Below are 48,314 nucleotides of genomic sequence, written 5' to 3' on the forward strand. Positions count from 1 at the left end.
ATTTTAGTTTAGTGTTGGGTTTCGTTTCACTCAACCCAACCTACGGTGCTATCAGCTATCAGCTATCAGCTATCAGCTATCAGCTATCAGCTATCAGCTACAAAATTGATTAACTTACAAAAGTTCGTCAAGTAAAGCCTAAAATCATCTGCAAGTGTAGGAGTGCTAGCAAGGCGGTAAAACTATTTATGCCAAGGAGCATACGGTTTGTATGTGACTTAGGCTAAATAGTTTTACCAACGCAGCTAAAGCGAACTACACGAAGCAGAAGGTGATTACATTTGCTCCATGACTTCAATGCCTAACAGATCCAATCCTGTTTTTAGCGTATCTGCCACTAAATTACACAACACTAAACGGCTGTCACGTACGCTTGGCTCTACGCCTTCTTTTAGTACTGGGCAGGCTTCGTAGAATGTCATGTATAAGCTAGCTAGCTCGTATAAGTAGCTACATAATACGTGCGGAGTAGCCTCAGAGATCATTAAATCAAGGACTTCTTCAAGCTGTAGCAGTTTAAGCGCTAGCGCTTTTTCTTGCGGCTCAGCTATAGCTACATCAGCATTTAACGAGGCAGCATCTACACCTGATTTACGGAAAATACTGCGCACTCGCGTATAAGCATATTGTAAGTAAGGTGCTGTGGCGCCTTCAAAGCTTAACATGGTGTCCCAGTTGAATATGTAATCGCTAGTACGGTGCTTAGAAAGGTCAGCGTACTTAACCGCGCCAATACCGACTTTACGCGCAATTTCGCTGCGCTCATGTTCTGATAAATCAGACTCACGCTCAGCAAGTTTTGTTGCTGCACGGCTAATTGACTCTTCAAGTAAGTCGGCAAGTTTAACAGTGCCACCGGTACGAGTTTTAAATGGTTTACCATCGGCGCCCATCATGGTGCCAAACGGGCAAAACTCATAGCTTGTCTCATCACGTAAAAGGCCTGCTTTTCGTGCTGTAAGCTCTACTTGATTAAAGTGAAGGCTTTGACGCGCATCAACAAATATTAAAATACGTTCAGCGCCTAAAGTGTTTGAGCGGTAATTACATGCGGCTAAATCGGTGGTTGCATATAAAAAGCCACCGCCAGATTTCTGCACGATAAACGCTGATGGCTCACCATCTTTGTTGGCAAGCTCATCTAAAAACACCACTTGTGCGCCTTGCGACTCTACAGCAATATTTTTATCTTTTAAAAGGCTAATAATATCGTTAAGTTCGCTGTTGTATGCACTTTCAGCCATAATATCGTCTTGAGTAAGCGTTACATTTAGACGTTTATATACTTCTTCAGAGTGCTTAACTGAGGTTGCTATAAATAACTTCCATAGCTTTTCACAGTGCGCATCGCCGCCTTGTAGTTTAACCACGTAATCACGGGCTTTATCGGCAAAGCCTTCTTCATCGTCAAAACGTTTTTTAGCGTCGCGGTAAAACGTTTCTAAATCAGCAAGCGCTACCGACTCTAAGTCTACGCCTTGGCTAATTTGATCTTCTAAATGCGCAATTAGCATACCAAACTGAGTGCCCCAATCGCCCATGTGGTTTTGGCGAATAACTTTATCGCCTCTAAACTCAAGGGCACGTACAATCGCATCACCAATAATGGTTGAACGTAAATGGCCTACGTGCATTTCTTTTGCAAGGTTTGGTGATGAGTAATCTACTACCACAGTTTGTGGGTTAGAGTGCTCATTCACAGCAAGTTTTGCATCGCTGTTTGCTGCTTTTACACTGTTTGCTAAAAACTCAGGCTTTAAGTGGATGTTAATAAAACCTGGGCCGGCAATTTCTGTTTTTTCAGCAATATCGCTTACATCTAAATTATCAATAATTTTTTGCGCAAGCTCACGTGGGTTGCTTTTCATTTTTTTAGCGGCACCCATTGCACCATTAATTTGGTAATCACCAAATTGCGGGCGTGTGCTTTGTGTAACTGCTGGATTAGTGTCTTCTGGTAGGCCTGCAGCGGTCATGGCGGCAATGGCTTTTTCTACTAAAATAGTACGAATGTTCATTATATTATTTACCTATGTAAGCCCACCATAGCAGGCTTTCAGTTAACTTTAGTCAGTCAGTTCTAATTTTCGCGCGTGTGGCTAAAGGTTACGTCTGGGTAACGCTCTACCGATAAATTTAGGTTTACGCGACTTGGTGCTATGTAAGTTAAGTTATCGCCACCATCAAGCGCTAAGTTGCTTTCGCACTTACGCTTAAACTCTTCAAACTTTTTAACGTCGTCACAATGTACCCAGCGCGCAGTATTTACGTTAACACCTTCGTAAATAGCATCTACGTTGTATTCTGCTTTTAAACGCGCAACAACAACATCAAACTGCAGCACACCTACTGCGCCTACAATCAAATCGTTATTAATAAGCGGTCTAAATACTTGTACTGCACCTTCTTCAGATAGCTGTACTAAGCCCTTTAGTAGCTGCTTTTGCTTAAGCGGATCTTTTAATCGAATACGGCGGAACAATTCAGGGGCAAAGTTAGGAATGCCACTAAATTTAAGCTTTTCGCCTTGCGTAAAGGTATCACCAATCTGAATAGTGCCGTGGTTATGCAAACCAATAATGTCGCCTGCGAATGCATCTGCTGCGCGCTCACGATCGCCCGCCATAAAGGTTACCGCATCAGAAATACTTATTTGTTTACCAATACGCACATGGTTCATTTTCATGCCTTGGCTGTATTTACCCGATACAATACGCATAAAGGCTATACGGTCACGGTGTTTAGGGTCCATGTTAGCCTGAATTTTAAACACAAAGCCGGTAAAGTTTTCTTCAGTTGCAACAACTTGGCGGTCTTCTGTTTCACGCGGCAATGGTGTTGGTGCCCACTGTGTTAAACCATCAAGTACATGGTCTACACCAAAGTTACCAAGGGCTGTACCAAAGTAAACAGGCGAAAGCTCACCCGCTAAAAACAGCTCAAGGTCAAACTCGTTAGAGGCGCCAATCACCAGTTCTAGTTCTTCACGTAATTGCTCGGCAAGCTCTTCACCAATGGCGGTATCAAGCTCTGGGTTATCAAGGCCTTTTACAGTGCGTACTTCTTGAATCGTATGACCTTGGCCTGTTTTGTATAAAACTGCCTCGTCGTTATGAATGTGATAGACACCTTTAAACTCTTTACCACAACCAATTGGCCACGTAATAGGCGCACAGGCAATGTTTAGCTCTGTTTCTACTTCATCAAGTAGCTCCATTGGGTCACGAATATCACGGTCACACTTATTCATAAAGGTAACGATTGGGGTGGTACGCAAGCGCGTAACTTCCATAAGTTTACGGGTACGTTCTTCTACACCTTTTGCGGCATCAATAACCATTAAACACGAATCTACCGCAGTTAAAGTACGGTAAGTATCTTCTGAGAAGTCTTCGTGTCCAGGAGTATCAAGTAAATTAACTAGCGCATTGTTATATGGAAACTGCATGACAGAGGTAGTAACTGATATACCACGCTCCTTTTCCATTTCCATCCAGTCAGACTTTGCATGCTGATTAGAGCCACGGCCTTTTACAGTACCGGCTTTTTGAATCGCTTGTCCGAACAAAAGTACTTTTTCGGTGATGGTGGTTTTACCAGCATCCGGGTGCGATATAATTGCAAAAGTCCTTCGCTTGCTAATTTCGTTGATAATATTCTGGTCTGCCATTAATAAGTTCTTTTAGTTTGATGCCAAGTTACATGCATAACATTAAGTGTATGCAAGGCAACCCGTTAAGTTGATCGTTATTAACTGGGCTTTGAGCAATTTAGTGTGAATAAATTGACAACAATTAACGCCATATAGCTAATTTTTTAATAGTGGCAATTGTAACAGGAGTCGGTATAAAAGTGTGCTATCTAACTTAAAAATATCTTGGCTTTGTCTAATCACTATTTTAGGGGGCCATCTAACTGTAATTTAATCGGTAGATACAATAAATTTTAACAATGATGTTTTCACTTAAAGCACAATAAATAGGGTAATTTTTTTAAAACTTAACAGATAAACTTAAAGTGCCAAGAATATAAAAGTCTCCTTAGCAATAACTTATTAACGACCCATGTATTAAAACATTATATTTTTACTCTAAATTAACGCTAATCGACCTTAGCTTCTTGAGAATTAAACTTGTAACGCATATCATTGATAGATTGCACGGAGGATAAGTAGTTTGGTCATGAAAACCAGTAAGTTAAGCATTCGATTATTATGGTATATAACCCCTTTGGTGATATTACCTTTGCTATTTTTAGGTGGCTTTACCCTAACTAATGTAACCAATTCGACCCAAAAACAAGCCGACCTTATAATGAGCCGCTTTGTTGAGCAACAGCAACAAAAGGTTTTTAACTACATAGACTCGTTTCATTCCACAGCAAAACTACTATCGACCTCACCGGTTTTAAGTGACTTTTTATCAAACGACATTCACGCTGATGGCAGCTATACTCGCCGTTTAGGGGCACTAATGGATGTTTTTGCCAGTTATAGCGAAGCCTACCCAGATATAATTAGTATTAATTTAGTGTCGGCCAGTGGTAAAAGTGACGCGTATTACTCTAACAACCTAACAACCGCACCGCAGTCATACCCATTTTTTAAGCAAGTACTGCAGAGTAATTTGCGCCAGCAACAATTTATGGTGCAAAACAGCGACGGCACCACAAATTTATTTTTTGTACAACGCGTTCAAAGTGTAGATTACTATTTAAAGCGGCCACAACAACTTGGCTTTATAGTATTACAAGTCGAACCTTCTATATTAAACACCAGTATTTTAGAAGCGCCTTACAACAATACTTTAAATTTATTGCTTACAAACGATGGGCAAATTTTATTTAGCTCAGACTACAGTTTACGCGGGCAATACATTACCGAGCACGAGCTTGAACAAGTGCATAATTTAGCTGATGTAGGCACTCTTTCGACTATTGAGCTTTCTAGCATAGACAAAATAGAAAGAATGATTTTTGCCGTACAAATGAGTGGCGGTTATTATTTTGTATCAACTATTCCAAAGGGCGTGCTTTATCAATCGGGTAAGGCTATTAGCTTAATTACAGGCTTAATTGTGATTATTTCGGTGATCACCCTGCCTATTCTTATTTTTGTGGTTGTTCGCAACTTACTACTTAACCCCATTGAGCTTTTAGGGGCGGCTAGCCATCGTGTTGGTGATGGTGATTTATCGGTAAATTTACCGGCTCATACCAATGATGAAGTTGGGGTATTGTTTAACGATTTTAACCACATGATCAACCAAATTAGACACTACCAAGAACAGCTTGAAGAATATAAACACCACCTAGAAGATAAAGTAGAAAGCCGCACTAAAGCGCTTGAAGCGATGAACAGCCAACTTGAACTTGCGATAGCTCAAGCTGAGCAAGCCAACCAGCTTAAAAGTCGTTTTTTAGCAAATATGAGTCATGAGATACGCACTCCACTTACTGCCATTATGGGCTTTACCGAGCAGTTACTAATTAACGATAAAGTGGTTAACGATAAGCAGCATTTAAATACTATTTTAAGAAACTCTAAACACTTATTAGAGCTAATAAACAACATACTCGATTTATCTAAAATAGAAGCAGAAAAGCTTGCAGTAGAGCAAGCGCCACTCAATGTAGTCCAACTTGTTCACGATATTGAATCAATTATTGAACCGCTAGCACGAGAAAAGCAGCTCGCGTTTAGCATTCATTACGAGCTGCCATTACCACGCACTATTTATAGTGATATGACGCGTTTAAAACAAATCTTAATAAATATCGCCAGTAACGCCGTTAAATTTACCGAACAAGGTAAAGTGTCTATTTGTGTGCATTACTTACAAAGTAAGCAGCAGCTTGAGTTTGTGGTTAAGGACACAGGTATTGGTATGTCTGAGCACCAAATAGAGCGTATATTTAAGCCTTTTGAACAAGCTGATGCCACCACAACGCGACGTTTTGGAGGCACAGGCTTAGGTTTGTGTATATCTAAAAACTTAGCACAGTTATTGGGTGGCGATGTTACTTTAAAAAGCGAAATTGGTATAGGCAGTCGCTTTGCTATTACCGTTGATTGCCATATTAACGAGCCTAAACAATCATTAGAGCTTTTAACTGAGAAAGCACAGCTTATTCCAGAAAAAGACCCTTTCTTGTCGTTTGCTACTTCTAGTTTTGATGCCAATATATTGGTGGCCGAAGATAATCCAGATAACCAGCTTCTTATAAAGCTTTTATTACAAACCTGGGGGCTTGAGCCTGATATGGCTAATAACGGTGCTCAAGCGGTAGAAATGGCACTAGTAAATGACTACCAGCTTATTATTATGGATATGCAAATGCCTGTAATGGGCGGCCTTGAAGCAACTAAAATGCTACGCCATGCCGCCTACGATGGGCCTATAATTGCGCTTACCGCCAATGTAATGAACCATGATATAGACACCTATATAGAAGCGGGTTGCGATAAAGCACTCGCAAAACCAATCGATAAGGACGCGCTTGAAAACGTACTGGTAAGCTACTTAAATCTTGAAAAAGATAATCAAAATAAGTGGGATAGCTTACTAAAAAGTGAAAAGTTTCAGCAAATTAACGATAACTATGTGGCTAACCTGCCAAGTTACCTGCAAAAGGTAAACAGCTTAAAGGCGAGTAACGATGCAGAAGCACTTAGAAGCGTAGCCCATAGCCTAAAAGGCAGTGCGGGATGCTTCAATTTTGATGATATTTACCACAGTGCAGCTTTATTAGAAGAGAACTTACTAAGTAACGATCAAACACAGCGCCCTACTTTGATCATTAATTTAATCAATGCAATAGAGCAAACTATCGCTAAAAGTAAAGAAACGGCTTAAAGCTTACAAAAAGCCTAAGTTAAGCGCCATACCCATTAGTATGGCGTCTTCATAACCATTTTTAGTCACATCATCGCTCGGGTAATAATTTTTACGTACCGACATTTGCGTAAAGCCAGCATGTTCGTATAGCTTTATTGCACGCGCGTTTGATTCGCGCACTTCTAAAAACAGATTTTCAGCATTTTGCTGCTCGCCATATTCAATAAACTGGCTAAGTAACTGCCTTGCAATGCCTTTACCTTGCTTACTGGGCGCTACACATATATCCATAAGGGTAAAGTCAGGCCCTGCCTTTTCACCAATATAAAAACCTACTAGGGTGTTTTCATCAAACGCCGCTAAATTAAAGTAACGACCGCCCATGCAAGAGCTCATTGTTTTAAGAGACCAAGGATGAGAGTGACAAGCGGTTTCAATAGCCATTAATTGAGCTATGGCATTTTCGTTTACAGGCTTAAAGTTTATCAAGGTGTGTACTCATTAAAGCCCATAGAGCGCGCTTATCAGAAGCACTGAGCTGTGAAGATGGTAGTGTAAGCTTATCGTCGGTTAACTCTATACCAGCGCCTTTAAAAACATGATTAATTGTTAAAGGAGGTACGCTTAACCGTATATCACTTAATAACGGCTCACTCAGCGTTAAAGGTTCAGCGGCTGTGCTTTGCGAAACGTCTGAAGAAGAGTCATTATTTTTGGGGCGATAGTGCCGATTTAGTTCAAGGTTTTCTATACCAAAAATAGCTGCGTAACGTGGATGCATAACAACTCAGTAAATTAAACACGGGAACAATATATGAAGTAATAAAAACGATGTAAAGAAGAAATGGCAGGGGCGGAGAGATTCGAACTCCCAACCGTCGGTTTTGGAGACCGCTGTTCTACCAATTGGAACTACGCCCCTGCAATGTCGACGAATTATAGAGACCTTTTAGAAAAGGTAAAGTAAAAAATTAACTTTTTAGTTCAATTGCCTTTAAATTATACAAAACGCTGAATTAGCAAGCTAAATAGCGTTATAAAAACACTTTGCCAGCCCAGCAGAGCCTAGATGTTATGCTGTAAATACTCTCACCGGTAATAATTTGGTGCCGAGCATCACGTATTTCATCCGCCCTCATTATTTATGGCGCCTCCTCCCGCCCTAATGCAGCATTTAAGTGCATAAACAAATCAATAACATTAGCAGCATTTATGATACAGTTTAGCGCCTAGGTGATCCGCGCCTTACCACCTAATTGCATATTTCATCATGTATCTTACATACACGGATCATTAACAATGCAAATATGGAGGAGCTTTACTATTAGCCGTTGCTAGTAGTCCACGCCGTGTTATATGAAGTTTAAATCAAAAAAATACAGTATCGATTCAACAGATTACCGAGTAGGGCAAGACAACGTTAGCAAATGGGGCATGGATATTCATACTAATGTATTTTCTGTTTCTATTGGTCTATCTCTACTTTTTATAATTACCCTGCTTGCCCTATCACCTAACGAAGCCAAAGAGGCAATTAACTCAATAAAAAATGCCGCACTAACTAATTTTGACTACGTATTTATGTGGGGTGCCAATATATTACTGCTGTTTGCAGTAGGCATTGCCGCTTCACCACTGGGTAAAATTCGCCTTGGCGGCGATAAAGCAACGACAGACTATTCAACCTTATCGTGGGTATCTATGCTCTTTGCTGCGGGTATGGGTATTGGTCTTATTTTTTGGGGCGTGGCAGAACCGACTGCGTTTTACAGCGACTGGTTTGGCACCCCACTCAATGCAGAGCCCTTTAGCACACAAGGCCGCGAAATGGCTTTAGGGGCTACAGTATTCCATTGGGGCCTGCACGCCTGGGCAATTTACGGTATGACCGCTTTATGTTTAGCCTATTTTGTTTATAACAAAGGCTTACCGCTTTCTATGCGCTCTGTATTTTATCCACTTTTAGGAGACCGAGTCTGGGGCAGGTTAGGTGATGTTATCGATGTAATGGCGGTATTAGTAACCCTTTTTGGTCTTGCGACCTCGTTAGGTTTAGGCGGAGCACAAGCTGCCAGCGGTATTAGCCACGTACTGGGCTTTGAAAGCTCCTTATTATTACAACAAGGCATTATTTTATTAATTATGAGCTTGGCTATCCTCTCTATTGTGCGTGGTATGAATGGTGGCGTAAAACTCCTAAGTAATATAAATATGGGCATCGCCTTCGTGTTTTTGGGGTTAGTGTTTATTTTAAACTTTACCACCGTACTTGATTCTGCCTACACGGCCGTACTCGGCTATATTAAAAATATCATGCCACTAAGCTACAGCACAGGCCGAGAAGATACGCAGTGGCTACATGGCTGGACCGTATTTTATTGGGCGTGGTGGGTTGCATACGCACCTTGCTTTGGTATGTTTGTAGCGCGTATTTCAAAAGGGCGTACCGTACGTGAGTTTTTAGTGTACGTATTACTTATTCCTACTCTCGTAACTAGCGCGTGGATGTCGGTTTTTGGTGGTGTAGCAATTGATCAAATTATAAATAAAATTGGGGTACTAGGGGCGAATCAAGGCATTACAGATGTAACGCTTAGTTTATTTTATATGCTAGATGCTTATTCGTTTGGTACGCTGCTTTCGCTTTTAGCTGTGGCATTAATAATTATCTTTTTTGTCACCACCCTCGACTCTGGCTCTATTGTAATAGATAGCCTTACATCAGGCGGCAAACTAGAAGTGCCTATAAAGCAAAAATTAGTATGGGCCGTTATTGCCAGTATTATTGCTATGTTAATGCTGTGGATTGGCGGCACCGACTCAATTCAAGCGTTGCAATACATTACTATTATCGCCGCCTTACCTTTTACATTTATTTTACTGCTTGGCAGCGTGAGTTTAGTAACAGGCATGCTAACTGAATTACCCCCTAAAACTTAAAAGCTTAGCCTTAAAGTTAGTGCGTAAAAAAGCCCGTTTATTAAACGGGCTTTTTAATGTGCAATAATCAGCTCAGTAAATTAAGCTTACTTATTTGGTATTATTCCCACTCTATGGTGGCAGGTGGTTTACCAGAAATATCGTAAACAACGCGTGAAATACCATCAATTTCGTTAATGATACGGTTAGAAACAACACCTAAAAACTCATACGGTAAATGTGACCAACGTGCCGTCATAAAGTCAATAGTTTCAACACAACGAAGTGATACCACCCAGTCGTATTTACGCGCATCACCCATAACCCCTACCGACTTAACAGGTAAGAATACAGTAAACGCTTGGCTTACTTTATGATAAAGCTCGGCTTTGTGTAGCTCTTCAATGAAAATAGCATCAGCACGGCGTAGTAAATCACAGTACTCTTTTTTAATTTCACCTAGTACACGTACACCTAAACCTGGTCCAGGGAATGGGTGGCGATAAAGCATGTCGTACGGTAAACCAAGTTCTAAGCCTATTTTACGTACTTCATCTTTAAATAATTCACGCAATGGTTCAACTAAGCCCATTTTCATGTCATCAGGTAAGCCGCCCACATTGTGGTGAGATTTAATTACGTGTGCTTTACCTGTAGCAGATGCTGCAGATTCAATGACGTCTGGGTAAATAGTACCCTGACCTAACCATTTTGCATTTTTAAGCTTTTTAGCTTGCTCATCAAATACATTGATAAACGTATGGCCTATGGCTTTGCGTTTTTCTTCTGGGTCTGACTTACCAGCTAGGTCAGCTAAAAATTGATCTTCAGCGTCTACTTTAACAATATTTAAGCCAAACTTATTGCCAAACATATCCATTACTTGCTGACCTTCGTTTAAACGAAGTAAACCATTATCAACAAATACACATGTTAGCTTATCGCCAATGGCACGGTGAATAAGCATAGCCACAACAGATGAATCGACACCGCCTGATAAGCCTAATATCACTTCGTCATCGCCAACGGTTTCTTTGATACGCTCAATGGCATCATCAATAATTTTGGCAGGTGTCCATAGTTTTTCACAGCCACAAATATCAATTGCAAAACGCTCTAATAAACGTTGTCCTTGATGTGTGTGCGTTACTTCTGGGTGAAATTGTACACCGTAAAAACGCTTTTCTTCATTAGACATAGCAGCATGCGGACACGTTGGTGTTTTAGCTGTGGTGCTAAAACTTGCCGGCACTTCCATTACTTTGTCGCCGTGGCTCATCCACACGTCTAAAACGCCGTTGCCGCCATCAGTAATATGATCTTCAATTGCATCAAATAATGCACAGTTACCCACTTTTTCTACCTGTGCATAACCAAACTCTTTTTTATCAGAGCTATGTACACTACCGCCAAGTTGAGCTGCCATGGTTTGCATGCCGTAACAAATGCCCAGTATTGGCACGCCAGCGTTAAACACATATTCAGGTGCACGCGGGCTGTTCTCTAGTGTGGTTGACTCAGGGCCACCAGATAAAATAATACCTTGTGGATTAAACTCGCGAATTTGCTCTTCGGTCACATCCCATGCCCACAGTTCACAATAAACACCAATTTCGCGGATACGACGCGCGATTAATTGAGTGTACTGCGAACCAAAATCTAAAATTAGAATTCGTGAATCGTGAATATCTTTGCTCATGAAGGATCTCGTAAAGTAGATGCTAGATTCCACTAATTTACTTAGTGGCTATAAAAGAGGGCTGGTAATTCCAGCCCCGTAATTTAAACGTGTTGTTTAACCTAAGCGGTAGTTAGGCGCTTCTTTAGTGATTTGCACATCGTGAACGTGCGACTCACCCATACCTGCAGATGTAACACGTACAAACTGAGGTTTTGTATTTAGCTCTTCAATGGTGGCACAACCCGTTAATCCCATTGCGCTACGAAGGCCACCCACTTGCTGATGAATAATCGTTGCAATTGGGCCTTTATAAGCGACGCGACCTTCAATACCTTCAGGTACTAATTTGTCAGCTTGGTTAGATTTTTGGAAGTAACGATCCGACGAACCTTCTTTTTGATCCATCGCACCTAACGAGCCCATACCACGGTACGATTTGTAGTAACGGCCTTGGTAAAGTTCAACTTCGCCTGGCGCTTCTTCAGTACCCGCAAGCATTGAGCCCACCATTACACACGATGCACCCGCAACCAATGCTTTAACAATATCGCCAGAAAAACGAATACCGCCATCAGCAATGACAGGAATGTCACGCCCTTGTAAGCCATCTACCGCATCAGAAATAGCCGTAATTTGTGGCACACCACAGCCTGTAACAATACGCGTAGTACAAATTGAACCTGGGCCAATACCTACTTTAACCGCATCAACACCGGCATCAGCAAGAGCAATAGCGCCTTCGGCAGTGGCAACGTTACCGGCAATAATTTGTAAATCTGGGTACGTTTCGCGAGTTTGAGAAACACGGTCAATAACCCCTTGCGAGTGGCCGTGTGACGTATCGATGAGTAAAACATCAACACCCGCCTCTACTAATGCAGCAATTCGCTCATCAGTACCTGCACCAACACCAACAGCAGCGCCCACACGTAAACGCCCTAGCTCGTCTTTACACGCATTGGGTTTGTCTTGCGCCTTTTGGTAATCTTTTACGGTGATCATGCCTTTTAGTTTAAACGCATCATCAACCACTAAGATTTTTTCAATGCGGTGTTCGTGCATTAAACCCAAAATTTCTTCGCGCGACGCGCCTTCTTTAACTGTTACTAGTTTGTCTTTTTTAGTCATAACGCTAGAAACAGGCTGTTCAAGCTTAGTTTCAAAACGCATGTCACGACCGGTAACAATGCCTAGTAGGTTATTTTCGCTATCAGTCACCGGGAAACCCGAGAACCCTTTTTCTTGCGAAAGAAGCGTCGCATCTGCGATGGTTAAATCGGCAGACACAGTAACAGGAAATGACACAATACCTGCTTCGTAGGTTTTAACTTTACGTACGTTTCTCGCTTGTTCTTCAATAGTCATGTTTTTATGGATAAAACCAAGACCACCTTCCTGCGCGAGGGCAATAGCTAAACGAGCTTCTGTAACAGTATCCATAGATGCTGAAATAAGCGGCAAGTTAAGTTTGATACCACGCGTTAAGCGAGTTGAAATATTTGCCGTGTGTGGCAAAACAGTAGAATGACCAGGTACTAAAAGTACGTCATCAAAGGTAAGAGCTTCTTTAGCGATTCTAAGCATTTTGGCAACTTCTCACATGTGGATCTAAGATAAGGAATTGCGGCCAAATTTTAACAGCGTTGCGCGCATTCGTAAATAATATTTCGCAAATATTTATGATAAACTTATCTCATAACTTACCTCATAATAGTTTTAGGTTGTTTTATATGTTTTCGAAGCCTTCGCAAACGGTATACACCGTGTCGCGCCTTAACAAAGAGATTCGTGCAGTTCTTGAGCAGGGCTTTGCATCGCTTGTTCTAACCGGCGAAATTTCCAACTTTATTACCCCTGCTTCTGGGCACTGGTACTTTTCGTTAAAAGATGAAAAAGCACAAATTAAAGCAGCTATGTGGCGCGGCAACAACCGCAGTCAAAGTTATCGCCCCGAAAACGGCGCTCAAGTAACGGTTAGAGCCCGAGTTTCACTTTACGAACCACGCGGCGATTATCAGCTTATTGTTGAACATATGGAACCTGCAGGTGAGGGCCAGCTTAAGCAAGAATTTGATGCATTAAAAATGCGCTTAGCCGCAGAGGGCTTGTTTAGTTCGGCCTATAAAAAACCACTGCCGCAGAATATAAACCGTGTAGGCGTTATAACCTCAGCAACGGGCGCTGCTATAAAAGATATATTAACCGTACTTAAACGCCGCGCTCCACAATTAGACGTCATTATTTACCCAGCCATGGTGCAAGGCAAAGAAGCCCATGTGCATTTAGTTGACCAAATACAGTTAGCCAATGCACGCAATGAGGTAGACGTACTTATTTTAGGGCGAGGCGGTGGCTCACTAGAAGATTTATGGTGCTTTAACCATGAACTGCTTGCCCGCGCTATTTACCAAAGTGAATTACCTATAGTGAGCGCAGTAGGCCACGAAATAGACACAACTATAAGCGACTACGTCGCTGATGTTCGTGCAGCAACGCCTTCTGCAGCGGCTGAACTTGTTAGCCCTAACACGCAAGAGCTACATAATAAGGTGGTTGAGCTCATTAACCGGTTAAATAATGCCTTTAAACACAATATGGCCGATAAACGCGCACTAGCAACACAGTTACAGCATCGGCTTAATTTGTGTCATCCGCGCAATCAACTAAACCAAAAAGCGCAGCGATTAGATGAGCTAACTATAGCCTTACAACAAGGCATGCGTAATCGCCTATACCAACAAGAGCGCACGCTTAATAATTTGATCCCGCGTTTAATGCGTCAATCACCTGATAAAAAGTTATCGCAGGCCAGTCATCAGCTTATGCAGGTACAAACCCGACTTGAGCAAGCAATGCAGCACAAGTTGCAACACGCGCAAAATAGCTTAGCGCTGCAAGCGAGTAGGCTCGACTCGGTAAGCCCACTTAATGTTTTAGCGCGCGGTTACAGCATCACCAAATCTCAACAAGGCAAAGTGGTTAAATCGGTTGCACACATTAAAAAAGGTGACGTGCTAATCACAGAGCTGGTCGATGGCGCTATAAAATCGACCGCGTTGTAAAGCCCTCTTGATTAAAGCTCTGTGGCCATAAATAAAGTGAGTTCGGTGTCGCTTGACGTTGAGGTTGTTCTTTTAAATTGCAACCAAAACTCTTGCTTCATTAACTTATCGTTTAGCTCTCGCCATTGGGTGTGATCAAACGAATCGTTATCAGTTGGTGCGGCAAGTTCAAATTTACATACTGTGGTTTTACACGCTGCGCTGACAATCTCAGGGATAGCACTTAAATCAGAGGTAAGTAAAAAATCTTGCAGTGCTGTTTCTGTTTGATAGGCCCACTCTTCGTTGCGTGTTTGCTCATCAAATTGCGTTTGCAAAACGGCTTGTGCATCAGAGGGGTCGCGCAATTGTTGCGCCGCGTTTTTCATCAAGGTTTTTTGCGCTGCTAATTGCTGCTTAAGCTGAGCAACTTGCTCTTCTAGAGAAAGCTCATCAAGCGGTTGTGGGTCTGGGTTAGGCGGGTTATCTTTTTGCACTAAAGCAGCGCTTTGCTCAGGGGCAGCTGGTACAACAGGTTTTGTTGTTGCATCACTACCTTTAGGCGGCTGAACAACAGGGGCTTGCTGCTTTGTATTTGCATGTTGTAACTTTGCGGGGCTTGCGTCACTTGAAACCAAATTAAAGTAGCTCCACGTTAAACCTACACCCGCAATAAATCCTATCCCTAGTGTTAATAAGCTATTTTTGTTCATTTTAATTCCTTTTAAAATTTTTTATTTGTACAGGTTAATATTACAGCATAGCGCTGGTGTGTGATTCGTTTTCAGGTTCTTGAGTGGATAAAAAGTTTTGATTCATACTTTGCGCCGGACAGGGGCAATCCGGTCTGCCAATAATTTTAGCTGGTACGCCTACCGCAGTGGTATGTGGCGGTACCGCGGTAAGTACCACAGAACCTGCGCCAATACGTGCGCCCTCGCCTACTTCAATATTACCCAGCACTTTAGCACCTGCGCCAATAAGCACACCGGCTCTAATTTTAGGATGGCGGTCGCCCTGCTCGTTACCCGTACCGCCAAGCGTGACCGATTGCAGTATTGATACGTTATCTTCAATCACTGCGGTTTCACCAATAACAATACCGGTGGCGTGGTCAAACATTATCCCTTTACCAACCTGACACGCAGGGTGAATATCAACCCCAAACACTTCTGAGGTACGGCTTTGAATAAAACGAGCAAGCTCTTTACGGTTTTGCTGCCACAAACAGTTAGCCAAGCGATGCGCCTGAATAGCATGAAACCCTTTTAAGTTTAAAATAACCGTAAGGTAGGTTTCAGCTGCTGGGTCTCTGTCTTTAACGGCTTTAATGTCTTCGGCAACATAGGTAAGCATGCGGTCGCATTTTACAAACGCTTGGTCGAACAACTCACGTATTGTAAAAGCCGATACCACAGCATCTGCCAATTTATTAGCAACAATAAAGCTTAACGCTGAACCCAAACACTCATGATTTAAAATGCATGAATACACATGACTTGCTAAAAGTGGTTCGCGAGTTACAACTTCATTAGCTTCACTACGAAGCTGTTGCCAAATTTCATGACGCATAATACTACACTGCCTTAAATTGATATAAAAAGAGCTTTTTCCCAAGTTTAACGGATTTAAAGCCTAAGGTGTTAACGCCTTAGTTATTTGTTCTGGTTATTAGGTATAACTAAGGGTAAAAAATTATACGAGTGCTAAATCACTCACACATAAAGCATCTTTTCCTTTATCTTTTGCTTTATAAAGTAAATCGTCTGCTTCTTTGATTAAATACGCCGCTGTAAAATCACTACTTGGTGTAATAGTAGTCAACCCTACACTAACAGTGAGGGTTCTGCTGGGCAATGAATGTTTATTTTCAATGTTTAACTGTTTTAGGTTTTCTAAAATACCGTTCAATACTAACAAAGCCTGATCTGAGTTTGTATTGCCATAAACTAATACAAATTCTTCACCACCAAAACGCGCGCATAAATCACTGGGCCGTTTAGTGTGTTCATTAAGTACTTTAGCCACCATTTTTAAACATGTATCGCCTTGTTGATGGCCATAGGTATCATTAAGTAATTTAAAATCATCAATATCAATTATAGCCAGTGAAAACGGCATACTTAAACGCTGACAACGATTCCACTCTTGCTCTAAAAAGGCATCAAAAAAGCTTCGGTTAGCAATATCTGTTAAGCCATCAATAGCGGCAAGTTTTTGTACTTGCTCTTCTGCTAGTTTTCGCTCGGTAATATTTTGATGACTAATAGCGTAATACGCATTATCTATATGGTTAAACGAGACCACACGCATCATAAACCAACGTTTTTCATCTTCGCTATGACACGGATATTCTAGATAGAAGTCGCCATTAGCACCTGAAATAACTGATTTAATACCGTTAAATGCTTTTAAACCGAAGCTGTCTCCTTTTTGCGCCGCTTTCTCACACTCAGTTAAGTAATTTTGTTGCTCCCACATATCACAGCAGGCACAGTCGTTTTGTTCGCCAAAGTTTTGCCAGCTTCGGTTAATATAAACTATGTCGCCGTTAGAATTAATAACCACGACTTGGTCGGGCGTGGTATCGAGTACCAACTTAAAAAACGCTTTATCGTCAATCACGAGCTTTCCATTTTAGCTTTGTTGTTAACTAGTATAATCAATAACAATTTTTTAACACAACATTGTTACTTTGCATCACGCTAATTGCTTAATTTATTAATGTGAAGTAATACACCGTATGACAGTTAAGTGATCTATAAAAATTCATAAAATTTACTTTTACATTAATAATCAAGTACTAATGAAGCATGACAGGGCTGCTGTCATGTGCCAAACTAGCTACTGACATACTACTGACGGCGTAAAAAATAAAAACAAACGCTAAATTAGCATCATCAACTCAACAAGGATAACGATGATGAAAAACGATATATTAAATACAAAACGACTTGGTTATAAATTCTACTTTCAAGATGGCGACAACCAAATTGCCTGTTTTGGTAGTTACTTTACTGGTAAAGAAGAAGTGTACATAAATGATGATTTATTCAGTAAAAAGCGCACTATTAATTGTGCGAGCACACATTCTTTTGATTTTGAGGGCTCACAGTATCAAGTAAAGTTTGACATGCTTAATATACTCACAGGGCGCCTAGAATGCACACTTTATAAAGATGCAAAAATCGTTGCAAAACAAGTTCAATCTAGTCTTTCGGACGACCCTAAAAAGGCAGCATTTTTTCTTGCTGGCTGCACATTAGGCGGAGCGGTGTTTGGCTATACAACGGCAACCATTGTTGAACTATTTGTAGGGAAGCTTTAACGTGCAATTAAATCCTACAACAATTAAATCGCTTAGAAGTAAGTTGAATTGGACACAGCAGCAGCTTGCAGATGCCTGCGACGTAAGCTTGCGGACCATTCAACGAGTAGAAAAACAAGGCGCCGCTTCTAAAGAAACCACTATGGCACTATGCGCGGTACTTGAAGTACGCCAAGGCGAGCTAATTAAACTTGATGAACCTATAAATGACAACGTTAAAAGTACACCAACTAAAAGCTTTTTAGCGGGCGTTGTTATTAGCTCCTTAATAAGCTTTGCTCTAGGCGCAGGTTCAGTGCTTTTAGCGACTAACTAATACCCTACGCTAATTAAATAAAAATGCCCCAGGCTATAAGCACTGGGGCATTTTTTATATATTGAATAAAGCGCTTAAATTACTGAAACACTTTTTCAACGGCCATTACTTCAATATTTTTAGCTGGGATTGCTAATTTGTAATCGGCAATGACTTTATCCTCAGCAACAAGTTCTGCTGGTTTTTTTGTGTTGTAAACCATTGGCGATGTTTGCTCTGACACTAAACGTTTTTTCATGTCTTCGGCGTCACCAGTAATAAACACATACTGCACGTTGTCTGTTTGCAGGTTATCTTTAATCACGCGATTAACATCAGCAAGTGTCAGCTTTTCAAGCTTATTTGTCACGTACTTTACAAACGACTCCGTATTATAAAATTCGCTATCAAGTGCATAGCCTAACTGACGGTTTTGACTTGCGACAAGCTGCGGTACGTAGTTAATTAAAAAGTTACGTGTTGCTTCAAAGTCTTTTTCGGTTAAGCCATTTTTAATGAGCTTATCCAGCTCAAACAATGCAGTACGCGTTGCAAAGTGTGCATCGTTATTAGAGCGCAGCGGGCGTAACCAGATTTGGAATATTTGCTCAGAGCGTCCTAAGTTTGCATCAGGTTTAGTTTGAAACATACCACGCGGGAAGTACTCAATGTAGGCGTAATCACCGTAGTTCATACCCCGTGTTTGACGAATTCGCTCATACAGGTATGAGTTAGAACTACGATGCTCACCAAAGTACGAACGCACAAGCCAAAGGGCGGTCCAATCTTCGCTGCTACGAATAGTATCAATTGGGAACCCAAACGATACCGCGGTAGATTGCGCCGACTTTTCTACAATTGTTGCGTGATGACCTCTAAGTTCTGGCGCATCAGGAATACTTAATCGGCTTTGCTCGCCTTTAGGTAAGGTTGCTAAATCGCTTTTAATTTCGGCTTTAAGTGCTTTTGGCACAGCGCCAATTAAACCCAGTGTTAGTTTAGATTGGGTAAGCTCTGTGTTGTAAAATGCTTTTACATCATCAAGCGTTAGTGCTTCTAAATCCGAAATATCGCCGAAGTTGTAGCTTTTGTATGGGTGGCCTTTATAAAGCGTGCTGTAGAGTACTTCTTTACCTAGCTCTTCATCGTTAGATGCTTTTAAGCCCGACTTAATACCGTCGATCATTTCCTTTTTAAGGCGTTTAAAGTCATCGTCTCTAAAACCTGGGTTAAGCAGTTGCTCGCTTATAATTGCATACCATGTTTCAGCATTGTCTTTATGTATACGCCCTTGGAACGACAGCATTTCTTTATCTATTTGATAACCGAAACTACCCGCAAGCGGGTAAAGCGCTTTTTGTATCTCTTTGTAACTCGTACTTTGCGAACCACCTTGAGCAAGCATAGCGGCTGTAAGCGCAGCAACCCCTTTTTTACCTTTAGGGTCTGCGGCAGCCCCTGTATTGAATAAAAAGTTTACATCAATCAGTGGCGAGCTATTGGTTTTATCAAGTACTTTAAATACTGGTGCTTCAGGGGCTTTATCAAGTTTTGCGACTAACGCGTTTAAGCTTGTTTCTTGCTCAAACCCAGGGGCTTTATCAAGTGCCGACATAGTTACGGTTGTACGCGTGTCATCTACAAAGTATTTATTAGCCACGGCTTTAATATCTTGTGCTGTGATGTTGTCGGCCGATTTATAAAGCTGGTTAATTACCTCTGGATCGCGCTCAAAATGCATGTATCTTGCAAGGGTTGACGCAATTGCTTGTGATGAATCTAAGCCGTTAATAAAGCTGTATTTAAGGTTCGATTTTAAATCACTTAGTTTTTGCTCATCAACAAGTTCGGTACGTGCTTTTGCGTAAGTGCGATTAATAGCATCGCGTGCTTTTGCTAAATCATCTTCATTTTCTACTTTTACAAATACATGCAATAAACCAGGATCTTTTGTCTCTGGATTGTAGGTAAACATTTGACTCGCTATTTGTTTTTCAACAACCAATTCTTGGTATAAATCTGAGTTATTTGAAAAATAAAGTTGTGAGATTAAATCAAGCGCGGCTCTATCTTTTTTTGCAGGCTCCCAGGCCGCACCTTTGTAAGATACAAGCAACCAATGACCCGGCAGACCTTCGTTTTTCTCATGTACATATTTAGGCGCTTGTTGTGCAGGCTCGGCTTTTATATCGGCAACGTAATTACCTTTTTTCCAGCCACCCCAATGTTTTTTCACCATAGCCATCGTGGCTTTAGGGTCTACATCGCCAACAATTACTAGCGATACATATTCTGGCTTATAAAACTTATCAAAAAATTCTTTACCGTACGCCATTTGATCTGGCATGGCTTCAATATCTTCAAAAAAGCCCATGGTGGTATGTTTATAGGTGTGTGTATCAAACGCTTCTTCGCGAACTGCGCTCAATAACTTACGAATTGGGCTGGCGTTATTTTTTAAATACTCCCCTTTAACCGTTAGCGCTTCGGTTCTAAATTGCTCTTCGGTGTAGGTTAAGTTTTGAAAAATATCGGCTTCAATTTCAAGTACTTTATCAAGGTGCTGCTTTGAAAAGTTTAAATGGTAGTTTGTGTAATCATTAGTGGTGTAAGCACGGTTATCTACCCCTGCATTTTTAAAAATGGCAGTGTATTCGTCTTGCGGGAATTTTTTAGAGCCTTTAAACATCATGTGCTCAAAAAAGTGAGCAAACCCGGTTTTACCTTCTTTTACTTCATTTCGTGAACCAACCGATACCGGAATTTGCAGCGACACGACATCGGGGTAATCGGTTTTAACAACCATTACACGTAAGCCGTTATCAAGCTCTTCGATTAAGTACTCTTGCGAAAATACACGCTCATCAGCGGCTGTTGTTTGCTGTTGCTGTGCTGCTTGGGTGTTTTCGCTTTGCTGTGTTGCGCAGCCTGTTAGTGCCAGCGATACCGCTAAGCTTGTTGCTAGTAATTTAAATTTCATTGTTGTCCCTTTTTAAATTGAGCAAATTTGTTATTAGATTTAATGCTAATTCATAGTTGATTATGCCCTAAAGGAAATGATTGTAAGAGCTTTGCGACGGTTTTAATGTAAACAACTGTGTCAATTCCCTATTTTAAAAACACTTAAGCATGAAAAATACTCAAGTTAATTGAAAAACTTTCACCAAATAAATCTATCTAGACGTCTAAATGGCTGCTATATTAAATTACATACATTGGACTAAGCTGGAATGAGGATTATGGCTTTATCACTACAAGAAAAAATAGAAGACACCAATCAAGGTGTTTATCTTATTGGTACTACCCCGCCTAAAATTGGTACTGATAAAGTGCAACTAAAAATCATTGCAGAAAAACTACTTGCTCGCTTACACGAAATTGAATACGACGGCGTAATAATTTACGACATTCAAGATGAAAGTAGCCGTACAGATAAAGCACGCCCATTCCCGTTTAAACAAACGGTTGATCCGCGTGAATACAGCCACTTACTACGTAATTTATCTGCTCCTGATGTTATTACTTACAAAAGTGTGGCACAGCGTGGTGTAGAAGAGTTTAAAGGCTGGTTGGATGAAACCAAAAGCGACTACGATTTAAAAAATGTGGTTTTAGTGGGTAGCCCTTCATCGGTGGGTGATATAAAACTAAGCTTGCCCAATGCCTATAAAACGCTTGCAGAGCAAAGTGATGACTTCTTTTTAGGGGGCGTTACCATAGCAGAGCGCCATGCAAGTAAGCGAAATGAGCACGAGCGCCTTATAGAAAAAACAGCACAAGGGTGTCAGTTTTTTATATCGCAAGCGGTTTACGACGCACAAGCAACGATAGAGCTAATCACTAGTTATGCGCGTACCTGTAAAGCGCAAGGTATTACACCAAAACGAATTATTTTAACGTTTACCCCGTGCGGTGGCGATAAAACCTTAGAGTTTATGCAATGGTTGGGTATCTCAGTGCCAGAGGCCACTAAATGGCGCATGCTTGATGCAGAGAACACCTTAAGTGAATCGGTACGTATTTGCCGAGAAAACCTCGACCTAATACTTAAAAGCTGTGCGCATCTTGATGTGCCACTGGGCTTAAATATTGAAAGCTTAACAAACCGTAAAGAAGAAATTGACGCATCAATAAACTTATACCGTTTATTAAAAGCCACGATGGAATTAAACTTAGCCGAAAAACAAATCGCTTAGAGCCTCATTCTCCCCGTTTATAGCAAGCCTAATGGCTTGCTTTTTGTTACTATGTTTAAGTGTATTGCTTTTATTATTATGCTTTTTTAGCCAATTTATACGCTTGTTTATTTTTATACATTTGGTGATCGGCCAAATTTAATAACGTATCAAAAGGTTGCTTTTGTTTATTAGTAAAACTTTCGCCTATGCTAAGTGTCAACGCGCATACGTTGTTTTCTAATAGTGCGTTTGTATACTCAATTTTTATTTTATCAATAATATGGCTAAGCTTACTTCTATCACTGATTTGCATCACTGCTACAAATTCATCGCCCCCTAAACGCCCTACTATATCAGCCTCTCTTAAATGTGTTTTTAAGGTATTTGCCAAAATAATTAGTGCCTGATCGCCTATATCATGGCCATAAGTGTCGTTTAGTTTTTTAAAGTCATTTATATCAATAAACAAGCAACACACATCAAAACCTAAACGCAGCGCTAAATTAAGTTTGTGTTGGGCAAGTAAGCTAAGTGCACGGCGATTATAAATATTGGTAAGCGGGTCAAGCATGGCTATTTCGCGCATTTGCTCAAAGCTATAAATAAGGGCTAAATCGTCTTCAATTAAATCACGAAGCTGCTCTATTAGCTCAAAATATTCATCGGTGTAACTGGTTTTTTTTGAATCTTTTAAACACAAGGTGCCAAATACTTCACCTTCAGGCCAGTGAATTGGCAAGCCTAGGTAGGATTCAACGCCATCTTCAATCACCTCGGGCATGGTATTCCACTGCGTATCGTTGCGGGTATCGCTAACATACAAAGTGTTGTTGTTTTCGGCTACATATTTACAAAATAAGGGCGTTTCTGGAGGGAGTATAGGGTTGGTTTCAAAGTGTGAGCCGCCTTCATTTGCTCTAATAACTACGCGATAGCCTTTACTAGTAGCCTGAACTATATAGCCGGAAGGAGCCGAAAAAAGCCCCGTAATCAGATCAATGGTTTTTTGCCATTTATGTAATGATATTTGGCCATCGATACCAGAAAATGCCCATTTATCTGTTTCAAACATAACTATACCTCAGCTATTTAGTCGCCTTAGTATAGCCAAATAAATATGTTTAAGGCTACTTTCTGCGGCGTTTACTTGGTGCTCTTTGCCCCGTAATGCGCTTTTTATCGCGATCTTTACGGGCTTTATTGGTGTTTTTACGGTTATCTTTAGGGGGCTTGTTTAAATCAGGCTCGTAACCTTCTAGCCATTGTGGTGTTAAACGGGTATCAAGTAGTACTTCAATTTCTTCCAGTAGCCATTGCTCGTCAATACTTACCAGCGACATGGCAAGGCCTTGCTCACCAGCGCGCCCTGTACGGCCAATTCGGTGTACGTAATCTTCTGCTATGTAAGGTAGCTCAAAATTTATTACGTACTTAAGCGCGGGAATATCTAAACCGCGGGCAGCTACATCGGTGGCAACTAATACGCGCGTTGTGCCTTCTTTAAAGTTTTGTAATGCACGGTCGCGTGCACCTTGCGATTTACCGCCATGGATAGACTCAGTTTTTAAACCGTCTTTACACATTTCTTTGGCAAGTTTATCGGCCATTTGTTTGGTACGTGTAAATATAAGTACTTGGCGCCAATTTTTCATGCCAATCATGTGTGATACTAGCTCGCGCTTTCTATCTTCATCAACTGCGTAAATAACTTGCTCTACTTCAACGGCGGCTGAGTTACGTTTATCAACTTCAATCAGCTCGGGGTTTTTAAGTAGCTTTTTACTCAGCTCAAACACGCTGTCATCGAATGTGGCTGAGAACAATAAGGTTTGGCGATCGCCTGGAATGTGGCGCAAAATACGTTTTATTTCATCAATAAAGCCCATATCCAGCATACGGTCGGCTTCATCAAATACTAACGAATCAACACTTGAAAGCACCACACTGCCTTTAACGATATGATCAAGTAAACGCCCAGGCGTTGCGACTATCACTTGCGCCGTTTTAAGTGCTTTAATTTGTGGGCCAATACTTGCGCCGCCATACGCTAAAGCGCCTTGAATATTGCTGCCTTGAGCGTATTTTTCAAAGCTTGCAAATACTTGCTGAGCAAGCTCACGTGTGGGGGTTAAAATAACCACTCGGGCTATACCTGGCTCATCTTTTTTTGGTGTATTTAAAAGCTTATGTAGTAGTGGTAGTACAAAGGCGGCTGTTTTACCTGTGCCTGTTTGCGCACTGCCCATTACATCGCTGCCCGCTAATATGTGCGGAATAGTTTTAACCTGAATGGCGGTAGGCGTGGTGTAATTATTTTGCTCAATTGCTGTTAGTAATAACGAATCGAGTTTTAGAGATGAGAACGATGTGGCAGACATAGGCTTAGCTTTAAAATAACAAAGAGCACCATTATACCTGAGCTTTAGTAATAAAAAAGGCGCTATAAATAGCGCCTTTATTTAAAATAAACTTTAAGCCGGTTTTAAGGTGGCTTTTCGCTCATTATAAAACGCGATTAAGTCATCAACCGTTGCTTGGCAGTATTCACGAATACCCGACACTACCATGTGTTTTTCACCAAAACCGACTTTTTCGCCGTTTTCTAATAGGTCAAAGCGCAAGGTAATTTTGCCGCGCTTACCTGTGTACTCAAAACTTGGCTCAGCAAACTCAAGCGTTGGCGCTTGAATATCAATGTTATCAAGATTAATGATCATCGACTCGTAAATAACCATAGGGCGCGCTGGGTTAATCATTACATCTTGCTTGCCCATTAGCGGAATAATTACATGCGGAAATGCAGCACCAGAAAATTCAACATAGTTTTTTATTAAGCTATTTGTCAGTGTTGGGCACTTGCTGGTTTGGCCTTCGCGTTTTACCTTTAAAATTACTTTGTCGCCATTGGTTACATCAAACTCATCAGCCCCTTGTGGGAAATTAAGTTTAGTGTTTTCGTCAACCATACCGGCAAAGGTAAATTCCATTCGCTCACTTATACCGTAGCGGTCTAATACTAAAGAAAAAAGTAAGTCTCCTGGCGCGCAAAACTTTTTGGCATCTTTATCATGAAGTGGGTTGTAATCATCGGCAACGCACTTTGCGAAACGACACCCTTGCTCACGAGAGATAGAAACATAGTCAGCATGCTGCTGAAAGTAAGGACTTAACATAGATTGTTCACTGCTTAAACTGCTTATAACCTGCCCATACTACCAGAAAAAATTTAAAGAGAGGTCGAATCACTTACAAATTCATACAATTAACTTAAGGGTAAATATTGCACATACCTGTTTTAGTTAGTAATTTAGGTACCAAACTTAAATAAGGGACTAATTATTATGTTACGTGTTTTTGCAGCAATAAGCGTATTCACTGCTTTAACTGGATGCTCAAACGTGACTTTTCATACCGATATAGATAACGATGTTTTATCTGAGGAAATTGGTACGTACGTTAAAAAACGAGATTTACAACAGTTTTATAGCGACCAAGAAGCACACGAAAGTGGCGCCACACTTTTAGGCCGAATTGAAGGCAAAAGCTGCAGTGGAGATGGTAGAGGCAACAGTAGTATAAGCTATAATCGCTCTAAATCAGAGTCTATAGATTTACTTAAAGCTGATGCAATGCGCAGAGGTGCTAACGCCTTTACTATAAATTCTTGTCGCGAAATATCTGTATCGTATTGTGACCTGTCTGTTTTATGCAGCGGACAGGCCTACGACTATTAATAAATTATATATTAAGCGCAAAACTAAGTAGTACGCGCTTTCCTGACTCAATTTTAGAAACGCTGTGCTCGTACTTGTCGGGCCTAAATAGATACACGCGGTTAAACCAATTAATAATGCATTTTGAGCATTTAAAAACCCCACCCGCTTTGGGTTTTACGAGTACAAAATTAAGTTTGTAGTAACGCCCTTGCTGCACGGGGTCTATATGGTTCATTACGCTGTGGTTTGTAGGGTAAGTAACTAGGTTTATTGAAAAGGCATTACTGCTAAATAAAGCTTTGTTTTTTACAGGTGCAATCATGCTGCCTCCTTTTAATTTACATGCAGCATTGTAGCATTTGCTAAAGCGCCACTGCTTGCGCTAAACAATATCAAAACGCGATGACATATAGCCAAACAGCCTGAAACAAAAAAGCCGAGCTTAATTAATAAGCTCGGCTTTTTATAAAGTATAACTAAAGATTATGCATTTGGGTATGTGCGGTACGCACGCTCAATATTTTTAGCCTGCTTTTTAGAAATACCTAAATGAGCAAGTGCAACACGTAAACGCGCACGTGATAAGTCTGAGCCTAAAATTTCCATTGCATCAAGCACTGAGGTAGACGATGTTTTACCCGTGATTGCTACAAATATTGGCTCTAAAAAGTCTTTAATTTTAAGCTCGTGGAATGTAGCAACTTCTTTTGCAATGGCAAATATAGCTGGCTTATCAAAACTACGTAAACCTTCAAGCTGCCATACAAAAAACTGTAGCGCTTGGCGTATTACGTTTTCGTCAGCTTTGCCCGCTGTTAACAGTGCTGGGTCGTAAGTTGGAATGCCGCCTACAAAGTGGCCTGCTAAGTCAACCATATCCGAAAGCGTATTAATGCGCGTTTTAGCCTCTGGTAATACTTTAGCTAGCATTTCGCCATTAAACTTCCAATCAACAAAGCGCTGTACAAGTTCTTCATCTGTTAGGTTTTCGCGGATCCACATGCCGTTTAACCAGCTTAATTTTTCCACATCAAATACTGGGCCGCCAAGTGATACACGCTTCATGTCGAAGTGTTCAATCATCTCATTTAGAGTGAATTTTTCACGCTCATCTGGCATTGACCAACCCATACGGCCTAAATAGTTAAGCACGGCTTCTGGTAGGTAACCCATTTCTTTATAGTAATTAATAGACGTTGGGTTTTTACGCTTAGAAAGCTTTGATTTATCTGGATTACGTAATAATGGTAAGTGGCCTAATACGGGGGCTTCCCAACCTAAATCTTGGTAAAGTTTTAATAGTTTAGGTGCTGAGTTAATCCACTCTTCGCCACGGAAAATATGGCTTATTTGCATGTGGTGGTCATCCACTACGTTTGCTAAAAAGTACGTAGGGAAACCATCGGCTTTTAATAGCACTTGCATGTCTACGTTTTCCCACGGGATTTCAATTTCATCGCGTAGGTAGTCGTTAAACTTAAAGGTGCCTTCGCTAGGTATTTTCATGCGTATAACATAAGGCTTACCAGCAGCTAAGTTTGCTTTAATTTCATCTTCTGTGAGGTTTAAACCACGACCGTCGTATTTAGGGCGCAGACCTTGTGCCATTTGCTCTTCGCGCATTTGGTCAAGCTCTTCGCTGGTTGCAAAACAATAAAACGCTTTACCTTGCTCAACTAATTGGTGCGCGTATTTTTTGTATAAATCGCTACGCTCAGATTGACGGTAAGGGCCAAATTCGCCGCCTACATCAGGGCCATGATCCCACTCAAGACCTAACCAACGCAGGCTATCCATAATCGCTTGTTCTGACTCTGGCGTGCTACGAACCTGGTCTGTATCTTCAATACGAAGTACAAACTCGCCGCCTTGTTGTTTAGCAAAACAGTAGTTAAATAACGCAATATAAGCGGTGCCAAGATGCGGGTCACCTGTTGGAGATGGGGCAACACGAGTACGGATTGTCATGATAATGTCTCTTTTAATAAGTGAGATAAAAATTAAGGGGGTCGTTTAAGCCGCTACTTTGTTTAAGTAAGCAATAATATCGTTAGATTCGTACAGCCACTCTACTTGGCCATTTTTTTCTATACGTAGGCATGGCACTTTAATTTTGCCGCCTTGCTCTAACAGCTCTTGACGAAATTGTTGATTGTTTTTTGCATCACGCGTTTCTATTTTTAAGCCTTCGCGCTTAATTGCACGGCGTACTTTTACGCAAAACGGGCATGCTTTAAATTGATAAAGTTTAAATTGTGAGGTTTGCTGATCAAGCTGTGCTTGCACATCGCTTGCACGCTTTTTACTGCGAGGAGTAAATACAAAATTAAAGAATAAAATTATACAACCTAAAAACCAACGAACGAATTTCATGTTTGTGCCTGCCTACAACAATTTAAGGAGCCAGATTTTAGCACAAATTTACAATCAAAAAAGCTCAATACTATTATCGGTGGTCACTTCTTCATTTACCTCAAGCTCGCTATAAGCAGTCACTTTATTACGGCCGCTATTTTTAGAATGATACAGCGCCATGTCGGCTTGGTGCACTATGCTAGATACAGTATCAATACTTGCCAGCTCTAAAAAGCCAATGCTAATTGTAAGCTGCCCAACTTGCGGAAAGGGGTACTCAGCAATATTTGAGCGCAAACGGTTAAGTGCTATATACGCTTGTGCCTCAGTTTTGGTTTGAAATAGTACCGCAAACTCCTCGCCACCATACCTAAATACGTAGTCTTCTAACCTAAAGTTATTTTTTAGCAGGCGCGCCACAAGTAAAATAACCTCATCCCCTATGACATGGCCGTAATTGTCGTTTACGCGTTTAAAGTGATCGATATCTGCAATGGCTAAATACCATCGTCGCTTTTCGTTTGTATCATCACGGGGTAATAAAAAGCCTTTGCCTGAGACAATTTCGATCACTTTTTTATCAAAGGTTTGTCTATTTAAAAGCTCGGTTAAGGGGTCTAAACGCGATTTATGTAATAGCCCTAGCTGGTTGGCATAAATATTTAAAATATGCACGGCGAGCATTGTGGTGGTTTGCGCTAACTCTGTTGTGGTTTCTATTAGTAATATGCCAATTACTTTTCCAAAGTAATACATTGGCACATACGTTGTTACTACACCTAAGGCACGGCTTACTCTTATTTTGTTTTGGGTCACTTTATTAAGCAGCGCTAACGCTTCGTTAGACTCTAATACTTCAAGGCGAGTGTCGGTGTTTATAAGCGTAGGCGGTAATTGCGCACTAAAGTGTTTATTAATATAAATAGCAAAATTTTCAACTTCGAGCAGGTCGCCAATAATCTGTACTAACGACGCATCTAAATCACTTTCTTCTTCTTGCTGAGTTAGATTGATTATCCATTCGTGCCCGCAATTGTTTGCCTTCATTAGTTTACCTAAACTGTTTTAACTTCAATCAGTTTAGACAAAACTATCAACTTTGCTAAATAATTAACCAATACTTTTTAATTAGGGCGCATTCACCTATGTGGATTAAAGTTTGTTTTACTAAGCACTATAAAAAACTAAAGTAAAACTAAGTCGTCTCTGTGAAGCACCACAGCACCACTATCAAAGTCGAGTAGCTCGCCTATTTGCTCTGAGTGAGCACCTTTAATTTTATTTACTTCAACTTGGTTAAAGCGCGTTAACCCTCGTGCAATAACATGGTTATTGGTGTCTATTAAATCGATTAAGTCGCCACGCTCAAAACGGCCAAAAGCATTGGTTATGCCTTTGGCTAATAGGCTTGCCCCTTTGTTTTGTAGTGCAACAATAGCGCCTGCATCAATCATAATTTGGCCGGTACTTTTAGGCCCAGCCATTAGCCACTTTTTACGGCCATCTTTTGGTGCAGTAAGCTTTAAAAACCGCGTACCGGGTAATTGCTCGCTCATACATTTTAAAATAACATTATTGCCAGCGCCTTTTGCAATAATAACTTCAACCCCTGCGCGCCTTGCTACGTCGGCGGCTTGTAGTTTTGTGGCCATACCGCCGGTGCCTAAATTTGTACCGCTACCACCAGCCAGTTGGCGTAATTCATCATTTATATGGGTTACTTCATCAATTAGTTTTGCATCCGTATTGGTTCGCGGATCGCTGGTAAATAAACCTTCTTGGTCGGTAAGTAGTAATAGCTTGTTGGCATTAGCTAAAATAGCCACAAGCGCCGATAAATTATCATTATCACCTACTTTTATCTCGCTAGTTGCTACTGCATCGTTCTCATTAATAATAGGCACCACATCGTGGCTTAATAACGCATTTAAAGTGTCGCGCGCATTTAAATAGCGTTCGCGGTCATCTACGTCGGCACGGGTAAGTAACATTTGCCCTACGTTAATACCATACAAGGTAAATAAGCTTTGCCAAATATGTATAAGCTGGCCTTGCCCAACGGCTGCCAACATTTGCTTATCTATTAGGCCGCGGCCACAGGGTTTAATTAGTTGTTCGCGCCCCGCAGCAACCGCGCCACTTGATACTAATATAACTTGGTGGCCTTGCTTTTTTAGTTCGCTACATTGGCGAACCAGCTCAACCATATGGGCTTTGTCTAATTTATCGGTGCCGCCTGTTAGTACACTTGTGCCAAGCTTAACAACAATTACCTGTTCCCTACGCATTATTATTTACTATTAAAATTAAAGATAAATAAACTTATACCAGCTCGGTATTTTTGAACAAGTTAAAATTATTCATGCTAGGATCAGCGTTAATTTAATTTGATAAAATTTCATTTATGCCAGCTAGTTTATGCCTAATTATTGCTACCTTTTTATGGGGCAGCTCCTTTATTGCGCTTAAGTATGCTATTGCCGTTTACGACCCTGCATTAGTTATATTCTTACGCATGTTAACCACCTTAGTTTTATCGCTTTGTTTATGGCGCTATGTAATTCGGTTTGAGTATTTAAAAGGCGATTGGAAGTACTTATTAGGTATGTCGCTGGCTGAGCCTTGCTTGTACTTTTTGTTTGAAGGCCACGCAATGGAATACACCTCGGCCTCTCAGGCGGGAGTTATTGTTTCGTGCTTGCCTATTATTGTGGCATTGATGGCGTTTTTTATGCTTAAAGAGTATATCAGTAAAGCCATTGTGATTGGGTTTACCTTATGTATTGGCGGCAGTATTTTACTTACTTTGCTTTCACCCAATACTGATCAAGCCCCTAATCCATTATTGGGTAACTTTTTAGAACTTATGGCCATGGTATGCGCGGCGTTTTACACCATTAGCATTAAGCACTTGGCCAATCGTTACTCGCCGTTAACGCTCATTGCTTTACAAGGCATAAGTGGTAGTGTGTTTTTTGCACCGTTTTTGTTTTTTATCGACTTACCAAGCGAAAACCAGCATGACCTAGCCGCCCTTATGAGCATTTTGTATTTAGGCTCGTGCGTCACCCTCGGTGGCTATGGCATGTATAACTATGCAATTGGCAAAGTATCAGTGTTAACTGCTGCGGCTTACTCAAATTTAATTCCTATTTTCACGCTTATTTTATCAGCCATCATTTTGGGTGAAGTGCTCGATTTTTGGCAATGGGTGAGTATATTTATCGTGTTTGTTGGTGTAATAATAAGCCAGCGTCATCAAGAGCTGGTGGTCGACATACCGCTTAACGAAGCTGGTGATGACCCCATCAACTCAGCCGATACAAGCCATCTTAAATCAGTGCCCGATGCCAACGAGTCAAAAGGGTAACAGGTTAATAAGTAAAGCCCAGGCGTTTGTAAAAACGCCTGTTGGGATTGATGAATAACCTCAACCCCCTTCACTTTATAATGCTGAATTACGCCATTTTGCAACTGCAGCGTAAACGTTTCACCCACTTTGGTGTGTTGTAAAAATGCAAAGTGAGTGTCGTTGTGACCCGCTATTAACGCACCGCCTTGTGCATCGCCAAGCTTTGCCCCCGGCAAAAAGTGGCTTGGTGCAAATGCTAAATTACGACCACTTGCCCCAGCTAAAACGCTAAGCGTTTTACTGTACTTAGGCCAGCTAAGCTGCGCTGTAACAAAGGTATCGGCGTAAAACCACGGTTTAACGCGAGCGTTTGGCGTAATAAGGGCCTCTTGCCAGGCCTGCTCTATTAATACTTGTGCAAGCCATGCCTTAGCTTGCATATAAGCACCATGAGAAAACAACCCCAGCCCGGCGATTAATAAGCCTGCACTTAGCCACTTATTCATTTAAATGCCCGAGTTAATTTTACCGCGCCGAACCCGGCTAACAAAATACAGCCCAGCAGGATGTAAAGTCGGCTTTGTCCATCGGTTTGCGGTAATCGCATAGCTAGCCCTTGTGGCACTGCGTTTTTAGCTAGTGCAGTTTGCTTTGCAGGCTCGTTAATTTGAGTGTGTTCAATAGCTATAAAGGCCGTAAATGGGCTAAGTAATTGATGCGTGAGCGCAAGCCCTTGCACCTCATTTTTAACTGTCTGCCGGTCATTATACAAAAGCAACGATTTAATTTTTTGGCGCGCCCACAGCTTATCAATCCCTTTTGCGTTTGCGCTATTTTGTGCGCTTAGTTTTATATTCAAGGGGCCTTGAGCGGTTTGCCCATTAAGCGTAATTCGACTCGTATCGTTTAGCTTTATAGCCACCATTATTGGCTCGCCAAAATATAAGTCGGGCAAGGGGGAAGGCCAAAAATCTAAACTATTACCACTTTCATCGCTCAGTTCTAAATTAGTGATAGCTGGATGAGCAAGCTTATCAAATAACTGCTGCATTTTAGGCTGCACTTCATGTGTGCTACCTATAAACGTAAACGACCCTTTGCCTATATCTGCAGCGCGGCGCATAAAAAAGCTATTAGGTGCACTACCAATACCGACAGTAAATAAACGGCTATCGCCCAATTTACGCTGAATATTTTTAAATAAGGCTTCTTCATTGCTTACACTGCCATCCGTTAAAAATACCACTTGGCGTACAAAGCCTTCAAAACGGCTACCATCAAGGACAACATCAAGGGCACCTTGTATTTCGGTGCCGCCATCCGCCTCTAAGCTATAAATAAAGCGCTCAGCACGGCGCAAATTAAAATCGCTGGCAATGAGGGGTTTATCGCTCATGGGGGTAACCACGTTATCAAAGCCAATAATGTTAAAGCTGTCGTCGCTATCGAGTAAAGAAAGCGCATAAAACAGCGCCTTTTTAGCTTGCTCCATAGATTGCCCGTGCATAGAGCCTGATGTATCTACAACAAACACCATTTCACGTGGTAGGCGCTGCGTTTGCGTAAAGTGATCTGCTGGTGGCATTAGCATAGCAAGTCCGTATCGGTCGCCATTTTCAAACTGCTGAGTAAAAAATGCCGCCTGGGCGCTTTCTTTTTGTAGCGGTTTAAACTCCAGCACAAAATCGCGATTTATGGCTTTTTGCTCATTTAAAGCAACCGTATATTGACCAAATGCTGGGTTATGAATGTCTACGTTATGAAATTTAGAATTTATTTCTACCAGCTCCAGCCCTACGTCTATGTCTATATTTAAGCTAAATTTGCTATCGGGTACATCCTCTTGGCTTTGCTCTGAGCTTTGTATGTTGTAAACAGGGTTTAACCAGCCGCTTGGTGCCTGATTTAATACGGTTTTGTCAGTGTTACTTTGCCCAATTTCACCGCTAATTGCATGATAGCGCGGCGTAATAGTTGTAGGAAAACGAACCGCAAATGTACCACTGCTGTAATTAATAATTTCTTGATACTCAAGCTCAACAATAACCTGCTCGCCAGGGCCTATATTTGCCACATTAGTAATAAACATATTCGCGCGCTGCTGGCGCACAAGTGCGGCTTGCTTGCCTGCCTTTTTTGCCGCTTGGTATTTTTTTTCGGCCTCCACTTTTTTATCTATTTGACCTTTAATGACCCGCTCACCTATGCGCATCGTCATTGCATGAACGGCGCTTTCATCAGGCAGCGGAAACACATAACGCGCATTTACCGCAAACGGATTATCGTTTTGATAAGTTTGCTTAACGACCACATGGTTAATTAGGCCGGTTAAAGTCATGTTTGCGTCACTTTTTAAAATAATGGCTGGCGCTACAGCCGCACCGCCACTGTCAAAAAGTTCAAGCTTGGGCGACTGTGCCTGACTATTAAAACTAACCAGAAGCACACTCACTAAGAAAATAAAAATGCTTACTTTAGTAAGCATTTTGGTTAGGTTACTCAACATAAAATCACTCCATCGAACGCTTAACTTTACTCAAATAAAAATGGTTTTAGTTACTTGCCGTTTGGCCATTTACCGGGTTTATTGAGCGAGTAGTTAGTGTTACGCGTCTATCAAAAAAGTTATCTTCAACTGTGTTGCTATTTGCTAATGTATGCTGCTCACCAAAGGCCTGAGCACTTAAACGTGTATGGCTAATACCGTGCTTTATAAGGTAACTTTGCACTGCGTTTACACGTTTTTTAGATAATAAAAGATTCGCTTGCTCATCACCGCGCTGATCGGCAAAACCACTTAAGTCTAACGCTAGTTGCGGCTGGTTTTTTAACAGCACCACAAGCTGGTCTAACTGGGCAGCAAAGTGCGGGGCAATAACACTTGAGCCTGTTTTAAATTGTACTGTCATGGCAAGTAAGTTATTTATTTGCGATTGTGTTAGCTGCTCATTTTGATTAGTGAGTACATCTAACTGTTGCTCAAGCTTATTGTTGTGATTAAGCACGTGCATGTAGTCACTGGTTTTTTCCTGCATCAGCGTAATCGCGCGCTGTTGCTGGGCTATTTTGTCATCGGCCACTTTTGAATCACCAATTAAGCCCCCGGCAAATGCGCCAATAAAGGCACCAATTGGCCCACCAACGACACCACCAATAATGGCGCCTGTTCCTAAGCCAATGGCGGTTTCTTTGTGTGCTTCTTTAGAAGGGGTGTTAGCGGCTGACGCAAATGCAGGTGTACACACACTGGCTACGAGCGTTAATGCGATTAATGTCTTCTTCATGATGTAATCCTTAAACTTGTTTTAATTTGTGATGTTTTGTTTTGATGGTTGTATTAAAGCAACTGCAAGTGGCAACAAAGGGGAGAAAAAATGGCAAAGTACTGAGCAATTGTGGCAAAAAAATGGCAATTGCCTTTTTAACCGTACATAGCTGAAAAACTTCGATATAGTGCGTTTTAAAATAAATAAGGGTGAGTAGAATGAAAAAAATAGCCATCATTGAAGATGAAACCGCCATCCGCGAAAACTATATTGAAATGCTTAGCGCTCAAGGTTATCAAGTAAGTGGTTTTGCTGATCGCGTCAGCGCAGAGAGTGCATTTAAAGACGCCCTACCTGATTTAGCCATTGTTGATATTGGTTTAGGCCACGAAATTGACGGCGGTTTTTTACTTTGCCAAACTTTGCGTACGCTTTCTAAAACACTGCCTATTATTTTTTTAACTGCACGCGATAGCGAAATAGATACCGTGTGTGGCCTGCGTATGGGCGCCGATGACTACCTAACAAAAGATATTAGCTTAGCCCACTTGGCTGCGAGAATAGGCGCGCTATTTAGACGCATGGAAGCGCTTGAACAACCCGCCGATGCCAATGCATTAATTACACGCGGCCCGCTTAAGCTCGACACCCAGCGCATGCAGGTATTTTGGCAGCAGCAATTAGTTGATTTAACGGTGACCGAATTTTGGATGCTGCACTCACTTGCGCAGCGCCCAGGCCATGTTAAAAGCCGTAACGATTTAATGAGCGATGCAAAAATTTACGTAGACGACAGTACTATCACCTCACATGTAAAACGCATTCGTAAAAAGTTTATGGCACTTGATAGCCACTTTGACTGCATAGATACCGTGTACGGTATGGGCTACAGGTGGGAGCAACGCTAATGTTACGTTTTGGCCTACGCAGTAAATTTATACTTCTGTCGTGCTTTTTGTTTTTACTGCCGTGGCTTGGTTACGAGTACGTATGGGAAATGGAAAAGTTTTTACGCCAAGGCCAAGAAAAAACCCTCGTAGGCACCACACGCGCGCTTGCCACCGCTTTGCACGAGCGCCCAGCACTGTTTGATGAGCAAACCAACTTTTTAGATCAGGTAGTAAAAGGCCGCGACTTATATGCGTACAACCTTAAAAATGCCATTCAACTTGATGGCAAGCTGAGCGACTGGCAAAGCTATCAACCACTTTTTTGGCATTACGATAAACGTTATTTACAAAAAACGCAGCGCAATCACCAAGCCAGTGATTTATCGTTTGATCATATGGTTGGCAAATTTGATAACTATTTATATGCGGTGTTTAAAGTCACTGACGATCATCTTGTATACCGTGCTAAAAATAGTTTAAGCATTACGAATAACGACCATTTAAAAATTGGCCTAAAAAACCCAAGCGGCGATTTTAATACGTACATTATTGCCCCACGCCAAGATGGCTGGGTAAATGCGTTTAATGCGAATACCAAAACACCGTTTACAAAAATTCAGGGCTATTTTATGCGCACTGAATCGGGATATAACGTAGAGCTGCGCTTTCCTATTCATATGCTGGGTAACAAGCTAGGCTTTGCCGTGGTCGATATCGACACAAAAAAAGCGCCGTTTGATTCTAAAACAATGTCGACCTCTAATTTAAATAACCCCAGCGATTTAGGCTCGGTATTGGTGCCCTCACCCGAAATTAATCGAATTTTAAAAGGTATGGGCCACAGCGGCAGCCGTATTTGGGTGGTTGATAACCATCATCGCGTATTAGCGCAGTCGGGCACAATTCAAAATGCCGATGGCGTATGGGCCGACGGGCTCAAAAACCAGCCGCCTAAAAATGCCTGGCAGCGCTTTGAGCAAACGTATTTACACCCGCTTTATTATAAAATTTTAACTCGCCCCGAAAACGAATTTTTAGATACCCTACACGATGTCGCTTCAATGCAAGGTACGCATTTAGCTAAAGCACTCAAAGGGCAACCAGCGTCGTCTTGGCGGTTAACCCCCGACAGTAAAGCCGTTATTTTATCGGCGGCTTACCCTATTTGGATTGATGACAAAGTCATTGGCGCAGTCATCGCTGAGGAAACCACTAACGGTGTACGCACACTGCGTAATAAATCGCTCGAAAAGCTCTTTAACGTTATTTTAGCGGTGATGCTAATTGGTACCGTGACGCTGTTCTTTTTTGCCTCGCGTATTTCGAGCCGTATTAGACGACTGCGTGATACCGCAGAGCAAGCCATTGACGCCCAAGGGCGCATTACCGGCAGTATTAATTACAGCGACTCAAACGATGAAATTGGCGACCTTTCACGAAGCTTTGCCAATATTGTTGGCCGGTTAGGTGGGTACACTAACTATTTAGAAAATATGTCATCGCGGTTATCGCACGAACTGCGCACGCCGGTGGCTGTGGTGCGCTCGTCACTTGAAAACTTACAAAGCCTGCCACAAAACGAGCTAAGCCAAAAATACTTAGAGCGCGCCAGTGAAGGGGTTGAGCGCTTAGGAAAAATAATAACCACCATGAGCGAAGCCACACGCCTTGAGCAAAGCATTCAAAGCAACGAGAGCGAGCCGTTTGATTTACAAAAGGTCATTAATGGCTGCATGCAAGGCTATCAGCTTACTTACCCTGAACAATTATTTGAGCTTGATGTATGCCAAAACTCTTTACCTATGCAAGGAGCTCCCGAGTTTATAGCTCAGCTACTTGATAAGCTTATTAATAATGCGCTGGAATTTAGTGAAGCCAATACGGCTATTAATGTAGGTCTTAAGCAGAGCGAAAATAAAGCAATATTAACAGTGAGTAATACAGGCCCCGCACTGCCTGAAGGGCTAACTGAGCATATTTTTGATTCTATGGTGTCGGTGCGTAGTCAGCAAATGCAGCAACAACCACATTTAGGGTTAGGGCTTTATATTGTAAGGCTAGTGTGTGATTACCATAACGGCAGTGTCACTGCGCAAAATAACGAGTGCGGTAATGGCGTGGTATTTAAAGTAACCCTGCCTTTACAAAACTAGGCTGTGCATAAAGTAGCGCCCTGCTGAGTCGCCCTTATTTTTTGCACAGTGATTACAATTTACTACAACTTAAAATGTAACTATTCACTTTTAATTCAGTCGAACAGCCATACCCTGAGCGCTAATTAAGGAGAATAGATCATGAACAACCCACTTGAGCGTGAAGAGATCGAATTTATTTTTGATTTATACAGGCCCCAAGAGCAAGCACCTAGCTTACCTTCAGAGCCTGTCACCTCTACATATAAAAACTTACGACAGCCAGAGCAAGTTAAAAACGAAGGCGTGTCTGAATACCTCAGCTAGGGCTTTGCCTATTGCGTTGCTTGCTCGTGTTGTAAAAACGCTTTGATGCAGTTTATTTCTGCCAGCTTTACCTCTTCGCCTATTTCTGGGCCTTTTTTGCCATTTTTTAGTGCAGTTTGCACTACCTGCTTTTTATCCAATTTTTGTAATTCATTAAAAATTGCACGCAGCTTAGCTTCTTGCGGATAGGGCTTATCTACGAGCGTTTCTCCGCGCCCTTGCGCATCACACTGGCATGCCTGGGTAAACGAAATAAACCGCTCAGGGTGCACTAAAGCATTTAAATTAGTGACAATTAATTTATGAATCGTTTGTGGCCTTAATTGCTCAAGCGTATGGCATAAGGTGTGATTATCGCTGGTGAGTACGCCAATATCGCGAAAGCGGTTAGGCACTTTTAAACGCTCACAAAACTTTTCTACTACGGCTACCCCTTCGCGCTCATGGCCGCGTAAATTACCGCGTTTTTTATAGCTCAGTGCCTTGCCAAAATCATGAGTGAGTGCCGCAAACCGTGTTTCTAAATTAAAGTTTAAATCGGCAGCGCGCCTAAGTACCAACATAGTATGAACAAGCACATCGCCTTCGGGGTGGTGATTGGCAGGTTGCGGTACACCGTCCATTTGCTCTATTTCAGGGAAAATACCTAAACCATGCAGTGCTTGAAAATAAAGTTCAGGGTGTTTTTCACCCAGTGCTTTTTCGGTTTCAAGCCATACGCGTTCGGGCACTAAATGATTAAGCTCACCTTTGTTTTTAAGCTCGCGCATTAATGCATACGTACTTGGGTGAATACGCCACTCACTTCCGTAACGCGCCAAAAAACGCGCTATGCGTAATACCCTTACAGGGTCTTCTACAAAGGCCTCTGTGGTATGGCGCAATATTTTATTGTGTAAATCGCTTTGGCCATTAAAAGGGTCAATAACGGTGCCGTTTTCATCAAGTGCCATTGAGTTTATAGTTAAATCGCGCCTTGCAAGGTCTTCCTCGAGCGTAACATGAGGACTGGCGTCTACCACAAAGCCGGTATAGCCTTTACCACTTTTTCGCTCAGTGCGGCCCAAGGCGTATTCTTCTTTTGTTTTTGGGTGTAAATAAACCGGAAAATCACTTCCTATAGGCACAAAACCAAGCGACTCCATAGTTTGGGGTGTTTCGCCTATAACAACATAATCGTTATCTTTTGATGCTATATTAAGGAGCTGGTCGCGTACCGCGCCACCAACAAGGTAAACTTGCTTAAGGTTGTGTTTCACTGTTTATCCTAATCACACTGGGTGGTTATTTGATATCGATCATACCATTAAAATAGCCATTGTTTGCCAAGCTTAAGTAAGCTCATTACAATAGCACTTTATTTAAAGCCGCAGCCTTATACTCAATGAAAAATCATTCATCAAAAAAAGAACTTATGCTACTGCCTATATTACTTGTGGTTATTGTAATGTGCGTGGCGGGACACTTTTTACTACAGGCTAACTTTCAAGATAGCAACATGGTTGAATACATGTTGGCAGCGCTGCCCTTTGCGATGTTTACCCTAGTTATTGTGGCATTTAAAATGGCAGCTAAAAGCGAAGCCAATGAGCAAAGCGAGCAAGACTCTTAATTTTACTCTTAAAGAATATAATACCCAAACCAATCAGGCTTTATTGGCTGAGCATGCCCACTTGGCGTAAGCTTGATATTTAATTGGCTGTCGAGTAAATCTATAGCAAAGCAGTCATCTACATCATGTAAATCATCTTTATGAATATGGCTAAGGCCTGCAAGCAAATCGCTTTTAGCGCGCTGCTTGGCCTCTGCTGGGCTACCGGCAACATACAAGGCAAAGTCGTGTTGCTCTGCCATAGAGTCGCTTCTGTAAGCGCCTAAATTAACAAAATACAACTGCTTATTTTGCTCAACGTAAGTATCAACGACTTCTACTTTATAACCGTCGATATGGTTAACTGCCATGTAGCTGTCCATATGCACATTGTTTTTATCGCCCACCCATTGGCTTTTTAGTTTTGAGTAGGTTTGCTCAATGCTTTGACCTACAACAAAGCGAATATCGTGCATTTCTATGTGGCAGCCTTGAATTCGCCCGCCTAAATACACCATAAATAACTGCATTTAATTACCTTACTTTTAAATTACACTAAATTATCGACATCAATATTGTGTTTTTTTATTAATTTATAAAAATCCGAACGATTACGTTTGGCAAGTTTTGCGCCTTCGGCTACGTTACCACCGGCCATTTTAAGGGTGTTTATTACATAATCGCGCTCAAACTCTTTTTTGGCATCGTTTAAAGAAAGCGGCTCTGCACTGGCTTCGTTTGAATTAAGTGCGTTTAACACTAAGTGCGCAGAAATTACCTCGCTGGCGCTTAATGCGACCACTTGCTCTACAACATTTTGTAACTGGCGAATATTCCCAGGCCAGTCGTAACGTACCAGTGCATGCATGGCATCGTTTGCAAAGCGCTTTTCTTTTTGGTTCATACGTTTAGCAATACTTGCGCTAAAGTGTTGGGCAAGCAAGCTTATATCTTCGCGGCGCTCACACAGCGGCGGCAATTTTAAATTAACAACATTTAGTCGGTAGTATAAATCTTCCCTAAATTGTTGATTGCTAATCGCATCGGGTAAATTTTTATGCGTGGCCGATACAATGCGCACATCAATAGGAATTTCTTCTTGGAAGCCCACCGGGCGTATGGTTTTTTCTTGTAGTACACGCAGTAACTTAACCTGTAAGTTAAGCGGCATATCGCCAATTTCATCTAAAAATAAGGTGCCGCCTTGCGCTTGCTGAAACAAACCTTGGTGATCTTTCACCGCCCCTGTAAATGCGCCTTTTTTATGGCCAAATAATTCTGACTCTAAAAGCTCCCCTGGCACTGCACCACAGTTAATAGCCACAAAAGGCCCTTCACTTACATGGCTGTGTTGATGAATCGCCTGAGCCAATAACTCTTTACCGGTACCACTGGCGCCCGAAATAAGCACATTTACTTGGGTTGGCCCCAGTAACTTTACTTGTTCAAGGAGGTGCAACATAGCGCCACTACGCGTGACTATATTACTTTTTTGAGGTGACTCTTCTGCGTTTACGCCATGTATTTCAATGGCTTTGGCTAAGCTATCAAAAAGCTCATCTTTATCTACCGGTTTTGTAATAAACGCAAAAATACCTTGTTTTGTCGCCTCAACCGCATCGGGAATAGAGCCATGCGCTGTCATCATTATTACCGGCAGTGCTGGGTAGCGGCTTTGTAATTGGCGATGCAAGGCCATGCCATCCATTTCGTCCATACGCAGGTCAGTTATAACTGCATCAAACACGTGGCTTTTAAGAACTTGCAATGCAAGTATGCCGCTTTCACAGGTAGTTACTTCATACCCTTTAGACTCGATTCTTAGTGCGAGTAATTTAAGTAAACTTGCATCATCATCAACAAGTAATACTTTTGCACCTTGTGGTGTGTGTGTTGTCATAATTACTGCTCCTTCGTGTCTTCGCGTAGTAATAACTGTTGCTCTATGGTGGCTAAAGACGATAACGTTTGCTGCATTTTGTCATTTAACGCCTGCTGCTCTTTTAGCGCATTGATTTGCCGCGTAACATGCTGCTTTTGAAGCCATAAATATTGTTTAATAGGCTCTGGCCAAAAGTAGGCTAAATCGAGTTTTTGCAAGCGTGCCATTACCTCTTTGGGTGCGCTTGAAGTGTTAATACACATGTATTTAAAAAAGCGTTTTAGCTCTTTCTCACCTAAATAAGTGAGTGGGGTTGGTTTTACTTTAAAACCACCACATTGATTAGCATGCCATGCAATAACACGTGCTGCGCTGGGGTAAACGGGGTCACTTTTAGGACGCTTTTTAGGATTTGGCACCGCATTTTTTGCAGGCGCAACCTCCTGTGACACAGCTGCTGTTTGTGTGTTATTTGTTGCACACCCAGCTAAAATAACCGCACTACTGAGCACACATAAAATAGCTATTAAACGCGTACGCATGCTATTAAACTCCTTGATTAATTAAAGGTATTTTTATTGTAAATAAGCAGCCTTGGGGCTGGTTATGCTCAACACTGAGCTGACCTTGTAACTGCTCAACCGACTCTTTTACTATGGTTAAACCTAGGCCACTGCCTTGCAGCGTAACATCTTTATTATGCTTACCTTGGTAAAATGCGCTGAATATTTGGGTTTTTTCTTGCTCTTTAATACCACAGCCTTCATCGCGCACTTGTATTGTTAGTCGCTTTTGCTCAAGCGCTAAGGTTACATCAACGCTTTGCCCTGTATTTGAAAACTTTAACGCATTAGAAATGAGCTGAATAAGGGTCATTTCTATTAGCTCTGCGGGTAATGCAAGTGTCTGTTTTATTATGCTGTTGTGCCAATTTAGACGTTGCTGCTTAGCCGTTAAACGGTGCTCAAAATGGCTGTTTATTTTATTTATTAAATTACCAAATTCGACCTCGCTAACACTGTCTTTACTGGTTCTGATAGCGTTATAACTAAGTAAGCTGTCAATCATAGTGCGCAGGCGCACCATAGATTGGCTAATAAGTTCAAGCACAGCTTGCTGCTCTTTTGTAATGGGCCCCACTATTTCATCACGAAGTAAATCGGTGCCCTCGACCATTGAAGCCAACGGCGTTTTAAGCTCGTGGGTTACATGGCGTAAAAAAGTATCTTTTTGTTGCTCGAGCATATGTAGCTGCTCTTGCACCCATTGTAGTTTTTCGCCCAACTCCACCAGCTCACTGGAACCTTGCACCGCTATTTTTTGCTGCCAGTGGCCTTGCCCTAGTTTATCTATTACCGACGTAAGCCCTTTTAAACGTTTGCTTATGCGCCATAAAAAGCCCCCACCCACTAGTAAAGTAAGCGGAATAAGCGCCACTAACCAGTTAATAAACGAGCTTTGCAAAGTGCTTAGCTCATTTTGATTATTTTGAATTTGCGCCGCATTTATATCACGCAACCACACTGTAAGCTCAGCCACCAAATCGCTAATAGGCACAAACAATGCTGCATCTTGTTGGTTGTTTTCAATTAGCGCTTGATGAGTACTTCGTAAGATTGCTGCTAAGCGGCGCCATTGCATAGTGTATTGCCCAGAGGTACTTTTTTGGCTGAGCGTATCGATTGTTTGTAAGGAGGATTGCCATTTTTCGTTTATTAGCGTGTCGAGCGACTCGCTTTTTAAAACCCAATTTTGGCGAGTAGCTCGCTCTAGGCTATTTAACTCTTGCTTTAAAAAATTGAACGACTTAGTAACTTGGTAATTATTACTGACAATAAGCTGGGTTACAGCGAGCTGTTTGTTTAACGCATTTAAAAAAACAATCACCACTAAACTAAGTGGCAGTAACGACAGCAGCATGCTAATAATAAACTGACCTATTAAGTTAGGCCGCCAATTGAGCATTGCACGATACTTTTTAGCCAACGTTACAGGCATTATCATTTCCTTTTATTATTTTAAGCGCCCTATTTTAGTTACTTACCTTATACTCTCGCTGAATCAACTTCTATATTTAACCCAATATATCCATCTGTTGCCATTTAGCAACATGCTAACTCATTGATAACTATGTTAAGTACTAAGAGTACGCACCGTCTGTTGCAAAAATAACACACATTTAAGTAAAAAATTCCGGCAAGCGCCACATAAAAACCATAAACTACTGATTTTAAATACTTATTTAAATTGGCACTATTTTTGTAATAGCGAGTGCAACTTTAATCAATAAGGAAATTAAATGAACAACCGCTTTTTAGTAATTTTACCCATGCTGGCTTTTGGGTTTATGGGCACAGATGCAATAGCTATGGACGTTCAAGCTACATTTAACGAGCTAGATAAAGACAGTAACGGCACACTTAGCGAATCAGAAGCGGGTGAAGATGCCGTACTACACGAAAACTTTTCACAAATAGACACTAACCAAGATGGTCAGTTGTCATTAAGTGAATTCAAAAAGTTTATTCAGTAAATTCATTTAATAAGGAACATGATTATGAAACAACTTATCGCAGCATTTGCATTAATGTTTTTAGCCATTAGCGCCACAGCTTTAGCCTCTTCTGTAAATATTCGCTTTGCTCATTTAGACAAAGATATGGATGGAGCAGTATCACTTGCAGAAGCAAAGCAAGACAAAGAAGTAATGAGGCAATTTGCTGATTTGGATGAAAATGAAGACAAGAAAATTTCTAAAGAAGAGTTTCAAAACTTTAAACCATAATTAAGTTTTACTTAAGCTTTTACCTAGTAAAGTAGGTTTCAAAAGCATTTGCCATAATCCCTGAGGGAATGTGTAAACGGATTTATTGTTGGGAAGTTAAATTATGGCAAGTGCTTTTTTTATTAATCTACAAACACTGTATGTTGGAAGGAAAACCATGAAGTGTGTTTTTTTTAGTGTTATCGCTATTACCATGATCAGTTTTAATGCTGTTGCGTTAGATGTTAAACAGCGTTTTGATCACCTTGATGCCAATAAAAGCGGCTTTTTAACTGAAGACGAGTTAGAGCCTCAGCCTCAGCTACTCAGCACCTTTACCCGCTGGGATAAAAACCAAGACAAACAAATCTCGCTTCTTGAGTTTAAAGACTATTTAACCAATAACCTTTACTGAGTAGTATAAATATGAAGACCGTAAGCTATTTAGCGCTTGTTGCGCTGGGCCTTTTTAGCGATGCAACCCTTGCCCAAAGTACAGAAATTGCCGATAAATTTGAAAAGTTTGACCGTAACCAAGATGGCTTTTTAACCCGCTCTGAAACCGCCATTGACCCCGCTCTATGGTCGCGTTTTTCAAGTTATGATAAAGATAAAGACGGCAGACTTACCCTTTCTGAATATGGCCTATACGCCAGTAAGTAACTCTTTTTTATGCGTAAGCGCTAAATTTTTAACAGCCCTTACGCTTTTAAGCTATCTACCTCAACATATTGGTATTCTAAAAGTGAGTTTGCTAGTGTTATTTTACTAACAATAAAAAATAACTAACTTATGCAACTTAAAAAACTTTTCAACCCACTATTGCTTGCTGGTTTATTTGCAAGCTGCACTAGCATCGCTCAAACGCAGGTTATTTATAACGCTAATGGCTATACGCCTTTGTATCAAGGCGGTATACACACATTTTCCACTTTAGTAATTAAAAACGGCAAAGTCGTAAAAACTGGGGATGATACGCTTAAAAACACCTTTCCAGATGCCACACTCATTGATGCCAAAGGCAATACGTTGCTGCCAGGGCTAATTGACGCCCACGGCCATGTGATCGGGCTTGGCGACAACCTATCGCAACTTGATGTGCGTGGTGCTAAGTCGGTTGAAGAAATAACCGCAAAGTTAGAACAATTTGCGAAAAATAAACAAGGCTGGCTATTAGGCCGAGGCTGGAACCAAGAGCTGTGGAGCAACACACGCTTTCCTACCGCTAAAGACTTAGATAAGGTCGTTAATGACCGCCCAGTGGTGCTTTCGCGCGTTGACAGCCATGCAATTTGGGTTAATAGCAAAGCCTTAGAGCTGGCCGGTATTACCGCAGCTACTCAAGCGCCTGATGGCGGCGAAATCATTAAAGATGAATTTGGTAATCCAACCGGTATTTTTATAGATAAAGCAGAATCGTTAATTACCCAGCATATGAGCGCCCCTTCAAAACAAGCTATAAGCGACTCGTTAGATGCCGCAGGCGCCCATTTACTTAGCTTAGGTATTACCTCTACTCACGATGCCGGTATTGATAAAACCACCTGGGAAGTTTATAAAGCGCGCAGCGAGCAAGGTGATTTACCACTAAGAATTGTCGCTATGCTCAGTGCTGCCAGCCCCGATTTAGAGTACATGCTTAAAGCTGGGCGCTACCAAGATGCTGATTCGTTTATGTCTATTCGCAGTGTAAAAGTGTATGCCGATGGCGCATTAGGCTCGCGCGGGGCTGCGCTCATAGATGACTACGCAGATAGAAAAAACCACCACGGCCTGATGCTAGAAACCCAAGCCAAGTTGGAAGAATTATTTACTTTAAGCTTTAAAAATGGTTTTAGCGCGAATACCCATGCAATTGGTGATAAAGCCAATAAAGTGGTGCTGGATGCCTATCAAAATGTGTTTAAGCAAACGGGCGGTATGTTACTGCGAAACCGTATTGAACACGCACAAATTGTCACCCCTGATGACATACCACGTTTTAAAGCACTAAAAATAATTCCATCTATGCAACCTGTGCATGCTACCTCCGATATGCATATGGCTGAGCAGCGCTTAACCGATGATCAGCTACAAGGTGCGTATGCATGGCAAACATTTTTAAAGCAAGGCTCTGTGATTGCTGCAGGCTCTGACTACCCTGTGGAACTAGCAAACCCCTTTGATGGTTTGTATTCTGCTATTACCCGTATGGATCATAATAAGTTGCCTGAAAACGGTTGGCGCGCCGCTGAAGTGCTTAGCCGCGAACAAGCCCTAAGAGCATTTACACTTGGGGGCGCGTATGCAGCGCACCAAGAGTTTAAAATAGGCAGCTTAGAAAACTCAAAGTGGGCTGACTTTATTTTAGTAGACAAAGATTACTTTAAAGTCCCTGTGGATGAGATTTATAAAACACAGGTTTTACAGACTTGGATTGCTGGAGAATTACGTTTTAAAAAAGAATAGCTTACAAAGTAGGCGCTTTTTTAAATAAATGAATTTATTATGAATATTTACTAAAGTAATTAAAAAGTATGTCGATAACTGGGGGAATTTAAAAACCTCTTATGTTTCAGGAAGAAAACATGTTATCTAAAAAAATATCTCTTACTTTATCGACTCTTTTTACTTTATCACTTTGTGCATGCTCTACTCACCCAGTTTACAATGGCCACGCACCTCATAATAATATTGGCCACCATAACGCACACAGCCGCTATTCAGACGTTCATCAACCACGTGTAAATAACTGGCAGTTCCCTGAAAACAACTACCGCCCTATTAACAACAGCAAATTACTAAGTAACTACACAGAACAATTGGCAATGAAGCTAATTGAAAATATGAACTACATCAACAGTGGTACCCCTGTTGCAATTACATCTTTTGTGAATTTAGATGACAATTTACAAACCACTAATATATTTGGTAATCATCTAGCTGAAAGCTTTATTACTGAAATGCAGGAGTTTGGTTTGTCTGTGGTTGATTACAAGCACACCGGCGCGGTGCATGTAACCCCATTAGGTGACTTCTCGTTTAGTCGCAACGGTAAAGAAATTAAAGGCTACCCACATATCGAATACACTTTAACAGGCACTTTAACTTACACTAATCGCGGTGTAATTGTTAATGCTCGTATTATTGGCGCTAAATCTAAAGTGGTGGTTTCATCTGCGAAAGGCTTTATTCCAAGTTTTATCGTTGAGTCAATCTACCCAACACGCAGAACTGATGGTCTTTTATTAGACGCAGTGCTTTAAAATAAAAAAGGGTTAACTTAAACGTTAACCCTTTTTTGAATTTTTAACTTCTGGCTTCTTTTACTTTCGGCTCTCGGTACAATTTTATTAGGTGATACACATTGACCACTGCTAATAAACCATTGGTAAGCGCTACAGGCACCGCGCCAATAGCCACACCATATACCGTAAATACGATACAGCCAAACATATTATACCAACGCAACTTAACTACATCGGTCATGGTTAACGATGCAACCAATAAAGCTGATGCAATATAACCTAAATATTCCCAACTCAATTGTTCTCTCCTACCCTTTAGGTTAGCATTACACTAATGCTAACTTGTGGCACTTCTCAGTGTTGCAACGTTTAATACCAATGCGCAATAATACTCAATCATTTTGCGGGGCTAAACGTGTCGCTACCTGCGTTAAAAAATTCTCATTTAGAGCAACTAAATAGCGAATTTTTTGCCTAGCTATCACTACGTTATCCTAACCTCAAAAGAGATCACTTACTTATGCGGGTTGGTAT

45 protein-coding genes and 1 tRNA gene are annotated in these 48,314 nt (G+C 41.3%); 18 read left to right on the forward strand and 28 right to left on the reverse strand.

The window, feature by feature from the left end; genetic code table 11:
* Positions 1-275 precede the first annotated feature (275 nt).
* Positions 276-2,018 (reverse strand): arginine--tRNA ligase, encoded by a 1,743-nt coding sequence (gene argS / locus CWC17_RS08215; protein WP_138612569.1) that lies wholly within the window; start codon positions 2,016-2,018, stop codon positions 276-278.
* Between the two features lie 62 nt (positions 2,019-2,080).
* Positions 2,081-3,670 (reverse strand): peptide chain release factor 3, encoded by a 1,590-nt coding sequence (gene prfC, locus CWC17_RS08220; RefSeq protein WP_055015145.1) that lies wholly within the window; start codon positions 3,668-3,670, stop codon positions 2,081-2,083.
* Between the two features lie 511 nt (positions 3,671-4,181).
* Between prfC and CWC17_RS08225 the strand changes: the two genes are divergently transcribed.
* Positions 4,182-6,854 carry an ATP-binding protein gene (locus CWC17_RS08225; protein WP_055015144.1) on the forward strand — a complete coding sequence of 891 codons (2,673 nt, stop codon included), beginning with the start codon at positions 4,182-4,184 and terminating at the stop codon, positions 6,852-6,854.
* Between the two features lie 3 nt (positions 6,855-6,857).
* On the opposite strand, the gene rimI is transcribed toward CWC17_RS08225, so the two are convergent.
* The 3 genes from rimI to CWC17_RS08240 form a co-directional block, all read right to left on the reverse strand.
* Positions 6,858-7,325, reverse strand: a complete 468-nt coding sequence (gene rimI / locus CWC17_RS08230) for a ribosomal protein S18-alanine N-acetyltransferase (protein ID WP_138612570.1) — start codon at positions 7,323-7,325, stop codon at positions 6,858-6,860.
* On the reverse strand, positions 7,312-7,617 hold the full coding sequence (locus CWC17_RS08235; RefSeq protein WP_138542019.1) for a BRCT domain-containing protein: 306 nt from the start codon (positions 7,615-7,617) through the stop codon (positions 7,312-7,314). Before CWC17_RS08235 ends, rimI begins: the two co-directional genes overlap by 14 nt.
* 64 nt (positions 7,618-7,681) lie before the next feature.
* A tRNA-Trp gene (locus tag CWC17_RS08240) sits at positions 7,682-7,758 on the reverse strand.
* 434 nt (positions 7,759-8,192) lie between these two features.
* Here CWC17_RS08240 and CWC17_RS08245 point away from each other — a divergent pair.
* The gene (locus CWC17_RS08245) at positions 8,193-9,776 is read left to right on the forward strand and encodes a BCCT family transporter (RefSeq protein WP_138612571.1); all 1,584 of its coding nucleotides are present in this window, start codon (positions 8,193-8,195) and stop codon (positions 9,774-9,776) included.
* Between the two features lie 100 nt (positions 9,777-9,876).
* Here CWC17_RS08245 and guaA read toward each other — a convergent pair whose 3' ends face one another.
* Together guaA and guaB are read right to left on the reverse strand one after the other, a co-directional pair.
* The gene (gene guaA, locus CWC17_RS08250) at positions 9,877-11,454 is read right to left on the reverse strand and encodes a glutamine-hydrolyzing GMP synthase (RefSeq protein WP_138542017.1); all 1,578 of its coding nucleotides are present in this window, start codon (positions 11,452-11,454) and stop codon (positions 9,877-9,879) included.
* A gap of 96 nt (positions 11,455-11,550) precedes the next feature.
* A complete protein-coding gene (guaB, locus tag CWC17_RS08255) occupies positions 11,551-13,020 on the reverse strand; it encodes an IMP dehydrogenase (protein WP_055015139.1) in 1,470 nt (489 codons plus the stop codon).
* 146 nt (positions 13,021-13,166) lie between these two features.
* On the opposite strand from guaB, the gene xseA reads away from it, so the two are divergent.
* On the forward strand, positions 13,167-14,498 hold the full coding sequence (xseA, locus tag CWC17_RS08260) for an exodeoxyribonuclease VII large subunit (protein WP_138612572.1): 1,332 nt from the start codon (positions 13,167-13,169) through the stop codon (positions 14,496-14,498).
* Positions 14,499-14,509: 11 nt separating this feature from the next.
* Here the strand turns inward: xseA and CWC17_RS08265 are convergent, their stop codons facing one another.
* The 3 genes from CWC17_RS08265 to CWC17_RS08275 form a co-directional block, all read right to left on the reverse strand.
* A complete protein-coding gene (locus CWC17_RS08265) occupies positions 14,510-15,190 on the reverse strand; it encodes a hypothetical protein (RefSeq protein WP_138612573.1) in 681 nt (226 codons plus the stop codon).
* A 40-nt stretch (positions 15,191-15,230) separates the two neighbouring features.
* Positions 15,231-16,049, reverse strand: a complete 819-nt coding sequence (gene cysE, locus CWC17_RS08270) for a serine O-acetyltransferase (RefSeq protein WP_055015136.1) — start codon at positions 16,047-16,049, stop codon at positions 15,231-15,233.
* A 123-nt stretch (positions 16,050-16,172) separates the two neighbouring features.
* Positions 16,173-17,102, reverse strand: coding sequence for a sensor domain-containing diguanylate cyclase (locus CWC17_RS08275; protein WP_138612574.1), 930 nt, complete (start codon positions 17,100-17,102; stop codon positions 16,173-16,175).
* A gap of 295 nt (positions 17,103-17,397) precedes the next feature.
* Here CWC17_RS08275 and CWC17_RS08280 point away from each other — a divergent pair, with 295 nt between their 5' ends.
* Both CWC17_RS08280 and CWC17_RS08285 read left to right on the forward strand, forming a co-directional pair.
* Positions 17,398-17,805 carry a hypothetical protein gene (locus tag CWC17_RS08280; protein WP_138542013.1) on the forward strand — a complete coding sequence of 136 codons (408 nt, stop codon included), beginning with the start codon at positions 17,398-17,400 and terminating at the stop codon, positions 17,803-17,805.
* 1 nt (position 17,806) lies between these two features.
* Positions 17,807-18,121 (forward strand): helix-turn-helix transcriptional regulator, encoded by a 315-nt coding sequence (locus CWC17_RS08285; protein WP_138542012.1) that lies wholly within the window; start codon positions 17,807-17,809, stop codon positions 18,119-18,121.
* A 79-nt stretch (positions 18,122-18,200) separates the two neighbouring features.
* Here CWC17_RS08285 and CWC17_RS08290 read toward each other — a convergent pair whose 3' ends face one another.
* Complete coding sequence (locus CWC17_RS08290) at positions 18,201-21,080, reverse strand: M16 family metallopeptidase (RefSeq protein ID WP_138612575.1); 2,880 nt, start codon at positions 21,078-21,080, stop codon at positions 18,201-18,203.
* Positions 21,081-21,339: 259 nt separating this feature from the next.
* Between CWC17_RS08290 and CWC17_RS08295 the strand changes: the two genes are divergently transcribed.
* A complete protein-coding gene (locus tag CWC17_RS08295; RefSeq protein WP_138612576.1) occupies positions 21,340-22,296 on the forward strand; it encodes a methylenetetrahydrofolate reductase in 957 nt (318 codons plus the stop codon).
* Between the two features lie 76 nt (positions 22,297-22,372).
* Here the strand turns inward: CWC17_RS08295 and CWC17_RS08300 are convergent, their stop codons facing one another.
* From CWC17_RS08300 to CWC17_RS08310, 3 genes are all read right to left on the reverse strand, one after another.
* Entirely contained in the window at positions 22,373-23,350 is a 978-nt protein-coding gene (locus tag CWC17_RS08300; protein ID WP_138612577.1) for a sensor domain-containing diguanylate cyclase, read from the reverse strand.
* Positions 23,351-23,405: 55 nt separating this feature from the next.
* The gene (locus CWC17_RS08305) at positions 23,406-24,656 is read right to left on the reverse strand and encodes a DEAD/DEAH box helicase (protein WP_138612578.1); all 1,251 of its coding nucleotides are present in this window, start codon (positions 24,654-24,656) and stop codon (positions 23,406-23,408) included.
* Positions 24,657-24,749: 93 nt separating this feature from the next.
* Positions 24,750-25,451: a DUF3581 domain-containing protein gene (locus tag CWC17_RS08310; RefSeq protein WP_138542007.1), complete on the reverse strand. Its 702-nt coding sequence runs from the start codon at positions 25,449-25,451 to the stop codon at positions 24,750-24,752.
* A gap of 168 nt (positions 25,452-25,619) precedes the next feature.
* On the opposite strand from CWC17_RS08310, the gene CWC17_RS08315 reads away from it, so the two are divergent.
* A complete protein-coding gene (locus CWC17_RS08315) occupies positions 25,620-26,012 on the forward strand; it encodes a hypothetical protein (RefSeq protein WP_138542006.1) in 393 nt (130 codons plus the stop codon).
* A 4-nt stretch (positions 26,013-26,016) separates the two neighbouring features.
* Here the strand turns inward: CWC17_RS08315 and CWC17_RS08320 are convergent, their stop codons facing one another.
* From CWC17_RS08320 to proB, 5 genes are all read right to left on the reverse strand, one after another.
* On the reverse strand, positions 26,017-26,316 hold the full coding sequence (locus CWC17_RS08320) for a 2OG-Fe(II) oxygenase (protein WP_138542005.1): 300 nt from the start codon (positions 26,314-26,316) through the stop codon (positions 26,017-26,019).
* A 161-nt stretch (positions 26,317-26,477) separates the two neighbouring features.
* Positions 26,478-27,962: a glutamate--tRNA ligase gene (gene gltX / locus CWC17_RS08325; RefSeq protein ID WP_138542004.1), complete on the reverse strand. Its 1,485-nt coding sequence runs from the start codon at positions 27,960-27,962 to the stop codon at positions 26,478-26,480.
* A gap of 45 nt (positions 27,963-28,007) precedes the next feature.
* Positions 28,008-28,367, reverse strand: coding sequence for a glutathione S-transferase N-terminal domain-containing protein (locus CWC17_RS08330; protein ID WP_004586118.1), 360 nt, complete (start codon positions 28,365-28,367; stop codon positions 28,008-28,010).
* A 54-nt stretch (positions 28,368-28,421) separates the two neighbouring features.
* Positions 28,422-29,396, reverse strand: coding sequence for a GGDEF domain-containing protein (locus tag CWC17_RS08335; RefSeq protein WP_138612579.1), 975 nt, complete (start codon positions 29,394-29,396; stop codon positions 28,422-28,424).
* Positions 29,397-29,533: 137 nt separating this feature from the next.
* Complete coding sequence (gene proB / locus CWC17_RS08340; RefSeq protein ID WP_138612580.1) at positions 29,534-30,637, reverse strand: glutamate 5-kinase; 1,104 nt, start codon at positions 30,635-30,637, stop codon at positions 29,534-29,536.
* 116 nt (positions 30,638-30,753) lie between these two features.
* On the opposite strand from proB, the gene CWC17_RS08345 reads away from it, so the two are divergent.
* A complete protein-coding gene (locus CWC17_RS08345) occupies positions 30,754-31,719 on the forward strand; it encodes a DMT family transporter (protein WP_138612581.1) in 966 nt (321 codons plus the stop codon).
* Here CWC17_RS08345 and CWC17_RS08350 read toward each other — a convergent pair.
* From CWC17_RS08350 to pdsO, 3 genes are read right to left on the reverse strand one after another with little or no spacing between them, the layout of a single operon-like run.
* On the reverse strand, positions 31,608-32,207 hold the full coding sequence (locus tag CWC17_RS08350) for a class GN sortase (RefSeq protein ID WP_138542000.1): 600 nt from the start codon (positions 32,205-32,207) through the stop codon (positions 31,608-31,610). The two genes, CWC17_RS08345 and CWC17_RS08350, sit on opposite strands and share 112 nt — an antisense overlap.
* Entirely contained in the window at positions 32,204-34,207 is a 2,004-nt protein-coding gene (locus CWC17_RS08355) for a marine proteobacterial sortase target protein (protein ID WP_138612582.1), read from the reverse strand. The genes CWC17_RS08350 and CWC17_RS08355 overlap by 4 nt, the downstream gene beginning before the upstream one ends.
* 46 nt (positions 34,208-34,253) lie before the next feature.
* Complete coding sequence (gene pdsO / locus CWC17_RS08360; protein ID WP_138541998.1) at positions 34,254-34,985, reverse strand: sortase-associated OmpA-like protein PdsO; 732 nt, start codon at positions 34,983-34,985, stop codon at positions 34,254-34,256.
* Positions 34,986-35,185: 200 nt separating this feature from the next.
* On the opposite strand from pdsO, the gene pdsR reads away from it, so the two are divergent.
* From pdsR to CWC17_RS19350, 3 genes are all read left to right on the forward strand, one after another.
* Positions 35,186-35,875, forward strand: a complete 690-nt coding sequence (gene pdsR, locus CWC17_RS08365) for a proteobacterial dedicated sortase system response regulator (protein ID WP_138541997.1) — start codon at positions 35,186-35,188, stop codon at positions 35,873-35,875.
* Positions 35,875-38,010, forward strand: a complete 2,136-nt coding sequence (pdsS, locus tag CWC17_RS08370) for a proteobacterial dedicated sortase system histidine kinase (RefSeq protein ID WP_138612583.1) — start codon at positions 35,875-35,877, stop codon at positions 38,008-38,010. Before pdsR ends, pdsS begins: the two co-directional genes overlap by 1 nt.
* A gap of 141 nt (positions 38,011-38,151) precedes the next feature.
* Positions 38,152-38,316, forward strand: coding sequence for a hypothetical protein (locus CWC17_RS19350; RefSeq protein ID WP_171037665.1), 165 nt, complete (start codon positions 38,152-38,154; stop codon positions 38,314-38,316).
* A gap of 8 nt (positions 38,317-38,324) precedes the next feature.
* Here the strand turns inward: CWC17_RS19350 and CWC17_RS08375 are convergent, their stop codons facing one another.
* The gene (locus CWC17_RS08375; RefSeq protein WP_138612584.1) at positions 38,325-39,575 is read right to left on the reverse strand and encodes a multifunctional CCA addition/repair protein; all 1,251 of its coding nucleotides are present in this window, start codon (positions 39,573-39,575) and stop codon (positions 38,325-38,327) included.
* A 125-nt stretch (positions 39,576-39,700) separates the two neighbouring features.
* On the opposite strand from CWC17_RS08375, the gene CWC17_RS08380 reads away from it, so the two are divergent.
* A complete protein-coding gene (locus tag CWC17_RS08380) occupies positions 39,701-39,928 on the forward strand; it encodes a hypothetical protein (RefSeq protein ID WP_055017322.1) in 228 nt (75 codons plus the stop codon).
* An 8-nt stretch (positions 39,929-39,936) separates the two neighbouring features.
* Here CWC17_RS08380 and CWC17_RS08385 read toward each other — a convergent pair whose 3' ends face one another.
* The 4 genes from CWC17_RS08385 to CWC17_RS08400 are packed head-to-tail and all read right to left on the reverse strand — an operon-like array spanning position 39,937 to position 43,787.
* Entirely contained in the window at positions 39,937-40,437 is a 501-nt protein-coding gene (locus tag CWC17_RS08385; protein ID WP_138541994.1) for a DUF1543 domain-containing protein, read from the reverse strand.
* Positions 40,438-40,457: 20 nt separating this feature from the next.
* Positions 40,458-41,807 carry a sigma 54-interacting transcriptional regulator gene (locus CWC17_RS08390; protein WP_138541993.1) on the reverse strand — a complete coding sequence of 450 codons (1,350 nt, stop codon included), beginning with the start codon at positions 41,805-41,807 and terminating at the stop codon, positions 40,458-40,460.
* 2 nt (positions 41,808-41,809) lie between these two features.
* The gene (locus CWC17_RS08395; RefSeq protein ID WP_138612585.1) at positions 41,810-42,331 is read right to left on the reverse strand and encodes a hypothetical protein; all 522 of its coding nucleotides are present in this window, start codon (positions 42,329-42,331) and stop codon (positions 41,810-41,812) included.
* Positions 42,332-42,335: 4 nt separating this feature from the next.
* On the reverse strand, positions 42,336-43,787 hold the full coding sequence (locus CWC17_RS08400) for a sensor histidine kinase (protein WP_138612586.1): 1,452 nt from the start codon (positions 43,785-43,787) through the stop codon (positions 42,336-42,338).
* A gap of 301 nt (positions 43,788-44,088) precedes the next feature.
* Between CWC17_RS08400 and CWC17_RS08405 the strand changes: the two genes are divergently transcribed.
* The 6 genes from CWC17_RS08405 to CWC17_RS08430 all read left to right on the forward strand — a co-directional run bounded on the left by CWC17_RS08405 (position 44,089) and on the right by CWC17_RS08430 (position 47,798).
* Positions 44,089-44,322 (forward strand): EF-hand domain-containing protein, encoded by a 234-nt coding sequence (locus CWC17_RS08405; protein WP_004586103.1) that lies wholly within the window; start codon positions 44,089-44,091, stop codon positions 44,320-44,322.
* A 24-nt stretch (positions 44,323-44,346) separates the two neighbouring features.
* On the forward strand, positions 44,347-44,574 hold the full coding sequence (locus CWC17_RS08410; RefSeq protein WP_055017316.1) for a hypothetical protein: 228 nt from the start codon (positions 44,347-44,349) through the stop codon (positions 44,572-44,574).
* A gap of 157 nt (positions 44,575-44,731) precedes the next feature.
* On the forward strand, positions 44,732-44,968 hold the full coding sequence (locus CWC17_RS08415) for an EF-hand domain-containing protein (RefSeq protein ID WP_024033183.1): 237 nt from the start codon (positions 44,732-44,734) through the stop codon (positions 44,966-44,968).
* An 11-nt stretch (positions 44,969-44,979) separates the two neighbouring features.
* Positions 44,980-45,216 carry an EF-hand domain-containing protein gene (locus CWC17_RS08420; RefSeq protein WP_138612587.1) on the forward strand — a complete coding sequence of 79 codons (237 nt, stop codon included), beginning with the start codon at positions 44,980-44,982 and terminating at the stop codon, positions 45,214-45,216.
* A 129-nt stretch (positions 45,217-45,345) separates the two neighbouring features.
* On the forward strand, positions 45,346-47,001 hold the full coding sequence (locus tag CWC17_RS08425; RefSeq protein ID WP_138612588.1) for an amidohydrolase: 1,656 nt from the start codon (positions 45,346-45,348) through the stop codon (positions 46,999-47,001).
* 119 nt (positions 47,002-47,120) lie between these two features.
* The gene (locus tag CWC17_RS08430; RefSeq protein WP_138612589.1) at positions 47,121-47,798 is read left to right on the forward strand and encodes a FlgO family outer membrane protein; all 678 of its coding nucleotides are present in this window, start codon (positions 47,121-47,123) and stop codon (positions 47,796-47,798) included.
* A 43-nt stretch (positions 47,799-47,841) separates the two neighbouring features.
* Here the strand turns inward: CWC17_RS08430 and CWC17_RS08435 are convergent, their stop codons facing one another.
* Entirely contained in the window at positions 47,842-48,078 is a 237-nt protein-coding gene (locus tag CWC17_RS08435) for a YgjV family protein (RefSeq protein WP_138541987.1), read from the reverse strand.
* Between the last annotated feature and the right edge of the window lie 236 nt (positions 48,079-48,314).

It is taken from the genome of Pseudoalteromonas sp. S3785 (assembly GCF_005887365.1).
Taxonomy (GTDB): Bacteria; Pseudomonadota; Gammaproteobacteria; order Enterobacterales; family Alteromonadaceae; genus Pseudoalteromonas.

Bases quoted from the DNA above. Each gene is read 5' to 3' on its own strand.
- gltX (WP_138542004.1), bottom strand. From the start codon at position 27,962: ATGACAATCCGTACTCGTGTTGCCCCATCTCCAACAGGTGACCCGCAT.
- CWC17_RS08265 (WP_138612573.1), bottom strand. From the start codon at position 15,190: ATGAACAAAAATAGCTTATTAACACTAGGGATAGGATTTATTGCGGGT.
- proB (WP_138612580.1), bottom strand. From the start codon at position 30,637: ATGCGTAGGGAACAGGTAATTGTTGTTAAGCTTGGCACAAGTGTACTA.
- CWC17_RS08225 (WP_055015144.1), top strand. From the start codon at position 4,182: ATGAAAACCAGTAAGTTAAGCATTCGATTATTATGGTATATAACCCCT.
- guaA (WP_138542017.1), bottom strand. From the start codon at position 11,454: ATGAGCAAAGATATTCACGATTCACGAATTCTAATTTTAGATTTTGGT.
- pdsO (WP_138541998.1), bottom strand. From the start codon at position 34,985: ATGAAGAAGACATTAATCGCATTAACGCTCGTAGCCAGTGTGTGTACA.
- CWC17_RS08330 (WP_004586118.1), bottom strand. From the start codon at position 28,367: ATGAAATTCGTTCGTTGGTTTTTAGGTTGTATAATTTTATTCTTTAAT.
- CWC17_RS08380 (WP_055017322.1), top strand. From the start codon at position 39,701: ATGAAAAATCATTCATCAAAAAAAGAACTTATGCTACTGCCTATATTA.
- CWC17_RS08410 (WP_055017316.1), top strand. From the start codon at position 44,347: ATGAAACAACTTATCGCAGCATTTGCATTAATGTTTTTAGCCATTAGC.
- CWC17_RS08425 (WP_138612588.1), top strand. From the start codon at position 45,346: ATGCAACTTAAAAAACTTTTCAACCCACTATTGCTTGCTGGTTTATTT.
- CWC17_RS08245 (WP_138612571.1), top strand. From the start codon at position 8,193: ATGAAGTTTAAATCAAAAAAATACAGTATCGATTCAACAGATTACCGA.
- pdsS (WP_138612583.1), top strand. From the start codon at position 35,875: ATGTTACGTTTTGGCCTACGCAGTAAATTTATACTTCTGTCGTGCTTT.
- CWC17_RS08300 (WP_138612577.1), bottom strand. From the start codon at position 23,350: ATGTTTGAAACAGATAAATGGGCATTTTCTGGTATCGATGGCCAAATA.
- CWC17_RS08355 (WP_138612582.1), bottom strand. From the start codon at position 34,207: ATGTTGAGTAACCTAACCAAAATGCTTACTAAAGTAAGCATTTTTATT.
- cysE (WP_055015136.1), bottom strand. From the start codon at position 16,049: ATGCGTCATGAAATTTGGCAACAGCTTCGTAGTGAAGCTAATGAAGTT.
- CWC17_RS08415 (WP_024033183.1), top strand. From the start codon at position 44,732: ATGAAGTGTGTTTTTTTTAGTGTTATCGCTATTACCATGATCAGTTTT.
- CWC17_RS08420 (WP_138612587.1), top strand. From the start codon at position 44,980: ATGAAGACCGTAAGCTATTTAGCGCTTGTTGCGCTGGGCCTTTTTAGC.
- CWC17_RS08405 (WP_004586103.1), top strand. From the start codon at position 44,089: ATGAACAACCGCTTTTTAGTAATTTTACCCATGCTGGCTTTTGGGTTT.
- CWC17_RS08385 (WP_138541994.1), bottom strand. From the start codon at position 40,437: ATGCAGTTATTTATGGTGTATTTAGGCGGGCGAATTCAAGGCTGCCAC.
- argS (WP_138612569.1), bottom strand. From the start codon at position 2,018: ATGAACATTCGTACTATTTTAGTAGAAAAAGCCATTGCCGCCATGACC.
- CWC17_RS08315 (WP_138542006.1), top strand. From the start codon at position 25,620: ATGTTACGTGTTTTTGCAGCAATAAGCGTATTCACTGCTTTAACTGGA.
- CWC17_RS19350 (WP_171037665.1), top strand. From the start codon at position 38,152: ATGAACAACCCACTTGAGCGTGAAGAGATCGAATTTATTTTTGATTTA.
- CWC17_RS08400 (WP_138612586.1), bottom strand. From the start codon at position 43,787: ATGCCTGTAACGTTGGCTAAAAAGTATCGTGCAATGCTCAATTGGCGG.
- CWC17_RS08430 (WP_138612589.1), top strand. From the start codon at position 47,121: ATGTTATCTAAAAAAATATCTCTTACTTTATCGACTCTTTTTACTTTA.
- CWC17_RS08395 (WP_138612585.1), bottom strand. From the start codon at position 42,331: ATGCGTACGCGTTTAATAGCTATTTTATGTGTGCTCAGTAGTGCGGTT.
- CWC17_RS08345 (WP_138612581.1), top strand. From the start codon at position 30,754: ATGCCAGCTAGTTTATGCCTAATTATTGCTACCTTTTTATGGGGCAGC.
- CWC17_RS08320 (WP_138542005.1), bottom strand. From the start codon at position 26,316: ATGATTGCACCTGTAAAAAACAAAGCTTTATTTAGCAGTAATGCCTTT.
- xseA (WP_138612572.1), top strand. From the start codon at position 13,167: ATGTTTTCGAAGCCTTCGCAAACGGTATACACCGTGTCGCGCCTTAAC.
- guaB (WP_055015139.1), bottom strand. From the start codon at position 13,020: ATGCTTAGAATCGCTAAAGAAGCTCTTACCTTTGATGACGTACTTTTA.
- CWC17_RS08280 (WP_138542013.1), top strand. From the start codon at position 17,398: ATGATGAAAAACGATATATTAAATACAAAACGACTTGGTTATAAATTC.
- CWC17_RS08310 (WP_138542007.1), bottom strand. From the start codon at position 25,451: ATGTTAAGTCCTTACTTTCAGCAGCATGCTGACTATGTTTCTATCTCT.
- prfC (WP_055015145.1), bottom strand. From the start codon at position 3,670: ATGGCAGACCAGAATATTATCAACGAAATTAGCAAGCGAAGGACTTTT.
- CWC17_RS08235 (WP_138542019.1), bottom strand. From the start codon at position 7,617: ATGCATCCACGTTACGCAGCTATTTTTGGTATAGAAAACCTTGAACTA.
- CWC17_RS08295 (WP_138612576.1), top strand. From the start codon at position 21,340: ATGGCTTTATCACTACAAGAAAAAATAGAAGACACCAATCAAGGTGTT.
- CWC17_RS08390 (WP_138541993.1), bottom strand. From the start codon at position 41,807: ATGACAACACACACACCACAAGGTGCAAAAGTATTACTTGTTGATGAT.
- CWC17_RS08305 (WP_138612578.1), bottom strand. From the start codon at position 24,656: ATGTCTGCCACATCGTTCTCATCTCTAAAACTCGATTCGTTATTACTA.
- pdsR (WP_138541997.1), top strand. From the start codon at position 35,186: ATGAAAAAAATAGCCATCATTGAAGATGAAACCGCCATCCGCGAAAAC.
- CWC17_RS08335 (WP_138612579.1), bottom strand. From the start codon at position 29,396: ATGAAGGCAAACAATTGCGGGCACGAATGGATAATCAATCTAACTCAG.
- CWC17_RS08350 (WP_138542000.1), bottom strand. From the start codon at position 32,207: ATGAATAAGTGGCTAAGTGCAGGCTTATTAATCGCCGGGCTGGGGTTG.
- CWC17_RS08290 (WP_138612575.1), bottom strand. From the start codon at position 21,080: ATGAAATTTAAATTACTAGCAACAAGCTTAGCGGTATCGCTGGCACTA.